This window comes from Modestobacter lapidis (assembly GCF_054780755.1).
On the sequence record NZ_BAAGVS010000009.1, the window covers coordinates 57,672 to 112,765 of the forward strand.

At 74.8% G+C, this 55,094-nt stretch carries 57 protein-coding genes (1 of these 57 only partly in view); 24 read left to right on the top strand and 33 right to left on the bottom strand.

Annotated features, from left to right (window positions below; all coding sequences use genetic code 11):
* Nucleotides 1–185 carry the 3' portion of a hypothetical protein gene (locus tag ACYVG5_RS11685; protein WP_222049396.1) on the top strand. It extends 664 nt beyond the left edge of the window, so the window shows 185 of its 849 coding nt (coding positions 665–849); its start codon lies off the left edge, out of view; the stop codon is at nucleotides 183–185.
* On the opposite strand, the gene ACYVG5_RS11690 is transcribed toward ACYVG5_RS11685, so the two are convergent.
* The gene (locus ACYVG5_RS11690) at nucleotides 81–869 is read right to left on the bottom strand and encodes a helix-turn-helix domain-containing protein (RefSeq protein WP_460683203.1); all 789 of its coding nucleotides are present in this window, start codon (nucleotides 867–869) and stop codon (nucleotides 81–83) included. The two genes, ACYVG5_RS11685 and ACYVG5_RS11690, sit on opposite strands and share 105 nt — an antisense overlap.
* Before the next feature lie 380 nt (nucleotides 870–1,249).
* On the opposite strand from ACYVG5_RS11690, the gene ACYVG5_RS11695 reads away from it, so the two are divergent.
* Nucleotides 1,250–1,459, top strand: a complete 210-nt coding sequence (locus tag ACYVG5_RS11695; RefSeq protein WP_222049395.1) for a hypothetical protein — start codon at nucleotides 1,250–1,252, stop codon at nucleotides 1,457–1,459.
* Nucleotides 1,460–1,469: 10 nt separating this feature from the next.
* Nucleotides 1,470–1,697, top strand: a complete 228-nt coding sequence (locus ACYVG5_RS11700; protein WP_222049394.1) for a DUF3072 domain-containing protein — start codon at nucleotides 1,470–1,472, stop codon at nucleotides 1,695–1,697.
* A 480-nt stretch (nucleotides 1,698–2,177) separates the two neighbouring features.
* Here the strand turns inward: ACYVG5_RS11700 and ACYVG5_RS11705 are convergent, their stop codons facing one another.
* Both ACYVG5_RS11705 and ACYVG5_RS11710 read right to left on the bottom strand, forming a co-directional pair.
* A complete protein-coding gene (locus ACYVG5_RS11705) occupies nucleotides 2,178–2,858 on the bottom strand; it encodes a winged helix-turn-helix domain-containing protein (RefSeq protein WP_222049393.1) in 681 nt (226 codons plus the stop codon).
* Nucleotides 2,855–4,216, bottom strand: a complete 1,362-nt coding sequence (locus tag ACYVG5_RS11710; RefSeq protein ID WP_222049392.1) for a sensor histidine kinase — start codon at nucleotides 4,214–4,216, stop codon at nucleotides 2,855–2,857. The genes ACYVG5_RS11705 and ACYVG5_RS11710 overlap by 4 nt, the downstream gene beginning before the upstream one ends.
* A 229-nt stretch (nucleotides 4,217–4,445) precedes the next feature.
* On the opposite strand from ACYVG5_RS11710, the gene phoU reads away from it, so the two are divergent.
* Nucleotides 4,446–5,102: a phosphate signaling complex protein PhoU gene (phoU, locus tag ACYVG5_RS11715; RefSeq protein WP_222049391.1), complete on the top strand. Its 657-nt coding sequence runs from the start codon at nucleotides 4,446–4,448 to the stop codon at nucleotides 5,100–5,102.
* Nucleotides 5,103–5,169: 67 nt separating this feature from the next.
* On the opposite strand, the gene ACYVG5_RS11720 is transcribed toward phoU, so the two are convergent.
* Nucleotides 5,170–5,931: a phosphoglyceromutase gene (locus ACYVG5_RS11720; protein WP_460683204.1), complete on the bottom strand. Its 762-nt coding sequence runs from the start codon at nucleotides 5,929–5,931 to the stop codon at nucleotides 5,170–5,172.
* 65 nt (nucleotides 5,932–5,996) lie between these two features.
* Here ACYVG5_RS11720 and ACYVG5_RS11725 point away from each other — a divergent pair, with 65 nt between their 5' ends.
* Nucleotides 5,997–6,755 carry a class I SAM-dependent methyltransferase gene (locus tag ACYVG5_RS11725; protein WP_222049389.1) on the top strand — a complete coding sequence of 253 codons (759 nt, stop codon included), beginning with the start codon at nucleotides 5,997–5,999 and terminating at the stop codon, nucleotides 6,753–6,755.
* Nucleotides 6,756–6,840: 85 nt separating this feature from the next.
* Here the strand turns inward: ACYVG5_RS11725 and ACYVG5_RS11730 are convergent, their stop codons facing one another.
* A complete protein-coding gene (locus tag ACYVG5_RS11730) occupies nucleotides 6,841–7,374 on the bottom strand; it encodes a type III secretion system chaperone family protein (protein WP_222049388.1) in 534 nt (177 codons plus the stop codon).
* Nucleotides 7,371–8,774, bottom strand: a complete 1,404-nt coding sequence (gene mshA / locus ACYVG5_RS11735) for a D-inositol-3-phosphate glycosyltransferase (RefSeq protein ID WP_460683205.1) — start codon at nucleotides 8,772–8,774, stop codon at nucleotides 7,371–7,373. The genes ACYVG5_RS11730 and mshA overlap by 4 nt, the downstream gene beginning before the upstream one ends.
* A gap of 87 nt (nucleotides 8,775–8,861) precedes the next feature.
* On the opposite strand from mshA, the gene ACYVG5_RS11740 reads away from it, so the two are divergent.
* Entirely contained in the window at nucleotides 8,862–9,641 is a 780-nt protein-coding gene (locus ACYVG5_RS11740) for an SDR family oxidoreductase (RefSeq protein WP_222049387.1), read from the top strand.
* A gap of 62 nt (nucleotides 9,642–9,703) precedes the next feature.
* Here ACYVG5_RS11740 and ACYVG5_RS11745 read toward each other — a convergent pair whose 3' ends face one another.
* Complete coding sequence (locus ACYVG5_RS11745) at nucleotides 9,704–10,723, bottom strand: UDP-N-acetylmuramate dehydrogenase (RefSeq protein ID WP_222049386.1); 1,020 nt, start codon at nucleotides 10,721–10,723, stop codon at nucleotides 9,704–9,706.
* Between the two features lie 40 nt (nucleotides 10,724–10,763).
* Here ACYVG5_RS11745 and ACYVG5_RS11750 point away from each other — a divergent pair, with 40 nt between their 5' ends.
* From ACYVG5_RS11750 to ACYVG5_RS11760, 3 genes are all read left to right on the top strand, one after another.
* Nucleotides 10,764–11,621 (top strand): class I SAM-dependent methyltransferase, encoded by an 858-nt coding sequence (locus tag ACYVG5_RS11750; RefSeq protein WP_222049385.1) that lies wholly within the window; start codon nucleotides 10,764–10,766, stop codon nucleotides 11,619–11,621.
* Nucleotides 11,622–11,755: 134 nt separating this feature from the next.
* Complete coding sequence (locus ACYVG5_RS11755) at nucleotides 11,756–12,652, top strand: spermidine synthase (protein ID WP_222049384.1); 897 nt, start codon at nucleotides 11,756–11,758, stop codon at nucleotides 12,650–12,652.
* 59 nt (nucleotides 12,653–12,711) lie between these two features.
* Complete coding sequence (locus tag ACYVG5_RS11760) at nucleotides 12,712–12,915, top strand: PspC domain-containing protein (protein ID WP_222049383.1); 204 nt, start codon at nucleotides 12,712–12,714, stop codon at nucleotides 12,913–12,915.
* Between the two features lie 90 nt (nucleotides 12,916–13,005).
* On the opposite strand, the gene ACYVG5_RS11765 is transcribed toward ACYVG5_RS11760, so the two are convergent.
* The 8 genes from ACYVG5_RS11765 to ACYVG5_RS11800 all read right to left on the bottom strand — a co-directional run bounded on the left by ACYVG5_RS11765 (nucleotide 13,006) and on the right by ACYVG5_RS11800 (nucleotide 19,015).
* A complete protein-coding gene (locus tag ACYVG5_RS11765; protein ID WP_222049382.1) occupies nucleotides 13,006–13,293 on the bottom strand; it encodes a DUF2516 family protein in 288 nt (95 codons plus the stop codon).
* A gap of 35 nt (nucleotides 13,294–13,328) precedes the next feature.
* Nucleotides 13,329–14,243 (bottom strand): hypothetical protein, encoded by a 915-nt coding sequence (locus ACYVG5_RS11770; RefSeq protein ID WP_222049381.1) that lies wholly within the window; start codon nucleotides 14,241–14,243, stop codon nucleotides 13,329–13,331.
* The gene (locus ACYVG5_RS11775; RefSeq protein WP_222049380.1) at nucleotides 14,240–14,773 is read right to left on the bottom strand and encodes a helix-turn-helix domain-containing protein; all 534 of its coding nucleotides are present in this window, start codon (nucleotides 14,771–14,773) and stop codon (nucleotides 14,240–14,242) included. The genes ACYVG5_RS11770 and ACYVG5_RS11775 overlap by 4 nt, the downstream gene beginning before the upstream one ends.
* 64 nt (nucleotides 14,774–14,837) lie before the next feature.
* Entirely contained in the window at nucleotides 14,838–15,944 is a 1,107-nt protein-coding gene (locus ACYVG5_RS11780; RefSeq protein WP_222049379.1) for an asparaginase, read from the bottom strand.
* Nucleotides 15,944–16,507, bottom strand: coding sequence for an RsiG family protein (locus ACYVG5_RS11785; RefSeq protein WP_222049378.1), 564 nt, complete (start codon nucleotides 16,505–16,507; stop codon nucleotides 15,944–15,946). The genes ACYVG5_RS11780 and ACYVG5_RS11785 overlap by 1 nt, the downstream gene beginning before the upstream one ends.
* Complete coding sequence (locus ACYVG5_RS11790) at nucleotides 16,504–17,397, bottom strand: beta-keto acid cleavage family enzyme (protein WP_222049377.1); 894 nt, start codon at nucleotides 17,395–17,397, stop codon at nucleotides 16,504–16,506. The genes ACYVG5_RS11785 and ACYVG5_RS11790 overlap by 4 nt, the downstream gene beginning before the upstream one ends.
* On the bottom strand, nucleotides 17,394–18,545 hold the full coding sequence (ygfZ, locus tag ACYVG5_RS11795) for a CAF17-like 4Fe-4S cluster assembly/insertion protein YgfZ (RefSeq protein WP_222049376.1): 1,152 nt from the start codon (nucleotides 18,543–18,545) through the stop codon (nucleotides 17,394–17,396). Before ygfZ ends, ACYVG5_RS11790 begins: the two co-directional genes overlap by 4 nt.
* Nucleotides 18,542–19,015: a Fur family transcriptional regulator gene (locus ACYVG5_RS11800; RefSeq protein WP_222049375.1), complete on the bottom strand. Its 474-nt coding sequence runs from the start codon at nucleotides 19,013–19,015 to the stop codon at nucleotides 18,542–18,544. The genes ygfZ and ACYVG5_RS11800 overlap by 4 nt, the downstream gene beginning before the upstream one ends.
* A 38-nt stretch (nucleotides 19,016–19,053) precedes the next feature.
* Here ACYVG5_RS11800 and ACYVG5_RS11805 point away from each other — a divergent pair, with 38 nt between their 5' ends.
* From ACYVG5_RS11805 to ACYVG5_RS11815, 3 genes are all read left to right on the top strand, one after another.
* Entirely contained in the window at nucleotides 19,054–19,899 is an 846-nt protein-coding gene (locus ACYVG5_RS11805) for an aminotransferase class IV (RefSeq protein WP_222049374.1), read from the top strand.
* 73 nt (nucleotides 19,900–19,972) lie between these two features.
* Complete coding sequence (nhaA, locus tag ACYVG5_RS11810; protein WP_222049373.1) at nucleotides 19,973–21,370, top strand: Na+/H+ antiporter NhaA; 1,398 nt, start codon at nucleotides 19,973–19,975, stop codon at nucleotides 21,368–21,370.
* Between the two features lie 342 nt (nucleotides 21,371–21,712).
* On the top strand, nucleotides 21,713–22,438 hold the full coding sequence (locus tag ACYVG5_RS11815; protein WP_222049372.1) for a hypothetical protein: 726 nt from the start codon (nucleotides 21,713–21,715) through the stop codon (nucleotides 22,436–22,438).
* Nucleotides 22,439–22,512: 74 nt separating this feature from the next.
* Here ACYVG5_RS11815 and ACYVG5_RS11820 read toward each other — a convergent pair whose 3' ends face one another.
* From ACYVG5_RS11820 to ACYVG5_RS11855, 8 genes are all read right to left on the bottom strand, one after another.
* On the bottom strand, nucleotides 22,513–24,213 hold the full coding sequence (locus tag ACYVG5_RS11820; protein WP_460683206.1) for a DUF885 domain-containing protein: 1,701 nt from the start codon (nucleotides 24,211–24,213) through the stop codon (nucleotides 22,513–22,515).
* A 5-nt stretch (nucleotides 24,214–24,218) separates the two neighbouring features.
* Nucleotides 24,219–24,791 (bottom strand): heme-binding beta-barrel domain-containing protein, encoded by a 573-nt coding sequence (locus ACYVG5_RS11825; protein ID WP_222049371.1) that lies wholly within the window; start codon nucleotides 24,789–24,791, stop codon nucleotides 24,219–24,221.
* A 309-nt stretch (nucleotides 24,792–25,100) separates the two neighbouring features.
* Complete coding sequence (locus ACYVG5_RS11830; protein WP_222049370.1) at nucleotides 25,101–25,394, bottom strand: DUF1416 domain-containing protein; 294 nt, start codon at nucleotides 25,392–25,394, stop codon at nucleotides 25,101–25,103.
* A 7-nt stretch (nucleotides 25,395–25,401) separates the two neighbouring features.
* Nucleotides 25,402–26,229 (bottom strand): sulfurtransferase, encoded by an 828-nt coding sequence (locus ACYVG5_RS11835; protein WP_222049369.1) that lies wholly within the window; start codon nucleotides 26,227–26,229, stop codon nucleotides 25,402–25,404.
* Nucleotides 26,230–26,481: 252 nt separating this feature from the next.
* On the bottom strand, nucleotides 26,482–26,841 hold the full coding sequence (locus ACYVG5_RS11840; RefSeq protein WP_460683207.1) for a thioredoxin family protein: 360 nt from the start codon (nucleotides 26,839–26,841) through the stop codon (nucleotides 26,482–26,484).
* Between the two features lie 41 nt (nucleotides 26,842–26,882).
* Complete coding sequence (locus ACYVG5_RS11845) at nucleotides 26,883–27,572, bottom strand: LmeA family phospholipid-binding protein (protein ID WP_222049368.1); 690 nt, start codon at nucleotides 27,570–27,572, stop codon at nucleotides 26,883–26,885.
* 13 nt (nucleotides 27,573–27,585) lie between these two features.
* Nucleotides 27,586–28,407 carry a hypothetical protein gene (locus ACYVG5_RS11850; protein ID WP_222049367.1) on the bottom strand — a complete coding sequence of 274 codons (822 nt, stop codon included), beginning with the start codon at nucleotides 28,405–28,407 and terminating at the stop codon, nucleotides 27,586–27,588.
* A complete protein-coding gene (locus ACYVG5_RS11855; protein ID WP_222049366.1) occupies nucleotides 28,404–28,577 on the bottom strand; it encodes a hypothetical protein in 174 nt (57 codons plus the stop codon). Before ACYVG5_RS11855 ends, ACYVG5_RS11850 begins: the two co-directional genes overlap by 4 nt.
* A gap of 59 nt (nucleotides 28,578–28,636) precedes the next feature.
* Between ACYVG5_RS11855 and ACYVG5_RS11860 the strand changes: the two genes are divergently transcribed.
* The 6 genes from ACYVG5_RS11860 (at nucleotide 28,637) to pstB (ending at nucleotide 34,697) form a co-directional block, all read left to right on the top strand.
* A complete protein-coding gene (locus ACYVG5_RS11860; protein ID WP_222049365.1) occupies nucleotides 28,637–29,377 on the top strand; it encodes a winged helix-turn-helix transcriptional regulator in 741 nt (246 codons plus the stop codon).
* Nucleotides 29,378–29,415: 38 nt separating this feature from the next.
* A complete protein-coding gene (gene mshD, locus ACYVG5_RS11865; protein ID WP_246630603.1) occupies nucleotides 29,416–30,315 on the top strand; it encodes a mycothiol synthase in 900 nt (299 codons plus the stop codon).
* 301 nt (nucleotides 30,316–30,616) lie between these two features.
* Complete coding sequence (gene pstS / locus ACYVG5_RS11870; RefSeq protein ID WP_222049364.1) at nucleotides 30,617–31,729, top strand: phosphate ABC transporter substrate-binding protein PstS; 1,113 nt, start codon at nucleotides 30,617–30,619, stop codon at nucleotides 31,727–31,729.
* Nucleotides 31,730–31,856: 127 nt separating this feature from the next.
* Nucleotides 31,857–32,804 (top strand): phosphate ABC transporter permease subunit PstC, encoded by a 948-nt coding sequence (gene pstC / locus ACYVG5_RS11875; RefSeq protein ID WP_222049363.1) that lies wholly within the window; start codon nucleotides 31,857–31,859, stop codon nucleotides 32,802–32,804.
* Entirely contained in the window at nucleotides 32,804–33,892 is a 1,089-nt protein-coding gene (pstA, locus tag ACYVG5_RS11880) for a phosphate ABC transporter permease PstA (RefSeq protein ID WP_222049362.1), read from the top strand. Before pstC ends, pstA begins: the two co-directional genes overlap by 1 nt.
* 25 nt (nucleotides 33,893–33,917) lie before the next feature.
* Nucleotides 33,918–34,697: a phosphate ABC transporter ATP-binding protein PstB gene (gene pstB, locus ACYVG5_RS11885; RefSeq protein ID WP_222049361.1), complete on the top strand. Its 780-nt coding sequence runs from the start codon at nucleotides 33,918–33,920 to the stop codon at nucleotides 34,695–34,697.
* Between the two features lie 76 nt (nucleotides 34,698–34,773).
* On the opposite strand, the gene ACYVG5_RS11890 is transcribed toward pstB, so the two are convergent.
* Complete coding sequence (locus ACYVG5_RS11890) at nucleotides 34,774–37,005, bottom strand: LCP family protein (RefSeq protein ID WP_460683208.1); 2,232 nt, start codon at nucleotides 37,003–37,005, stop codon at nucleotides 34,774–34,776.
* Nucleotides 37,006–37,247: 242 nt separating this feature from the next.
* Here ACYVG5_RS11890 and ACYVG5_RS11895 point away from each other — a divergent pair, with 242 nt between their 5' ends.
* Nucleotides 37,248–38,306, top strand: a complete 1,059-nt coding sequence (locus ACYVG5_RS11895; protein WP_222049360.1) for a hypothetical protein — start codon at nucleotides 37,248–37,250, stop codon at nucleotides 38,304–38,306.
* 54 nt (nucleotides 38,307–38,360) lie between these two features.
* Here ACYVG5_RS11895 and ACYVG5_RS11900 read toward each other — a convergent pair whose 3' ends face one another.
* Both ACYVG5_RS11900 and ACYVG5_RS11905 read right to left on the bottom strand, forming a co-directional pair.
* Nucleotides 38,361–38,789 carry a DUF2795 domain-containing protein gene (locus ACYVG5_RS11900; protein WP_222049359.1) on the bottom strand — a complete coding sequence of 143 codons (429 nt, stop codon included), beginning with the start codon at nucleotides 38,787–38,789 and terminating at the stop codon, nucleotides 38,361–38,363.
* A gap of 35 nt (nucleotides 38,790–38,824) precedes the next feature.
* Entirely contained in the window at nucleotides 38,825–39,034 is a 210-nt protein-coding gene (locus tag ACYVG5_RS11905; RefSeq protein ID WP_222049358.1) for a hypervirulence associated TUDOR domain-containing protein, read from the bottom strand.
* Between the two features lie 419 nt (nucleotides 39,035–39,453).
* Here ACYVG5_RS11905 and ACYVG5_RS11910 point away from each other — a divergent pair, with 419 nt between their 5' ends.
* From ACYVG5_RS11910 to ACYVG5_RS11930, 5 genes are all read left to right on the top strand, one after another.
* A complete protein-coding gene (locus tag ACYVG5_RS11910; RefSeq protein WP_460683209.1) occupies nucleotides 39,454–40,230 on the top strand; it encodes a siderophore-interacting protein in 777 nt (258 codons plus the stop codon).
* A 63-nt stretch (nucleotides 40,231–40,293) separates the two neighbouring features.
* Nucleotides 40,294–41,055 (top strand): response regulator transcription factor, encoded by a 762-nt coding sequence (locus ACYVG5_RS11915; protein ID WP_246630589.1) that lies wholly within the window; start codon nucleotides 40,294–40,296, stop codon nucleotides 41,053–41,055.
* Complete coding sequence (locus tag ACYVG5_RS11920) at nucleotides 41,052–42,644, top strand: sensor histidine kinase (RefSeq protein ID WP_460683210.1); 1,593 nt, start codon at nucleotides 41,052–41,054, stop codon at nucleotides 42,642–42,644. The genes ACYVG5_RS11915 and ACYVG5_RS11920 overlap by 4 nt, the downstream gene beginning before the upstream one ends.
* Before the next feature lie 142 nt (nucleotides 42,645–42,786).
* A complete protein-coding gene (gene cysD, locus ACYVG5_RS11925; protein ID WP_222049357.1) occupies nucleotides 42,787–43,695 on the top strand; it encodes a sulfate adenylyltransferase subunit CysD in 909 nt (302 codons plus the stop codon).
* Entirely contained in the window at nucleotides 43,695–45,026 is a 1,332-nt protein-coding gene (locus ACYVG5_RS11930) for a sulfate adenylyltransferase subunit 1 (RefSeq protein ID WP_222049356.1), read from the top strand. Before cysD ends, ACYVG5_RS11930 begins: the two co-directional genes overlap by 1 nt.
* Before the next feature lie 93 nt (nucleotides 45,027–45,119).
* On the opposite strand, the gene ACYVG5_RS11935 is transcribed toward ACYVG5_RS11930, so the two are convergent.
* The 7 genes from ACYVG5_RS11935 to hrpA form a co-directional block, all read right to left on the bottom strand.
* A complete protein-coding gene (locus ACYVG5_RS11935; RefSeq protein ID WP_222049355.1) occupies nucleotides 45,120–45,941 on the bottom strand; it encodes an FAD binding domain-containing protein in 822 nt (273 codons plus the stop codon).
* A complete protein-coding gene (locus tag ACYVG5_RS11940; RefSeq protein ID WP_222049354.1) occupies nucleotides 45,938–46,441 on the bottom strand; it encodes a (2Fe-2S)-binding protein in 504 nt (167 codons plus the stop codon). The genes ACYVG5_RS11935 and ACYVG5_RS11940 overlap by 4 nt, the downstream gene beginning before the upstream one ends.
* A complete protein-coding gene (locus ACYVG5_RS11945; protein WP_222049353.1) occupies nucleotides 46,441–48,735 on the bottom strand; it encodes a xanthine dehydrogenase family protein molybdopterin-binding subunit in 2,295 nt (764 codons plus the stop codon). The genes ACYVG5_RS11940 and ACYVG5_RS11945 overlap by 1 nt, the downstream gene beginning before the upstream one ends.
* A 103-nt stretch (nucleotides 48,736–48,838) precedes the next feature.
* Complete coding sequence (locus ACYVG5_RS11950; RefSeq protein ID WP_222049352.1) at nucleotides 48,839–50,149, bottom strand: cytochrome P450; 1,311 nt, start codon at nucleotides 50,147–50,149, stop codon at nucleotides 48,839–48,841.
* 116 nt (nucleotides 50,150–50,265) lie between these two features.
* The gene (locus ACYVG5_RS11955) at nucleotides 50,266–50,454 is read right to left on the bottom strand and encodes a hypothetical protein (protein WP_222049351.1); all 189 of its coding nucleotides are present in this window, start codon (nucleotides 50,452–50,454) and stop codon (nucleotides 50,266–50,268) included.
* Complete coding sequence (locus ACYVG5_RS11960; RefSeq protein WP_222049438.1) at nucleotides 50,451–50,915, bottom strand: ATP-binding protein; 465 nt, start codon at nucleotides 50,913–50,915, stop codon at nucleotides 50,451–50,453. The genes ACYVG5_RS11955 and ACYVG5_RS11960 overlap by 4 nt, the downstream gene beginning before the upstream one ends.
* A 96-nt stretch (nucleotides 50,916–51,011) precedes the next feature.
* A complete protein-coding gene (gene hrpA / locus ACYVG5_RS11965) occupies nucleotides 51,012–55,016 on the bottom strand; it encodes an ATP-dependent RNA helicase HrpA (protein WP_222049350.1) in 4,005 nt (1,334 codons plus the stop codon).
* Nucleotides 55,017–55,094: the final 78 nt, after the last annotated feature.

A 55,094-nucleotide genomic window follows, 5' to 3' on the forward strand; every position in this document is an offset into this window, starting at 1 on the left:
CGCACGTGTCGCCCGAACCGCTGGTGCACACCTACGCCGCGGAGCTCACCGAGCTGCTCGGCGCCCCGGCCTACGCGGAGCTACGCCGGCTGGTCGAGGCCCGGCTGGACCGCGGTCTCGTCGCCCCGCACCCCGCCAGCCCCCGGCCAGTTCCGGTGCAGCTGCACCGGCGCCGCCCCGACTGAGGGCCACGCCGGCGCCGTGCCGGCCCCCGGGCCCGGACCTGCGGCCCGGAAGGTCTGGCGGTAGGCCCGCGGGGACACCCCACGACGGCGGGTGAACTGGTCGCGCAGGCCCGCGGCCGTGCCGAAGCCGACCAGCCGGGCGATCTCCTCCACCGGGGCATCACCGTCCTCGAGCAGCGCCTCGGCCGCCGCGAGCCGCTGGCCGAGCAGCCAGGCGTGCGGCGTCGTCCCGGTGGTGGCCTTGAACCGGCGGGCGAAGCTGCGCGGGCTCATCAGCGCCCGGCGGGCCAGCAGTTCGACGGTGATCTCCTCGGCCAGGTGCGCCCGGGCCCACTCCAGCACGACGCCGAGCAGGTCGTCCTGGCAGCGGGCCACCGGGGCGTCGATGAACTGGGCCTGCCCGCCGTTCCGGTGCGGAGGCACCACCATCTCCCGGGCCAGGGAGTTCGCCGCCGCCGCACCCCACTCGCGCCGGACCAGGTGCAGCAGGGTGTCGACGCCGGCCGCGGTGCCCGCCCCGGTGAGGACCTGACCGTTGTCGACGTAGAGCACCGCCGGGTCGACGTCGACGGCGGGGAACCGCGCGGCCAGCTCACCGGCGTACTTCCAGTGGGTGGCGGCGCGCTGCCCGTCGAGCAGGCCCGCCTGGGCCAGCACGAAGGCGCCGGTGCACTGGCTGACCACCAGCGCACCGCGTCCAGCAGGTCCGGCGGCGGGACGGCGGAGTACAGCTCCCAGGCGGTGACCAGCACGATGTCGGACACCGCCAGCCGCTCGAGGCCGAGCTCGACGGTGATGGCGATGCCGGTGTCGGTGCGCAGCACGCCCGGCCGCGGGGCCACCAGCGCGAAGTCGAACCGCGGCAGGCCGATGGCCCGGCGGTCGTAACCGAACACCTCGGCGGCCACGCCGAGGCCGAAGCTGCCCACCAGCCCGTCGGCGACCAGGGCGCTCACGACGAGGGGACGTGCGGTGTGCTGCACGTCTCCATCATGGCAGGTTCGACGCGGTCGCGGTCAGTTCTGCCACTCGTCGGCGACGTCCGGCCCGAGCAGGCTCGGTCCATGTTGCTGATCACCTGCCCCGTCACCGGGACCGACGAGCTGGTCGCCGACCGGCGCATCCGGTCGGTCACCAACCACCCGAAGCACATCGCCCTCGCGGTGGAGTGCCCCTGCGGCCGGGTGCACGTCTACCGCACCGGCCGCCGGTGGGAGAGCGCCGGTCGCGGGACCGCGCCGATTCGGGAGGCGGAGGACCTCCTCCCGGCCTAGGGTCGAACACATGAGCGAACCGAACGCACCGGCCGGCAGCGGACAGGCGGGCGACCCCACGGCGGAGAAGGACCCGTCCGACTGGGTCACCGGCGGGGAGCCGGCCACCGGCGCCCAGCAGAGCTACCTGGAGACCCTGGCCCGCCAGGCCGGGGAGGAGGTCCCCGACGACCTGAACAAGGCCGACGCCTCGAAGAAGATCGACGAGCTCCAGGAAGAGACCGGCCGCGGCCAGTAGGAGAACCACCCCAGCTCGCCGGGCACGTCAGTGGAGCCCCCGGAAGGGTGGTCCGGACGCCGAAGGCGGTCACCTCGGGCAGCAGGTCGCGAACCCGGTACGGACGCCGAAGGCGGTCAGCCCGGGCGGCGGGCCCGCAGGGTCCACCCCGGCCTGACGGGAAACGGCTCAGCGCCCGGCAAGGCGCTACCTGGCCGCGGTGGGAGGCCGTCAGGCCGACAGTGTGCGCAGCGGTCAGCCCGGGCGGCGGGCCCGCAGGGTCCACCCCCGGGCTGACGGAAAACGGCTCAGCGCAGACCGACCAGGCACCTGGCCGCGGTGCGATCCGGAGGATCGCACTGTGCACAGGTACGGACGCCGAAGGCGGTCAGCCCGGGCGGCGGGCCCGCAGGGTCCACCCCGGGCTGACGGAAAACGGCTCAGCGCAGACCGACCAGGCACCTGGCCGCGGTGCGATCCGGAGGATCGCCATGTGCACGGCTACGCCTCGAACTTGTAGCCCAACCCCCGCACGGTCAGCAGGTACTTCGGGTTGGCCGGGTCCGGCTCGAGCTTGGCGCGCAGCCGCTTGACGTGGACGTCGAGGGTCTTGGTGTCACCGACGTAGTCCGCGCCCCACACCCGGTCGATCAGCTGCCCGCGGGTCAGCACCCGCCCGGCGTTGCGCAGCAGCAGCTCCAGCAGGTCGAACTCCTTCAGCGGCAGGGCCACCGGGCGACCGTCGACGGCGACCACGTGCCGGTCGACGTCCAGCCGGACCGGTCCGGCCGCCAGTGACGTGTCGCTCGCGGGCTCACCCTCCGCGCCCCGGCGGAGCACCGCCCGGATGCGGGCCACCAGCTCCCGCGCCGAGTACGGCTTGGTGACGTAGTCGTCGGCGCCGAGCTCCAGCCCCACGACCTTGTCGATCTCGGCGTCCTTGGCCGTGAGCATGATGATCGGCACCGAGCTCTTCGCCCGCAGAGCACGGCAGACCTCCGTGCCGGACAGCCCCGGCAGCATGAGGTCCAGCAGGACGATGTCGGCACCGCCCCGGTCGAACTCGGCCAGCGCGTCCACCCCGTCGGCGGCGACCACCGTCTCGTAGCCCTCCCGGCGCAGCATGTACGACAGGGCGTCGGAGAAGGACTCCTCGTCCTCCACCACGAGCACTCGGGTCATGACCGTCCTCTCATCGCGGCCCCGGCGGGGCCGTCCTCTCGTGGCGCCCCCGCGGGCCTGTCGGGCCCGGTGGCGGCGCTGTCCCGGTCCGCGGCCGCACCGTCGGCGAAGGTCGCCCGGGGCACGGACCGCAGGTCGGCCAGCGGTGGGACCGGGGGCTGGCCGGTGCCCGCCGCCGGTGCCGGCGCGACGGCGCCGGCGGCGAGCGGGATCCGCAGCGTGAACGTCGACCCCAGGCCCTCCTCGCTCCACACCGACACGGACCCGCCGTGGTTGCTGGCCACGTGCTTGACGATCGCCAGCCCCAGGCCGGTGCCGCCGGTGGCGCTGGCCCGGGACTGGTCGACCCGGTAGAAGCGCTCGAACACCCGCCCGCGGTCCGACCGGGGAATGCCGATGCCGGAGTCGGTCACCGCGATCTCGGCGAAGCCGGAGCGGGCCCGGGCGCCGACGGCGATCGTCGTTCCCTCGGGGCTGTAGGCCACCGCGTTGGCCAGCAGGTTCGTCAGCGCGGTGGCCAGCTGGGCCTCCACCCCGCGCACCACCAGGCCGGGCTGGGCGCCGACGGCGAGCTGGATCCCCTTGACCACGGCCGCCGCCCGGGTCCGGTCGACCGCCTCGCCGATCACGGTCGCGATGGCCACCGGCACCAGTTCGGGCAACGGCTCGGCCCCCTGCAGCCGGGACAGGTCGATCAGCTCGCGGACCAGCCGGGCCAGCCGGTCGGCCTCGTGCTGCATCCGGGCGGCGAAGCGCTGCACCGTCTCGGGGTCGTCGGCCGCGCCCTGCACGGCCTCGGCCAGCAGGGCCAGCGCCCCCACCGGCGTCTTGAGCTCGTGCCCGACGTTGGCGACGAAGTCGCGGCGGACCGCCTCGACCCGGCGGGCCTCGGTGACGTCCTCCAGCACCAGTGCCACCGGGCCCGGGGCGACCATCGGGCTGCTGCCGAGCCGGATGCCGTGCACGCCGACCGTCCGCGGCCCCCCACCGACCAGATCACCGGGCAGGACGACCTCGGCCCGGCGGCTGCCGGTGGCCTGCACGCTCCGGGACACGTCCACCAGGCCGGGCACCAGCAGCCGGCTGCCGCGCAGGATGCCCAGCGCCCGGGCGGAGGGGTTGGCCAGCAGCACGGCGTCGTCCGGGCCGAGCAGCACGACTGCGGGGTCCATCAGGTCCATCACCCGGCGGCTGAGCGCGGCCTCCTCCTCCGGGCGCAGCTCGGCGCCCGACTGCCACCTGGGGCGGTCGTCACCACGGCCGCGGCGATCGAGCAGCGCCCAGCCGGCCCGGGCCGCCGACACAGCCAGCAGCAGGCCGATCAACAGGCCCGCCACCAGGGCGACCACCGGGTCCACGCCTCGATGCTAGGCCGGAACGGTGGCCTGACCAGCCGTTCGGGTGATGATCACCCCCTGGGGGCGCAACTGTTCACCGCCGCGTGCCCGCCCGTTCACCCGCCGGTCCCCTGCCTCGCCCCGGGACGTCTCTACCCTCGACAGCACACGCGCCCCGGGGGTCCAGCCACTGGCGCCCCGCGCGTGCGAGACCTGCGCCGCCCGCCGCGGCGGCGCGAATGGAGGAACCGTGCGGGAGAGCTACCGCGAGGAGCTGGAGGACATCACCGCCTGCCTGGTGGAGATGTCGAACTCGGTGGGCTCGGCCATGAGCACCGCGACCACCGCGCTGCTCGACGCCGACGTCGCCCTGGCCGACCTCGTGATCGCCGGTGACGAGCGCATCGACGCGGTGCGGGAGAGCATCGAGGAGCGCTGCTTCACCCTGCTCGCCCGTCAGCAGCCGGTCGCCACCGACCTGCGGATGATCACCACGGCGATGCGGATCGTCGCCGACCTGGAGCGGATGGGCGACCTCGCCGCGCACATCGCGAAGGTGGCGCGGATGCGCTTTCCCGAGCACGCCGTGCCGCAGGAGGTCCGGCCGATCTTCCTCGAGGCGGGGCACGTCGCCGAGAGCCTGGTGACCAAGGCCGGCACCGTGATCGCCAAGCGCGACCTCCAGGCCGCCGTCGAGCTCGAGGCCGACGACGACGTCATGGACCAGCTGCACAAGGCGCTCTTCCTGGCCCTGCTGTCCGACGACTGGCCACACGGCATCGAGTCGGCCATCGACGTCACGCTGCTCGGCCGCTACTACGAGCGCTTCGCCGACCACGCGGTCAGCGTCGCCCGCCGGGTGGTCTACCTGGTGACCGGCGAGAAGCGGATGACCCAGCCCTCGTGACGGTGCGGTCCGGCAGGGCCGCTACCTGGGGAGACGGGTGCCCGAAGGGTGACCACGGGCACCGCGCTCACTTCTTCGCGTGCCCCTGGTTCTTGACCGCCTCGATCGCGGCGGCGGCGGCGTCGGGGTCGAGGTACGCGCCGCCGGGCTCGACCGGGCGCAGATCGGCGTCCAGGTCGTAGCGCAGCGGGATGCCGGTGGGGATGTTCAGTCCGACCACGTCGTCCTCGTCCATGCCGTCGAGGTGCTTCACCAGTGCCCGCAGGCTGTTGCCGTGCGCGGTGACCAGCACCGTCGCGCCGCTGCGCAGGTCCGGCACGATCGCGTCGTACCAGTAGGGCAGCATCCGGACGACGACGTCGGCCAGGCACTCGGTCGCCGGGCGGGCCTCCGGCGGCAGGAACTGGTAGCGCGGGTCGTCGTCCTGGCTGTACTCGCTGTCGGCCTCGATCGGCGGCGGCGGGGTCGCGTAGCTGCGCCGCCAGGTCATGAACTGCTCCTCGCCGTACTCGGCGAGCGTCGCGGCCTTGTCCAGCCCCTGCAGCGCGCCGTAGTGCCGCTCGTTGAGCCGCCAGGACCGGCGCACCGGGATCCACTGCCGGTCGGCCGCCGCCAGCGACAGCTCGGCGGTGCTGATCGCCCGCTTGAGCAGCGAGGTGTGCAGCACGTCGGGCAGCAGCCGGTGCTCGGTGAGCAGCTGCCCACCGCGGGTGGCCTCGGCCCGCCCCTTCTGCGACAGCTCGACGTCCACCCAGCCGGTGAAGAGGTTGGCCTTGTTCCACTCGCTCTCGCCGTGGCGGAGCAGTACCAGGGTCCCGGTGTCGGTCACGCCCGACATCCTGCCCGACCGGTGCGGGCGCGGCCGACCGCACTGCCGCCGGGCAGGATCACGCCATGAGCGCACTCACCCGCTGGGCCGACGAGCTGGCCGCCTGGGCGATCGATCCGCAGCTGCTGGCGGCGGCCCCCGAGTCCCCCTACGGCTTCCCCGCTGGGCTCTTCGGCGCCGACCGCGGCGCCGCCGCCACCCACGACGCGGTGCGGGCCGCGGCTCCGCGCAGCGTGCTGGACGTCGGGTGCGGCGGCGGGGCGGCGAGCATCCCGGTGGGGGCGCCGGAGCTGCTGGGCGTCGACGAGTCCGCCGAGCTGCTGGCCCGGTTCGCCGCCGCGGCCGGGCCGGGCACGCGCACCTGGCGCGGGCGCTGGCCGGACATCGCCGGGGAGGTGCCCGCCGCCGACATCGCCGTCGCGGCCAACGTCGTCTACAACGTCCCCGATGTCGCCGACTTCGTCCGGGCGCTCACCGGGCACGCCCGTCGCCGGGTCGTGGTGGAGTTGACCGACGTCCACCCGTGGACGTCGATGGCCGGGCTCTGGCGGCACTTCCACCGCCAGGAGCGTCCCGGCGGGCCGACCGCGGAGCTGTTCGGGGAGGTGCTCACCGAGCTGGGCCTGGCCTGGGAGGCCCGCAGCTGGCCGCGCGAGGACCCGTGGCGGGAGGCCCCGGCCGATGTCGTTCTGGCCTTCACCCGCCGGCGGCTGTGCCTGCCGGCGTCCCGGGACGCCGAGATCGCGGCGGCGATGGTGGAATTCGCCGACGTGCGCCCGCGCACCGGCACCACCTACTGGTGGCCGGGCTCCGCCCGGGCCTGACCGGCTCCCGGTCGCGGTCGGGGACGCCGCCGGCGACGTCCAGGATCGTGCTGCCCGTGATCACCATGGTCGGACCCGGAAGCCCTCACGGTGCGGGCTCCTCCCCGTGGGCGGTCGTGCGCTCCGGGTCGGCGAACGCAGCGAAGGCCTGGAGGTTGGCCAGCGACTCCCCGCGCTTGACCCGCCAGGCCCACTCCCGCTTGATGGAGCTGCCGAAGCCGATCTCCAGCAGGGTGTTGAAGTGCTCGTCGGCGTAGGCCAGCACGGTGCCCAGCAGGGTGTCGATCTCCTCGGGCGTGATCGCGCTGTGCCCGAGCCGGCCGGTCAGGTAGACGTCGCCGACGCTGTCGATGGAGTAGCTGAGGCCGTACATCCGGGCGTTGTGCTGCAACAGCCACGCCCACAGCTGTTCGCGGTTCTCGTCCGGCTGGCGGCAGACGAACGCCTCGATGCGGAAGCCGTGGTCACCGACGATCAGCCCGACGACCGTCTTCAGCTTCTTCGTGCCGGGCAGGGTGACGACGAACCGGCCGGGGGCGGTCTGCTCGTACTCGAGCTCCGCGGCGCGCAGCGTGCTGTCGACGACGGCGGCCAGCGCCGTCACGGTGCGCTCGCTCATCGCGCGGCGGTGCCCCCCGGCAGCAGCCGGACCGCGTCGCGGGCCGCGTGCTCGCGCGTGGGCAGCAGCCGCCCCGTGCCGGCGGCCATCTCGGCCATCGCCGCGGCGTAGGCGTCGACGAGGGAGTCGACCGTGCGGTCCCAGCTGAACCGGCTGGCGTGCCGGCGGGCACCGGCGGCGAGGAGCTCGCGGCGGGTGAGCACCCGGCGGATCGCGGCGGCGTAGTCGGCCGGGTCGCGCCCCTCGACCAGCAGGCCGGAGACCCCGTCGTCCACCGCGGTGTGCAGGCCGCCGACCGCGGCGGCCACCACCGGCGTGCCGCAGGCCTGCGCCTCCAGCGCTACCAGGCCGAAGGACTCGTTGTGGCTGGGGACCACGGCGACGTCGGCGGCGCGGTAGTGCTCGGCCAGCTGCTCCGGCGGCTGCGGCGGCAGGAACCGGACGACGTCGGTCACGCCGAGCCGCACCGCCAGCTCCTGCAGCCGCTGCGGCTCGGCCAGCCCGGAGCCGCTGGGGGCGCCGACCACCAGAACCTGCAGGCGGTCGCGCAGGGCCGGGTCGTCGGCGAGCATCCGGGCCGCGGCCTGGAGCAGCAGGTCGGGGGCCTTGAGCGGCTGGATCCGGCCGACGAACAGCAGGACGACGGCGTCGGCGGGCACCCCGACCCGCCGGCGGGCGGCCTGCCGGTCACCCGGGGAGAACCGCTGCAGGTCGACACCCGGCGGGACGACCAGCGTGCGCCGGGGGTCGGCGTCGTACCAGCGGACCAGCTGGTCGGCCTCGTCGGCGGTGTTGGCCACCAGCCGGTCGGCCTCGTCGACCACCTGCTCCTCGCCGATCACCCGGGCGAGCGGCTCGGGGGCGTCACCCTCGGCCAGCGCGGCGTTCTTCACCTTGGCCAGCGTGTGCGCCGAGTGCACCAGCGGCACGCCCCAGCGGTCGCGGGCCAGCCAGCCCACCTGGCCCGACAGCCAGTAGTGGGAGTGGACGACGTCGAAGTGTCCCGGCTCGTGCTGGGCCTCCTCGCGCAGCACCGCGGCGGTGAAGGCGCACAGCTGGGCGGGCAGGTCGTCCTTGCCCAGGCCCTCGAACGGGCCGGCGCTGACGTGCCGCACCGTGACGCCGGGGCTCATCTCGACCACCGGCGGGAGGTCGCTGGAGGTGGCGCGGGTGAAGACGTCGACGGCGATGCCGCGCTCCGCCAGCCGGCGGGAGACCTCGACGACGTAGACGTTCATCCCGCCGGCGTCACCGGCCCCGGGCTGGTCGAGCGGGCTGGTGTGCACGGAGAGCGTGGCGACCCGGCCGGGCAGCCGGAGCTCGGCGGCGGGGGGATGGACGGAGGGCAGCGGACCCCCCGCACCACGCCAGGGCGGGCGGGGGTGCCGGCGAGCGGGCACAGCTCTCCTCCCGCTCGGGCGTGTACGCGGCGCCCGGACGGGACACCCTGTCGGCGCACCAGTCTGCCTCAGCGTCAGGATGGCCACATGCCCAGCCCCATCGCACCGCAGTCCGTTGCCCCGTCGTTCCGCGGAGAGGGACGGGTGGCCGTCGTCACCGGCGCCTCCAGCGGGATCGGCGCCGCCACCGCCACCCGGCTGGCGGCGGAGGGCTTCGACGTCGTCCTGGCGGCCCGCCGGCTGGACCGGCTGACCGCCCTCGCCGAGCGGATCGGCGGCCGCGCGGTGCAGCTCGACGTCACCGACGCCGCCTCGGTGGCCGCGTTCACCGCCGGGCTGGACCGGGTGGACGTGCTGGTCAACAACGCCGGCGGGGCGTTCGACGCCGCGCCGGTGGCCGAGGCCGACCTGGACTCCTGGCAGCGCACCTACGACGTCAACGTGCTGGGCACCGTGCGGCTGACCAAGGCGCTGCTGCCCGCGCTGCGCGCGTCGGGGGCGGGCGACCTGCTGTTCGTCGGCTCGACGGCCGGGCTGATCAGCTACGAGGGCGGGGCCTCCTACACGGCGGCGAAGCACGGCGTGCACACGCTGGCCGAGACGCTCCGGCTGGAGCTGGTGGGCGAGCCGGTGCGGGTGATCGAGATCGCCCCCGGCATGGTCAGGACCGAGGAGTTCTCGCTCAACCGGACGCAGTCGCAGGACCTGGCCGACGCCGTCTACCGCGGGGTGCGCGAGCCGCTGGTCGCCGAGGACGTCGCCGACTGCATCGCCTGGGCGCTGACCAGGCCGCACCACGTGAACGTCGACCTGCTCGTGCTCCGCCCGCGCGCCCAGGCCGCCCAGCACAAGGTCGCGCGCGAGTAGCAGGACCCCGCCGTCCCCCTCACCCCTCGCAGGCTCGGGGCGAACCTCCGGACGGGGCCGGACTAGGGACGGACAGCGGTGGGCTCGGGAACGAGCGTGACGCCGAACCGCTCCTGGACGCCGGCGACCACCTTCTCCGCGAACGCCATCAGCTCCTCGGCCGTGGCGCCGGGCTCGGTGGTGAGCGCCAGCGCGTGCTTCGACGAGATGCCGACCCGGCCCTCGCGGGTGCCGCGGCCGAAGCCGGCGTACTGGACCAGCCAGGCCGCGCTGAGCTTGACCCGGCCGGAGCCGGCCGGCCAGTTCGGGCACTCCGCCACCCCGACGGACGCCGGCACGATCGGGTTGGTGAAGAACGACCCGGCGCTGCGCGAGTCGGGATCGGCGGGGTCCTGGACCATGCCCTTGCCGCGGCGCAGCTCGAGCACGGCCGTGCGCACGTCGCCCAGCGGGGCGGTCTCGCCGACCTGCAAGCCCAGCTTCGCGGCGAGCTCCGCGTACCCGACCGGCCGCGACAGCCGGCCGGGCGCCAGGGCGAAGGTGACGCTGAGCACCACCAGCTCGCCGGGGTGCTGCTTGAGCCGGCTGTCGCGGTAGGCGAAACCGAGGTCCGCGGGGCGGAGCACCCGCTGCCGGCGGGCGGCCCGGTCGAGCACCCGGACGGCGGTGATCGTCTGGGCGACCTCCTGGCCGTAGGCGCCGACGTTCTGCACCGGCGTCGCGCCGGTCGAGCCCGGGATGCCGGCCAGCGCCTCCATCCCGGCCAGCCCCTCGGCGACCGTGGCGGCGACCAGGTCGTCCCAGACCTCCCCGGCCTGCGCCTCGACCTCGACCGTGCGGGCGCCCGACCGGTACCGCAGCCCGCGGGTGCGCACCGCCACCACGTCGCCGGCCCAGCCGGCGTCGGGGGCGACGATGTTGGACCCGCCACCCAGCACGAGCAGCGGCCGGCCGGCCTCGTCGGCGTCCAGGACGGCGGCGACCAGCTCGTCCTCGGTGGTGACCTCGACCAGCCGCTCGATGGGCCCGCCGACCCCGAGGGTGGTGAGGTCGGCGAAACGGGCGGACCGGGAAACCAGCACGCGTCCACGCTAACCGCCGCGCCGACTATCCTGCGGAACGGTGAGCGAGTCGGGGCGGGACCACACCGCGCGGGCCACCCTGCCGCCGGCGCGCCGGGCCCCCCGGCTGGCCGCCGGCCGCGCCCGCGCGCTGGGCCTGCCCACCCGCGGGACGACGAACGCCAATCGGCTGCGCCGGGTCGACCGCTGGCTGCTGGCCACCCAGGTGCCCCGGCTGCGCGACGCCGTCCGCCCGCTGGTCGTCGACCTCGGCTACGGGGCGTCGGCGGTCACCACCCTGGAGCTGGTCGACCGGCTGGCGCCCGCCGTTCCGGGTCTGGAGGTCGTGGGGCTGGAGATCGACCCCGAGCGGGTGGTCGCGGTCGCCGCCGACCGCGACCCGCCGCGCGTCGACTTCCGGCTCGGCGGCTTCGAGCTGGCCGGCCTGCGGCCGGTGCTGGTGCGGGCGTTCAACGTGCTGCGCCAGTACGACGAGGAGTCGGCCGCCCGCGCCTGGGAGACCATGCGCGGTGCGCTGGCGCCCGGTGGCCTGCTGGTCGAGGGCACCTGCGACGAGTGGGGCCGGCGGGCCGGCTGGGTGGCCCTGGACGACGACGGCCCGCTGACCCTCACCCTCGCCGCCCGGGTGACCGACCTCGAGCGCCCCTCCGATCTGGCCGAGCGCCTCCCGAAGGCGCTGATCCACCACAACGTGCCCGACCAGCCGGTGCACGAGTTCCTCAGAGCCTTCGACCTGGCGTGGGCCTCGGCGGCCGGGTTGTCGGCGTTCGGGCCGCGCCAACGCTGGGCGGCGGCCGTCACCGCGCTCGCCGACGCGGGCTGGCCACTGGTCGGGTCCTCGCGCCGGGCCAGGCACGGTGAGGTCACCGTGCGCTGGTCCGCGGTCGCGCCCCGCTGAGCTCGGGCAGGATGGCCGGGTGCCCGCCCGCCGACCCGACCCCGCCGAGCTGCACGACCGGCGCACCGCCGCGCCCGTCCGGCACCTGGGCCCGGCCGCCGTGGCCCTGCTCCGCAGCCGATGAGCCGGCACCGATGAGCCGGCGCGGGAGCCGCCGGGGCCGGACCGAACAGCCGGGTCCCGGCCCGGTCGCGACGGCCGTGCCCGGCCGCACGCCGGTGGGGGGCGGCACGGCCGAGCTGCTGGCCGACGCGGACCGCCCGGGTTCCTGGGAGCTGGCGATCGACGGCACGCCGCAGTCGCACGTCGACCTGGCCGATCCCACGCACCTGGAGTTCGAGTACGTCCGCCGGATCGGCCACGTGCTGGACCTGGCCGCCGCCCCGGGTGCGCCGCTGCACGTGGTGCACCTGGGCGGCGGGGCGCTCACCCTGCCCCGCTACGTCGCGGTCACCCGGCCCGGCTCCCGGCAGCGGGTCGTCGAGCTCGACGCGGCCCTGACCGAGCTGGTGCGCACGTCCCTGCCGCTGCCACGGGACGCCCGGGTGCGGGTGCGCAGCGAGGACGCCCGGGCCGGGCTGGCCACCTTTCCGGACGCCAGCGCGGACGTCGTCGTGGTGGACGTGTTCGCCGGCGCCCGCACCCCCGCGCACCTGACGACGAGGGAGTTCGCCGCGGACGTCGCCCGGGTGCTGAAGCCCGGCGGCGTCACCGCCTGGAACGTCTCCGACGGCCCGCCGCTTCGGTTCCTGCGCGCCGAGGCGGCCACCCTGGCCGCGGTCTTCGGGCACGTCGCGCTGCTGGCCGAGCCGGGAACGCTGCGGGGGCGGCGGTTCGGCAACACCGTGGCGGTGGCCTCGGACGCCGAGCTGCCGGTCGCCGGGCTCACCCGCCGGTGCGCCGGCGACCCGATGCCCTCCCGGGTGGTCGCGGGCGACGACCTGCGGGCGTTCGTCGGCCAGGCCCGGCCGGTGCTCGACGCCGTCGCGGAGCCGTCACCGCAGCCGCCGGCCGGGGTCTTCGACCGCTGACGACGGGGCGGCCGCGGTGGGCCGCGCCGGGAGGGCGCGCAGACCGTAGGGTCGATGCCATGACCTCGCCCGTGCACCGCCGCCTGAGCCGCGACAGCCGCCACGCGGTGGTCGCCGGGGTGTGCGCCGGCCTGGCCCGGCGCTTCGGCCTCTCCCGCAACGGCCTTCGGGTGGCGTTCGTCGTCTCCTGCGTCCTGCCCGGCCCGCAGTTCCTCGCCTACCTGCTGTTGTGGGTGCTGATGCCGCGCGACGACCGGTACTGACCACCCGGACGACGAACGGGACCGGACCGGCCGCCCGACCACGAAGGTCGAGCGACCGGTCCGGTCCCGGGACGTGCTGCTAGCCGGCGGTCACCAGCTGTTGTTGCCCCGCTGCAGTCCGCGGACCGCGGGGCGGACGTCGACGAGGTAGACGACCGCGGCGATGACCGCCGGCAGGCCGAAGAAGTCCATCGGCCCGCGCCAGAGCAGCACCAGCGCGGCGATGCCGGTGATCGCCATCCAGCCGGGCTTGGTCAGCTTCCCGGCGGCGACGTAGGACGCGGCCGGGCGGACCAGTGCGTCGACGAACGCCCAGATCGCCAGGGCCAGGACGCCGTAGTAGACGATCCCGAAGACGATGCCGTCGAACGTGAGCATGATCCGAGGCTACCCGGCCGGCGGCCGCTGACCGGTCAGTTCGCGCCGTCGGTCGACGGCGTGCTCTTGGCCGGGATGGCGGTCGGGTCGGGAACGGGGCCCTCGCTGGCGATCAGCGCGCTCGTGGCCGGGACGTCGAGCGGAGTGAGCTCGGAGCCCTCGCTGGCCGCAGCCGCCTTGGGCGCCCGCTTCGCGCGGGGCTTGCGGGCCGTCTTCTCGGCCGTCTTCTCGGCCTTGGCGGCGGTGGCGCGGGCCCGGCGCTTGGTGGCCCGGGCAGCGGCCTCGGTGTCCTCGGCGATGGCCTCGGCGCTCTGGTCGGCGCGCGCCGCCGTCTTCTGCGCCACCGAGGTGACCTTGTCCGACGCGCTGCCGACGGTGTCCCCGACCTCGGCCAGGGCGTCCTCGACGGTCGCGGCGGCGGTGTCGACCGCGGCGTCCACGGTCTGCTCGGTGCGGCCGGCGACCCGCCGGACGACCGGCTGGCGGTACAGCTCCTCGACGACCTTCTCGCCGCGGTCGGCGAACCCGGCCAGGGTGCTGACGGCCTGCGTGCGGGCCGCCCCGACGAAGCCGGCCACGGTGCCGAGCACCGTCTCGGGCCGCACGGTGGCGGCCGCGGAGATGACGGCGGTGCGGGCCTGCTGCGCGGCCTCACCGGCCTGCTCGGCGGCGGTGAGGGCGCGGACGCGCGCCTCCGCGGCGGCCGAGGTGGCTCGTGCCCGGGCCAGCTCAGCGCGGGTGCGGGCCTCCTTGACGGCCAGGTCGGCCTGGACCTGGGCCTCACCGGGCAGGGCCTCGGCGCGGGCGCGGAAGCCCCCGACGACGGTGCGGGCCCGCCCCACGGCGGCGTCGACAGCGATGTCGCCGGCGCCGATGGCGGCCAGCAGGCCCGTGCGGCTCTGCTCGGCCAGGGTCTCGCCGTAGTGCTTCAGGGTGTCGGTGCGGCTCATGCCGGCTCCTCCTCGGAGGGTTTCTCGGGGGACGTGCGGAACGGTGCGGGGGGAGGCGGGGTCGCCGCAGGAGCGGCCTGCGCATCCAGGTCACGGGCGTGCTCGCGGGCGTAGGTCTCGTAGAGCTCCAGCAGCACGGCCTTGTGCCGCTCGGAGAGTGCGGCGTCGGCGCGGAGCGCCGCGACGGTGCCGGCGGTGCCGGCCCGGCGGTCGAGGATGCCGGCCTGCTCGTAGAGCGTCTCGGCCGAGATCTTCAGCCCGCGGGCGATCGAGGCGAGGATCTCCGCCGACGGCTTGCGGAGCCCGCGCTCGACCTGCGACAGGTAGGGGTTGCTCACCCCGGCGTTGCGGGCCAGCTCGCGCAGCGACACCTGGGCGGCGCTGCGCTGGCTGCGGATGAAGTCGCCCACGTGCGAGCTGACCGATCCGGAGACGGTGGTGGCCTCCGCCGCCGCACTGGCGGCAGCGGTGGCCACGGTATCGCGCACCGTGCTCACCTGCTCGCGGACGAACTCGGCCGGCTTCTGCACAGCTCCACGGTAGCCCACCGTGCTAGCTCCTGCAAGCAGGGTGCTAGCGCAGGTGACGCGGCTCTCAGCCGCGCAGCGCGACCGCCGCGCGGATCTCCCCGACCACACCCGCGCCGCCGGCCACCGGGGTGACCGCCCAGCGCTCCAGCGTCCCGCCGGGCACACCCAGCCGCCGCAGCCCGGCGGCCAGCGCCGGCAGCCGCCCCCGGTCGCCGCCGTCGTCCAGTTTCAGCGCGACCGCCCCGGCACCGGGCAGCGCGGCGACGTGCACGCCGTCCGCACCCCCCTTGACCAGCACCCCCTCGACGTCCTGCATCAGGTCGGTGTCGTCCCGGCCGGTGCCGGCGACCAGCCACGGGTGCGCCCGCATCGCGTCGGCCACCCGGCGGCCCGGGGTGCCCGGCCCGGCCTGGACCAGCGACAGCACGCTGCGGGCGAGTCCGGTCAGGGACAGCGCGTGCTGCGGCGCGCCGCACCCGTCGGTGACGACGGCGGACACCGGCTCACCGGCCGCCTCGCCCAGCCGCGCCTCGATCAGCTGCTGCAGCGGGTGGTCACGCGCCAGGTAGCCCCCGGTCGGCCAGCCGGCCGCCACGCACGCCGCGAGCATCGCCGCGTGCTTGCCCGAGCAGTTCATCGCCACCCGTTCCGGCGCCCGCCCGGCGGCCAGCCAGTGCGCGCGGGTGGTCTCGTGCCCGGGCAGCGCGGGCGGGCAGCCGAGGTCGTCGGGGGTCAGCCCCGCGGCGTCGAGCAGGGTGCGGACCAGCTCGACGTGCCCGTCCTCGCCGTTGTGCGACGCGGCGCCGATGGCGAGCTCACGGTCGTTCCGGGGCGACCAGCCGGCGGCCAGCAACGCCGTCGCCTGCACCGGCTTGTTCGACGAGCGCGGCAGCACCGGCCGGACGACGTCCCCGGTGGCGAAGGTCTGCTGCCCGTCGGCGTCCACCACGACCAGGGCTCCGCGGTGGACGGACTCCAGGACGTCGGTACCCAGGCCGGCGCGCCACGCCTCCACCAGGACGGGGTTGTCCGGCCAGGTCCTGAGGGCGGCGGTGGGGGTGGTCAGCCGGCCCCCGTCCAGGGGCCCGCCCCGAGCCTCCGAGCTCAGGTGGCCCCCGTGCAGGGGCCCGCCCCGAGCCTGCGAGGGGTGGGGGGCACGGGGGTCCTTCATCAGTGCCGGGACTCGTCGGCGAGCAGCTGCGCGACGTCGGCCAGCCCGTCACGGTAGCGACGGCCCAGCTCACCGGCGAGGGCGTCCATCACCCGCTGGACGCCCCGTCGCCGCTCGGACAGGCTCCGCTCTCCCTCGCCCAGGGAGCGGGCGGCGCTCTCCAGCTGGTCGTCGGGCAGCGCCTGGACGTCGGAGAGGTCGACGCCCGGAGCCAGCCCGGTGACCCAGCGCTCGAGCTGGTCGGACGCGGTCGGCTGGACGGTCTGGTGCCGGCCCAGCCCGTGCGCCGGGCCGCGGCCCTTCTCCGACAGGATCTCCGGGAGCAGGTCGACCAGCGAGCGGCCGTCGTGCTCGGCCCGCCGCTGCAGCTCGCGGCGGACGATGTCCAGCCGGCCCTGCAGCAGCCGCCGGGTGTAGGAGAGGTTGACCTCGGCCTGCTCGGCCCGGTGGCGCAGGTCGCGGACCTCGGCCATCGACTTGTCCTCGACGCCGTCCAGGAACGAGGGTTCGAGCAGCGCGTCGACGGTGTCGCCGCCGGCGGGGGCGGGGTTCGGGGCGGTCACGGAGCAGCCTCCACGGGAACTCGGGTCGGGTCGGGAGCGGGGTCGCGCGGGTCGGCCGGGATGCCGAGGAGCTGCCGGGCCGCCGTGGTGGAGAGCGGAGGCCGCTGCGCGATCCGGGCGAGGCCGGCCGCCCGGGCCACCAGCTGGGCGTTGTCGCGCACCGGCTCGCCCGGGGCGTAGCTGAGCGTGTCCTGCATGCCGACCCGCAGGTGCCCGCCGGCCGAGAGCGCGGCGAGCATCACCGGCAGGGACGCCCGGCCGACCCCGGTCGCGGCGAACGTCGCTCCCGGCGGCAGCGCGGGCAGGCAGGCGGCCAGGGTCGCCGTCGTCCCCGGCATGCCCCCGGGAACGCCCATCACCAGGTCGACGTGCACCCGCCCACCTGCGGGCGGCCCGTAGCGGTCGAGCAGCCGGGCGAGGGTGGCCAGGTGGCCGAGGTCGAACACCTGGTACGCGGGGACGATGCCGCGCTGCTGCATCCGGGTGTGCAGCTCGACGATCAGCCCCCACGGGTTGGCGAAGATGTCACGGCCGGAGTTGACCGTGCCCAGCGACAGCGAGGCGGCGTCGGCCCCGGCGTCGAGCACCGCCAGCCGGGCGTCGGCCGGGTCGCCCACCGCGCCACCGGTGGACAGCTGCACGACCAGCTCGGTGCTCTCCCGCACGGCGGCGACCACCTCGCGGACGCGCGGCAGGTCGAGGGTCGGGCGGGTGTCGGTGCCGCGGACGTGCAGGTGGATGACGGCCGCGCCCAGCGCCGCGCAGTCCCGGGCGGTCGAGACGACCTCGTCGACCGTCACCGGCAGCGCCGGGACGTCGGCCTTCGCCGACTCGGCCCCCGTGGGGGCGAGCGTGATCAGCGTTCCCGCGCCGCCGCCCGCTCCGCTCACCGGCCGATGGTCGCAGACCGCACGGCTCTGACCCGCTCCCGGGCCGCCGCCTGTGTGTCGTCCAGCTGCGCCGGGGCGTCGTCGGTGTCGACCACCGCGACCGCCTCGCCCACCCGCAGCTCCGCGTCCTGCTTCAGCGACTGCTTGACCAGCGCCAGCGCGATGACGCCCAGCTCGTGGTGCCGCACGGCGGTCCCGACCCGGCCGACCTCGCGGGTGCCCGAGGTGAGCGGCGTGCCGGGCGCCGGCAGCACCTCGCTCATGCCGTCCAGGTGCAGCAGCACCAGCCGGCGCGGCGGGCGCCCGAGGTTGTGCACCCGGGCAACGGTCTCCTGCCCGCGGTAGCAGCCCTTCTCCAGGTGGACGGCGGTCTGCAGCCACTCCACCTCGTTCGGGATGGTGCGGTGGTCGGTGTCCACCCCGGCCCGCGGGCGGCGCGCCTCCACCCGGAGCGCCTCGTAGGCGTCCAGCCCGGCCAGCGAGGCGCCGGCCGCGGTCAGTTCGTCCGCCCGGGCGGCGAGGTCGGTGCGCGGGACCAGCAGGTCGACCGCGTCGGCGGTGCCGTCGCCGAGCGCCGGCATGCGGCGCACCCAGCCACCGCCCGCCAGGGGCACGACGGCGCCCGCCCCCTGGGGCACGGGGATCCCGGCGGCGGTGAGCACCGCGTCGGCGCGCGGCCCGACCAGCGACAGCAGCGCCCAGGCCTCGGTGACCAGGGCCGGCTCCACGCGGAGCATGAACCGCATCCGCTCCAGGAAGGTGACCAGCGCGGCACCGGTGCCCGGCTCGACATCACCCCAGGTGGTGCCGGCCAGCTCGCTGAGCACCACGTGGTGCTCGACGTGCCCGTTCGGCGAGAGGACGAGCGCCTCGGAGCCGGTCGCGTCGCCGAGGGATTCCAGATGCTGGCTGGTGATGCTGTGCAGCCAGCTCAGCCGGTCGGCGCCGGGCACGACCACCACGTCGCGGTCACTGCGGTCGACCAGCCCGGCGCCCTCGGCGAGCCGGCGCTGCTCGGGTAGCGGGTCGCCGTAGTGCGCGGCCACCGGCCCGGTGCCGCCGTCGGGCAGCGAGAGCGCGACCGCGCCGGGGCGGGACAGCAGGGGCGAGCGCAGGTTCGGGTGCCGTGCGGGCTGGGGGGTGGTCATGGCTGCTCCGTTCGGGACTTCTCGGCGCAGGCACGGCAGGTGCCTGACAACGCCACGTGGCCCACGTCCACGGTGAAACCCAGATCGGCGGCCAGGCGTTCCGCCGCCGCGTCGAGCAGCGTCGGGTCGACCGAGCTGATCTGGCCGCATTCCTGGCACACGACGTGCAGGTGGGGGTGCTCGGCGGCGTGGTAGACCGGCGCGCCCTTGCCCAGGTGGGTGTGCCACACCAGGCCGAGCCGCTCGAGCAGTTCGAGGGTGCGGTAGACGGTGGAGGTGTCCGGGGCGGCGCCGTCCGGACCGGCCTCGGCGCGCAGCCGCGCCCCGATCTCCTCCGGGGTGCCGTGCTCGAGGGCCGACACCGCGGCGAGCACCCGCTGCCGCTGCGTGGTCAGCCGCAGCCCGCGTGCCCGCAACTGGGCAGCCAGCGGCGGCGCGTCGGGCTCGTGCGGTGCGGGCTCTCCGGACACGCACCGAGCCTAGAGGCCGGGTACGGCAGGGTGGCCCCGTGACGGGTGAACGGGTGGCGATCTGGCAGTCCGGAGCGGCGCGGACCGTGCCGCCCGCCGACCCGGTGGTCGGCGCCTTCGACCTGGGCCTGGCCCGCGGCGACGGCGTCTTCGAGTCGGTGCTGGTGATCGGGGCGGCGACCCCGCACCTGGGCGCGCACCTGGAGCGGCTGCGCCGCTCGGCCGGCCTGCTTGGCATCACCCACCCCGGGGACGACGCCGTCCGCGCCGTGGTCGCCGCCGTGGTCGCCGGCCGGCCGGCCGGCAGCGAGGCCGCCTGCCGGATCCTCCTCACCCGCGGTCTCGGGAACGGCACGCCGCCCACCCTGCTCGCGCTGCTGGCCGCCGTCCCGGCCGAGACACTGCGGCAGCGCAGCGCGGGTGTCTCGGTCATCAGCCTGCCCCTGGGCATCCCGGCCGACTTCCGGGCGACCGCTCCCTGGCTGCTCGGCGGAGCGAAGACGCTGTCGTACGCGGTCAACATGGCGGCCGGGCGGCACGCGCACGCGGCCGGCGCGGACGACGTCGTCCTCACCTCGCTGGAGGGGCGCGTGCTGGAGGGGCCGACGTCCACCGTGGTGTGGGCCGCCGGCGGCGTGCTGCACACCCCGCCGGTGGAGACCGGCATCCTCGCCGGGACCACGCAGGCCCGGCTGTTCGCCCGGGCCGAGGACGACGGCTGGCCGACGGCGGTGACCCCCGGCACGCTGGCCGACCTGCACGGTGCCGATGCCGTGTGGCTGCTGTCGGGCATCCGCGGGGCCGCGCCGGTCACCGCGCTGGACGGCCGGGCCCGCGGTGACGCCGGGTTCTCCCGGCGGGTGCGGGAACTGCTCAGCCGGTAGCCTCGCCCCCGGTGCGCCGGGAAGTCTGGTCGGCAACTCCTCACCCGACCCCGCACCATTTCGGAGCCGCCACGTGACGTCGCCCACCCGCCTCTTCAGCCGCGGTTCCTACCCCGAGGCCAAGCGCATCACCGCGGTCCTGCGGAAGGAGACCGTCGGCGGCATCCTGCTGATCGCCGGGGCGGTGATCGCCCTCATCTGGGCGAACTCCCCCTGGTCGGCGGCCTACGAGTCGCTGCGGGACACCCGGATCGGCCCGGCGTCGCTGCACCTGGACCTCACGCTGGGCACCTGGGCGGCCGACGGGCTGCTGGCGATCTTCTTCTTCGTGGTCGGGCTCGAGCTCAAGCGCGAATTCGTCGCCGGCGACCTGCGCGAACCCCGGCGGGCGGTCCTGCCGGTGGCCGCCGCGATCGGCGGGATGGTCGTCCCCGCGGTGCTGTTCGTGCTGGTCAACCTGCGCACCGGCGATGGCGCGCTGCGCGGCTGGGCGATCCCGACGGCCACCGACATCGCTTTCGCCCTCGCCATCCTGGCGGTGATCAGCACCCACCTGCCGACCGCGCTGCGCACCTTCCTGCTGACCCTGGCCGTGGTCGACGACCTGCTGGCCATCACGGTCATCGCGATCTTCTACACCTCCGCCCTGGCGGTCGTGCCGCTGCTGCTGGCCATGGTCCCGCTGGCCGTCTTCGGCTTCCTGGTGCAGAAGCGGATCCGGTGGTGGTGGCTGCTCATCCCGCTGGCCGTCCTCACCTGGGTGCTGATGCACGAGTCGGGCGTGCACGCCACCGTCGCCGGCGTGCTGCTGGCCTTCACCGTGCCGGTGGTCCGCAGCCAGGCCGCCGGTGGCCCCGACGCCGGCCCGGGGCTGGCCGAGCACCTCGAGCACCGGATCCGGCCGATCTCCGCCGGGTTCGCCGTCCCGGTGTTCGCGTTCTTCGCCGCCGGGGTCACCATCGGCGGCCTGGACGGCCTGGTGGAGTCGCTGTCGGACCCGGTCGCGATCGGCATCGTCGTGGGCCTGGTGGCGGGCAAGACGATCGGCATCACCGGGGCCACCTGGCTGGTCTCCCGGTTCACCCGCGCCCAGCTCGACGAGTCGCTGGGCTGGCCGGACGTGATCGGCCTCGCCATGCTCGCCGGCATCGGCTTCACCGTGTCGCTGCTGATCGGCGCGCTGGCCTACGGGGAGGGGTCGCTGCGCGACGAGCACGTGAAGGTCGGGGTCCTGGTCGGCACGTTGACCGCCGCGCTGCTGGCCTCGGTCCTGCTGCGGCTGCGGGACCGACGGTACCGCCGGATCGCCGAGGAGGAGACCGTGGACGTCGACGCCGACGGCGTGCCGGACGTCTACCAGACCCAGGACGGCCGCCAGATCCGGACCGTGGAGGCCGATGCCGACCACGACCCGGACCGGAGGGACATCCCGCCGCCCGGGCGCCCCGCGCGTCCGTCCGCCGACAGCTGAGAAAAGGACGTTGCAGAGGCCCTTTCGCCGTCGTACGGTCGTCGTACACGAGAGAGGAGGTGGTCCGAAAGTTGCATACGTTCAGGACTCGTGAGGTGGCTGTCCGCTAGCCGCCGTCCAGATGGGCCGCCCGTTCAGCCGACCTCTTCCGAGCGAGGCTGAGCGACGGCAGATCGCCCGTCCGTCGTACGGCGGCGAGCGAGAACCGGACAGTCACCCGACCCCCGGGCCGCCGACCAATGTCCAGTCGGCCCGCGAGCCGCTCCTCCGCACTGCGGGGTCAGCGCCGCGGAGCAGCCCGGGGGTTGTCCGTCTCCTGGGACGTCCCAGGGAGGTGTGCAGGTGCAGTTCGCCGGGCGGTCCGTGGCGCTCGACACCGCCGCCGGCGACTGGCTCGCCGAGGCGTTGCACCGGGCACCCCTGGACACGGTCGGCTCGCTGGTGCCGGCCGGCTTCGCCGCGATCGCCCGGGTGTTCCACCCCGCCGTCCGCTACGTCGGGGACGAGGACGTCGAGGTCCCGTGGGCCGACGTCGCCGCGGCGAACGGCACGAAGGTCCACCCGCTCATGCAGTGGGGCTCGCTCACCGGGTCGATGGACTACTTCGAGAACGACGACCAGGCGCCCCTGTGGCACGGCGCCCCGGCGCGCGGGCACCTGCCCGTACCGGTCGCCGAACGCCTCGCCCCGGTGCTGGCGCGGCACACCACCACCCCGGACGTCTGCTGGTTCGGTGTCCGGCAGGGCGGCGCCGTGATCGCCGACCATCCCACCCTGAGCCTGGGCGACCGCGACTTCTGGCTGGTCAACGGCTCGATCGGGCTCGCGACGGTGAACTTCGCAGCCGAGCCGTTCGAGCAGAGCGCCAACCTGTGGTGGCCCGCCGACCGCGCCTGGCTGGTGGCGACGGACATCGACCTGGTCACCACCTACGTCGGGGGTACCACCGCCTGCATCGCGGAACTGCTGGCCGACGAGGGGCTCGAGGCCGCCCCGGCCGACCGCCGGCAGAAGGTCACCTGGGACGCCGACCAGGTCAACCCACCCCCGCCCGACGCCCCCGACTAGCAGCCAAAATGGCCATTTTGGCCTCTACCGCGACGCAACGTTCTCGTGAACCGCCAAAATGGCCATTTTGGCGGTCAGAGGCGGGCGAGCTCGGCGGCCAGGTCGTCGAGGCCCAGGCTGCCCTGGCTGAGCGCCGCCATGTGCCAGGCCTTGAGGTCGAAGTCGGCGCCGCGCGCCTGTCGCGCCGCCTCGCGGCCCTGCAGCCAGGCCCGCTCCCCCAGCTTGTAGCTGATCGCCTGCCCGGGCATGCCCAGGTAGCGCACCAGCTCGCTGTCGAGGAAGGCGTCGTCCCGGCCGCAGTACTCACCGAAGAACGCACGGGCCAGGTCGGGGGTCCAGGGCTGCCCGCGGTGCTCGGCCAGCGCTCCGTCGGCATCGGCGGGGATCGGCAGCTGGAGGTGCATGCCGATGTCCACGACCACCCGGACGGCGCGCATCTGCTGGGCATCGAGGTACCCCAGCCGGGCGCCGCGGTCGGGAAGGAAGCCCAGCTCGTCCATCAGCCGCTCGGCGTACAGGGCCCAGCCTTCGACGTTGGCGCCGACCGAGCCCAGCGAGGTCTGGTACGCCGACAGCTCGCCGGAGACGTACGCCCACTGCGCCAGCTGCAGGTGGTGGCCGGGGACGCCCTCGTGGTACCAGGTGGAGACGAGGTCCCACAGCGGGAAGCGCTCCCGGCCCAGCGTGGGCAGCCAGGTGCGGCCGGGCCGGGAGAAGTCCTGCGTGGGCCGGGTGTAGTAGGGGGCCGCGGCGCTGCCGGGCGGAGCGATCATCGCCTCGACCCGACGGATCGGCTCGGCGAGGTCGAAGTGCACGCCGTCCAGGGCGGTCATCGCGTCGTCCATCATCGACTGCAGCCGCTGCCGGACCTGCTCGACGCCCTCGACGGACTCGCCGTGCTCGTTGAGCCAGCGCATGGCCTCCATCGGCGTCGCACCAGGAAGAACCTGCTCGGCGGCGGTGCGCTGCTCCTCGCGGATCCGCAGGTGCTCGCCCCAGCCCCAGGCATAGGCGTCCTCCAGGCCTGACCCGGTGCCCAGGTCGGTGCCGTTCCAGGCCCGGGCGAAGCGGGCGTAGCGCTCCCGGCCGACGGCGTCGGGCGTGCCCGCGGCCCGCGGCGCGTAGCTGTCGCGGAGGAAGTCGCGCACCTCGGCCACGGCGCCGTCGGCGGCGGCCGCGGCGGCGTCCAGCTCGCTGCGCAGCTCGTCGGGGCCGGCAGCCACGACGCCGGCGAAGTACGGGCCGGCCAGCCACTCGCCGAGCTGCCCGACGACGGTGTGCACCTGGCGCGGCGCGGCGAACAACCCGCGGGAGGCACCCTCGGTGAGGGTGGCCAGGTAACCGCGGTAGGCCTCCGGCACCCGGGCCAGCCGGCGGCCGAGCACCGCCCAGTCCTCGGGGGTCCCGGTGGGCATCATCGAGAAGACCTGGCGTACCGAGTGCACCGGGGAGAACAGGTTGGACAGCGCCCGCAGCCCCTCCCCGGCCTCGTGCTGGTCGAGGCTGGCGGTCAGCCGCTCGCGCAGCAACCGTGCGCAGCGCAGCTCCACCGGGTCCGACGCCAGCGCGGGGTCCGCGGCCAGCACCCGGTCCAGCTCGGCGAGCGTGGACCGCTCGAGCGCGGCCTCCGCCGCCAGGCCGGCGGGGCTGAGGTCGGGCAGCTCGTCGCTGGCCGGCCGGGTGCCCAGCTGGGTACCGACGATGGGGTCGAGGTCGCAGACGGCGTCGACGTAGGCGTCGGCCACCTGGCGCGGGGTGCGGGGGCGGTCGGTCACGGGGCTCAGCGGATCCTCTCCAGGCGGGCGGACATGGTCGGCCGCAGCGGCTGGTCGCCGGCGGCCCGGTCGACGGCGTACATCAGCGCGCCCTCGACGATCCCGTACAGCCGGGCGGCGCGGCTGACGTCGGGATGGTCGGGGGTGCGCGCCAGGACGTCGCTGGTGAACTCCCAGCTGGTCGTGGTCCGGGCCTGCCCCACGTAGATCTCCACCAGCCCGTCCGGAGAGCTCACCAGCAGCTCCACGTCGTCGCCGGCCCGTGGACGCAGGAACCCGGACTCGCGCTGGTCGGGCCCCTCGACCCGGCCCTCCGCCGACAGCCGCCAGGTGCGCGACTCGTAGGTCAGGAAGTTCCGGCCGTCGTGGGCGAAGCGCACCCACTGCCCGAACCGGTGGTCACCGTCGGCTCCGGCCGCCTGCCCCTCGCCGTGCCACTCGCCGAGCAGCGGGAGCACCGCGAGCAGCTCGTGCGCGACCTCCGGCCCGACCCGGACGTCGACGGTGTCCTGCACCGGGAGCGCCGTCGGCCCGGACGCCGGACCTTCGGGGAGGCCGGGCGGGGTGGGGGCGCTCATCGGGCGCGCCCCGCCCGCTCGCGGCGGGTGAGCCGCCACGCGGCGGATGCGCACCCGCCGGCGGCCAGTGCGGTGAGGGCGACCAGCACCCAGGCGGAGAACAGACCCATGCCGCCACGGTATCCGCGCCCTCGGGGCCAGGCGGCCGCCGGGCCTGTGCCGCCGTCCCGAACGGCGTGCGCTGGCGCACAGGAACCGGCCGTCGAACCGTGCCTTCGCGCACATCGTTGGCCCGGCACAGGGGGCGGGGCGCCCGGACACGACAGAGCCCGCCTCCCCGGTGGGGAGACGGGCCCGCCACGTGGCGCTTCAGGCGATCGCCAGCGTCGTCTCGTTCAGGCCGACGTCGGCCGCGATCGTGCGCTCGGCGCGGCCCACCGGGGCCAGCGAGCGCAGCGTCCACTTCCCCGGCGCGGCGAAGAACCGGAACTCGCCCTCCGGGCTGGTCACCACCTCGGCGGTGAACTCGTCGGTCTCGTCCAGCAGTCGGACGTAGGCACCGGCGACCGGGTCGCCGTCGTGCCACACCGACCCCTGGATCACCGTCTGGGTGCTCAGGTCGATGCCGTCGAGCACACCGCCCTGCTTGGGGGCTCCGCACATGGTCAGCTCACTTCTCGATCGGGACGCCGACCAGCGAGCCGTACTCGACCCAGCTGCCGTCGTAGTTCTTGACGTCGGACTTGCCGAGCAGCTCGCGCAGCACGAACCAGGTGTGGCTCGAGCGCTCGCCGATCCGGCAGTAGGCGATGGTCGGCTTGCTGGCGTCGAAACCCTGCTCGTCGTAGAGCGCGGCGAGCTGCTCGTCGCTCTTGAAGGTGCCGTCCTCGTTGGCCGCCTTGCTCCACGGGATGTTCTTCGCCGTGGGCACGTGCCCGCCCTTCTGCGCCATCTCCTGCGGCAGGTGCGCCGGGGCGAGGATCTTGCCGGAGAACTCGTCGGGCGAGCGGACGTCGATGAGGTTCTTGCTGCCGATCGAGGCAACGACTTCGTCGCGGAAGGCGCGGATCGACAGGTCGGGCTCGCTGGCCCGGTACTGCGTGGCCGGGCGCGGATGAGCGTCCTTGGACAGCGGACGGCCGTCCAGCTCCCACTTCTTGCGGCCGCCGTCGATCAGCTTGACGTCGCGGTGGCCGTACAGCTTGAAGTACCAGTAGGCGTAGGCGGCGAACCAGTTGTTGTTGCCGCCGTACAGGATCACGGTGTCGTCGTTGCCGATCCCGCGCGAGGACAGCAGCGTCTCGAAGGCCTCGCGGCCGACGAAGTCGCGGCGCAGCGGGTCCTGCAGGTCCTTCTTCCAGTCGAGCTTGACGGCACCCTCGAGGTGGCCGCCGTCGTAGGCGCTGGTGTCCTCGTCGACCTCGACGAAGACGAGGCCGGGGTCGCCGAGGTGTTCCTGGGCCCAGTCGGCAGTGACGAGCACGTCGCTTCGGCTCATGTCTGGTGTTCCTCCATCAGTTGTCCGGGGATGTGCAGGAAAGTGGTGTCGGTGCTCGAGGGGCCGATACCCGCAACGGTCGCCGCACCCCGCGGGGATGGACGGCGAAGACGACCTCGGGACGGCGGGACGGCGCGTTCCGGGACGAACGATCGTCCCCTCAGGAGGTCGGACAGAGGGAGCTGCCGACGCGGCACAGGTCGACTGTGCGGCGCGAGGTCAGCAGGGTGCCCACGGCCGAATCGTAACGGATCACCCGGGTACCCCCGCCCGGCCGCCCACCACGGCATCGACCACGGCGGCCAGCCGGGGCAAGGGAGGCGCGCCGTCGGCCCGCCCCACCACCGCGCCGCTGCGGTCGACGTAGAAGAGCGTGGGGGTGCGCTGCACCCCCAGCGCGCGGACGGCCCCGAGGTGGCTCTCCGCGTCCACGTGCACGTACGCCAGCCCGGGCCGGCTGGTGCGCAGCTGCTGGAGCCGGGCGCGGGTCGCGCGGCACGGTCCGCAGAACGCGGTGGAGAACTGGACCACGGTGAGGTCGGCGTCCCCGGGGCGGACGCCGAGCTCCATCAGGACGGCGAGCGTCCCCGCGTCGTCCGTCGGCTGGGTCACCCTCCTGCCAACCGGGCCACCCCCGGGGGCATTCCGGCCGATCAACCCCCCAGCACGGTGTCGGTCGCCTGGACCGACACCTGCACGCCCTCGCGCTCGGGCTGGACGCCCGTCACCTGCAGGCCGAAGGGCAGCGCCGGGACCGGGTACCGGAAGTCCAGCAGGTCGGCGGCCCGGTCCACCACGAAGTCGGGGACGCCGAGCCCGGCGGCCGCGGCCTGGTCGACGTCGACCACCACCTCCTGGCCGTCCAGCTCGACCGTGCCGGCCGCGGTGAGCGGGACCTCGACGCCCAGCAGCTCGACCGTCCGGGTCAACCGGAGCCCGTCGCCCTCGGCGGCCAGCGTCGTGTCGCCGCCGAGCTGGGCGGCCAGCAGCTCGTAGGAGAGCGTGGCGGTGCCCTCCACCCGCTCGACCGGGATCTCCTCGACCGACCCGGAGAGGACGTCGGAGAGCGGCACGTGCACGCCCCGCAGCGAGACGTGGGCCACCGTGCCGGCGGGCTGCCCGAGCTGCTCGGCGGTGAGGGAGATCCGCACGTCCTCGTAGCGGCCACCGAGCGCCTGGGTGAGGAACGGGAAGCCGGTGATCTCCACCTCCGGCGGTCCGGCCAGCTCACCGCGCTCGGCGATCCGGGTGGCCACCTGGTCCTCCGTGATGTTCTCCGCCACCCGGTCGGCGGCCACCACGAGCCCGACCGTCAGCACGAGCAGGAACAGCAGCACCTTCATCGTCGCGCGCCCGTCAGCCGGCCGCGTAGAGGGTGAGGGCGTAGGCCGCCGGCGCCGCGGCCGTGAGCGGCAGCACCGCCTGGACCACCGGCAGCGCCCAGCTCCGCTGCGCCCGCTCGGCCACCACGTAGGACGCGCCCAGCCCGGTGAGCGCGGCCACCGCGCCCAGCACCGTGCCGGCGGTGACGGCCGCCAGCGCGTCGAACAGGGTGGCCGCCCCGTCGCGGAGCACCGCGACCCCGATGCCGGCCGCGATCCCGAGCACCAGGCCGACCAGGCCGCGGGGCACCCCGTAGGCGATCTGCGGCCGGGGCAGCACGACGTCGACCAGGTGCCCGACGAGCAGGGTCCCGCCGACGACGAGCACGGCGGTGGTCACCGACCGGGGCCCGCCGTCCAGCCGGCCGACGGTGAGCAGCAGGCCCAGGGCGCACACCGCGGAGACCAGCATGACCACCCCGGCCAGCGACGCGACCAGGTACCGGCGGGGCGCCGGGCGGACCATCTGGTGGACCACGGCGGCCAGGAAGACCAGGCCCAGCACGACGACCAGGCCGTCCAGCCGGGCCCGCTCGGGCAGCAGCAGCGCGACGTCGGTGCCGGCCGCCGCCGCCGTTCCGAGAGCCAGGGAGCCGAGGAAGCCCCGGATCCCGGTGGCCACCACCCACGCGGCCACCAGCGCCAGCTGCGCGGCGGCCACCGCCGCCACGAGCCCGGCCTGGCCCCAGACGGCCGGCAACCCGACGAGCACCGCCGTCACGACGACCACCGCGCCGGCGGCGGGCAGGTGGTGGGCGCGCGGGGACAGCTCCCTCGCCAGCACGGCCGCGGTCACCCCCCGATGCTCGCAGAACCCGCGGCCCCGGCCCCGGCAACCGCGCCGACCGCGCCGCGGCCGATCCGCTCGGCCGGCGACGGAACCGTCTTCCAGCGCACGTCGAGCCGGAGCCGGCGGGCGGCGACACCCGGCCGGCGGCCGGCCGGATCCGGGAGGGGCTGGCGCACGTCGGTTATCCTGCCCTCCCACCTCGACAGCGTCGTCGACGGCCTCGTGAGGAGACGACATGCGACTCGTGCTCATGACCTCGGCGCGTCAGGCGACCACCGAGGTGCTGCCGGCCCTCGGGTTGCTCGGCCACCAGGTCCGTGTGGTCGTCCCGGAGCTGTCCAGCCTGCTCGACGGTGACGCCGGTGACGTCGTCCTGGTCGATGCCCGGCACGACCTGGTCTCGGCCCGCACGCTGTGCAGCCTGCTGGCCTCCACCGGCGTCGCGGCGTGCGTGGTGGCGGTGCTGTCGGAGGGTGGGCTCGTGGCCCTGTCCGCCGGCTGGGGTGTCGACGACGTGGTGCTGGACACCGCGGGGCCGGCCGAGGTCGACGCGCGGCTGAAGTGGGCCACCGGCCGCCGGCTGGCCGCCGCCACCCCGGCCGACGGTGTCGAGGGCGGTGTGACCAAGGCAGGCGAGCTGGTCATCGACGAGCACAGCTACTCGGCGAAGCTCCGCGGCCGGCCGCTGGATCTGACCTACAAGGAGTTCGAGCTCCTCAAGTACCTCGCCCAGCACCCGGGCCGGGTCTTCTCCCGGGCCCAGCTGCTGCAGGAGATCTGGGGCTACGACTACTTCGGTGGCACCCGCACCGTCGACGTCCACGTGCGCCGCTTGCGCGCCAAGCTCGGCGCGGAGCACGAGGCCCTGATCGGCACGGTGCGCAACGTGGGCTACAAGCTCGACCAGCAGGTCGCCGACGCCACCGCCCTGGCCGGCGCGGCCGCCGCCGACACCCCGCTCCCGGTCCTCCCCTGAACGCCCAGCCACCACCGGCGGTCAGCGACGCGACCCGGCTGCCGGCCAACGAGATCGCCGAGGTCCGCGCCCTGCTCGCCGGGGCCGCCGCGGCCGACGGCGTCCGGCCGGTGTCGGAGGAGGGCGAGCTCCGGCTGCAGCACGGCGGGGCCGCCGGCGGCTCCGACCTGACCGCCCGGGACGCCGGCGGCGCACTGCTGGGTTACGCGCGGCTCGAGGTGGCCGCCGACGAGGCGGAGGCCGAGCTCGTCGTGCGCCCGGAGGCACGGCGCCGCGGGGTGGGCACCGCCCTGCTGGCCCGGGCCGAGGAGCTGGCCGGTGGCCGGCCGCTGCGGGTGTGGGCACACGGCGAGCTGCCCGGCTCCACGGAACTGGCCACCGGGCGTGGCTACACCCGGGCCCGGGTGCTGCTGCAGATGCGCCGTCCACTCGACGGGGTCGACCCCGATCCGCAGCCCGCCCTGCCCGAGGGCGTCACGGTGCGGCCCTTCCGCCCCGGCGTCGACGAGGTCGCGTGGCTCCAGGTCAACGCGGCAGCTTTCGCCGGCCACCCCGAGCAGGGCCGGTGGACCGCCGAGGACCTCGCCCTGCGGCAGTCCGAGCCGTGGTTCGACCCGGCCGGCTTCTTCCTCGCCTGGCGGGACGAGCCCACCGGCCCCCGCCTGCTGGGCTTCCACTGGACCAAGGTGCACCCGGCCGGCGAGGCGGCGGAGGGCCCGATCGGCGAGGTGTACGTCCTCGGCATCGACCCGTCGGCGCAGGGGCTCGGCCTCGGCCGGGCGCTCACCGACCTGGGGCTGGCCCACCTGCGCCGCGCCGGGCTCTCGCACGTCCTGCTGTACGTCGAGGAGGAGAACACCGCCGCGGTGGCCCTCTACGAACGCAGCGGTTTCACCCGGCACGCCGTCGACGTGAACTGGCGGTCCGCTGCCGGCTGAGCCGGCCGGCCCTCGCACCCCGCCCGACCACCCGCGTTCGCAGCCGCCCGCCGCCACGCCACAACGCCCCGCCGCCACGCCCCGCCAGGGACCCCGCGCGGCGGCCCCGCCACCCGACGCGCGGTGAGTTCACCGGCCCGACGTGACCCGGCCCACGGGCAGTGACCGAACGCTCCGCCCTCGTTCACCTGGCGTTCATCGAGCCACCCGGATCCGTCCACCTCAGCTGCTTAACGTCCCTCTCGTTGGATCCCCTGCCCGGCATCGACGTCCGGGTGACCTCCAGTCGAAAGGCACTGAGTTGAAGCTCAGCTCCAGGACGCGCGCCACCACCCTCGCGGTGGCCCTCGCCGGCACGCTCGCCCTTTCCGCCTGTGGTGCCTCCAACGAGGCCGACCCGGGCACCGCCGGCAGCGGCAGCGCCGAGACCCAGCTGAGCGGCACCCTGGTCGGTGCGGGCGCGAGCAGCCAGCAGGCCGCGATGCAGGGCTGGACCGCCGGCTACTCCAGCGTGCAGCCCGGCGTGACGGTGAACTACGACCCGGTCGGGTCCGGCGGCGGCCGCGAGCAGTTCCTCGCCGGCGGCACGGATTTCGCCGGCAGTGACGCCGCGCTGGACGCCGACGAGCTGGCACAGGCCGAGCAGCGCTGCGGCGCCTCCGGCGTCTTCGAGCTGCCCAACTACATCTCGCCGATCGCCGTGGTCTACAACCTGGCGGGCGTCGACGAGCTCAACCTCTCCCCCGACGTCCTGGCCAGGATCTTCGCCCAGCAGATCACCACCTGGAACGACCCGGCGATCGCCGCGGACAACCCGGACGTGACGCTGCCCGACACCCCGATCACCGTCGTGAACCGCAGCGACGAGTCCGGCACCACGGAGAACTTCGTCGAGTACCTGGCCGCCGTCGCCCCCGAGACGTGGACCTACGAGGTCAGCGGCGACTGGCCGGTGCCCGGCGGCGAGGCCGCCCAGGGCACCTCGGGCGTCGTCAGCGCGGTGGAGGCCGGGGCCGGCGCGATCACCTACGCCGACCTGAGCCAGGCCGGTGACCTGGGCGTCGCCAGCATCGGGGTCGGCGACGACTTGGTGGCCCCCTCGGCGGAGACCGCCTCCGCGGTCGTGGAGAACTCCGAGCCGCTGGAGGGCCGCGGCGAGTACGACTTCGCCATCGAGCTCGCCCGCGACACGACCGAGTCCGGCAACTACCCGATCGTGCTGGTCAGCTACCACGTCGGCTGCGTGGAGTACGAGGACCCCGAGACCGCCGACCTGGTCGCCGACTTCATGGGCTACGTGATCAGCGAGGAGGGCCAGCAGGCAGCGGCCGACTCGGCCGGCTCGTCCCCGATCTCCGACGCCCTGCGGGAGCAGGCCCAGGGCGCGGTCGACGCGATCACGGCCACCAGCTGACCGGGAGCCCGACAGCGGGGCTGCGGCCCGGACCACCCTCGGGCGGTCCGGGCCGCAGCCCCGCCCGCACCACCCGCGCGGCACCACCCCACCGGCACCACCCCGCACACATCCCGACGGAGCAGCGGTGACCACGACCAGTTCCCCGACCACCCCGGCCGGCCGGCCCAAGCAGCGCCCCGGCGACCGGGTCTTCGCCGGGAGCGCCAAGGGCGCCGGCATCCTGATCCTGGTCATCCTCGCCGGGGTGGCGGCCTTCCTCGTCACGGAGTCGCTGCCGGCGCTCACCGCCCCGGCCGACGAGATCCCGGGCGGCGAGGGGCTGATCGCCTACGTCGCGCCGCTGATCTTCGGCACGCTCCTGGCCGCCGCGCTGGCCATCCTGGTCGCCACCCCCCTCGGGGTGGCGATCGCGCTGTTCATCACCAACTACGCCCCCCGCCGGCTGGCCCAGGTGCTCGGCTACCTGGTCGACCTGCTCGTCGCGATCCCCAGCATCGTCTACGGCTTCTGGGGCATCTACTGGCTCGCCCCGAAGCTGGTCCCGCTGTTCCAGTGGCTCGAGCAGCACCTCGGGTTCATCCCGCTGTTCGCCGGCCCGGCCTCGGCGACGGGCCGCACGATGTTCACCGCGGGCCTGGTGCTGGCCGTGATGATCCTGCCGATCGTCAGCGCCATCTCCCGCGAGGTCTTCCTCCAGGTGCCCGCGCTGCACCGCGAGGCAGCCCTCGCCCTGGGGGCCACCCGCTGGGAGATGATCAGGATGGCGGTCCTGCCCTACGGCAAGTCCGGGATCATCGGCGGGGCGATGCTCGGCCTGGGCCGCGCGCTCGGCGAGACGCTGGCCATTGCCCTGGTCCTGTCGGTCTCCGGCGGCATCACCTTCAACCTGATCGGCACCGGCAACCCCTCGACGATCGCAGCGAACATCGCGCTGCAGTTCCCCGAGTCGACGGGCATCGACGTGAACACCCTGATCGCCAGCGGACTGGCGCTGTTCGTCATCACCCTCGCGGTCAACGTGCTCGCCCGGTGGGTCGTCAACCGCCGGGCCGACTTCTCCGGAGCCAACTGATGAGTACCCGGACGCCCCCTGCCCCGGCCGCGCCGACCAGCGCCCCGCCGGCGACGTCCACCGCCGCGAGCCGTCCGAAGCTCCCGCGCTGGGCCCCGTGGGCGGTCTTCGCCGCAGCGGCCGTGGCCGCGTTCCTCGTCGGGCGGCTGACCAGCCCGAACCTCGCCCTGCTGGTCATCTACACGGTCGTGCTCGGGACCGTCGTCCTGTACGTGGTGTCCCGGGTGGTCGAGGGCCCCCGCAAGGCCACCGACCGGCTCGTCACCTCGGTCGTCTACAGCGCCTTCGGCATCGCCATGGTGCCGTTGCTCTCGCTGGTCTACGAGGTGACCCGGCGCGGGGCCGAGCGCCTGGACGGCGAGTTCCTCAACTCCTCGCTGGTCGGGATCACCGGCGAAGGTGGCGGGGCCTACCACGCGATCATGGGCACGCTGATCATCACCGCGCTCACCACGCTGATCTCGGTGCCGATCGGGCTGCTGACCGCCATCTACCTGGTCGAGTACGGCAACGGCCGGTTGAAGAAGGCGATCACCTTCCTGGTCGACGTGATGACCGGCATCCCGTCCATCGTGGCCGGCCTCTTCGCCTACGCGCTGTTCGCCCTGTTCCTCGGCCCCGGCATCCGGCTGGGCATCGCCGGCGCCGTAGCGCTCTCGGTGCTGATGATCCCGGTCGTCGTCCGGTCCGCCGAGGAGGTGCTCAAGCTGGTGCCCAACGAGCTGCGCGAGGCCGCGTACGCCCTCGGCGTGCCCCGCTGGCGGACGATCGTCAAGGTCGTCCTCCCCACGGCCGTCGCCGGCCTGGGCGCCGGGATCACGCTGGCGATCGCCCGGGTCATCGGAGAGACCGCACCGCTGCTGATCACCGTGGGCATCACCAACGCCACGAACCTCGACCCGTTCGACTCGCGCATGGCCACGCTGCCGGTGTACGCGTACTACCAGCTCACCCAGCCCGGGGTGCCACCCGAGTTCGCCATCGACCGCGCCTGGACGGCCGCGCTCATCCTCATCATCCTGGTCATGGGCCTCAACGTGGTCGCCCGCCTGATCAGTCGCTTCTTCGCCCCCAAGAACAGTCGCTGACCCGCTCGACCCGAGAGGAACCCCCATGGCCAAGCGCATCGACGTCTCGGACCTGGACATCTACTACGGCAACTTCAAGGCGGTCGAAGGGGTCAACCTCTCCATCGAGCCGCGCAGCATCACCGCGCTGATCGGGCCCTCCGGCTGCGGGAAGTCGACGTTCCTGCGTGCGCTGAACCGGATGCACGAGGTGATCCCCGGGGCCCGGGTCGAGGGCAAGGTCGTCATCGAGGGGCAGGATCTCTACGGGGCCGACGTCGACCCGGTCGACGTCCGGCGGCAGATCGGCATGGTCTTCCAGCGGCCCAACCCGTTCCCGACCATGTCGATCTACGACAACGTCGCCGCCGGGATCCGGCTGAACAACAAGAAGATGAAGAAGGCCGACCTCGACGACCTGGTCGAGCGGTCCCTGCGGGGGGCCAACCTGTGGAACGAGGTCAAGGACCGCCTCGACCGCCCCGGCTCCGGCCTGTCCGGCGGACAGCAGCAGCGGCTCTGCATCGCCCGGGCCATCGCCGTCGAGCCCGACGTGCTGCTGATGGACGAGCCCTGCTCGGCGCTCGACCCGATCTCCACGTTGGCCATCGAGGACCTCATGGCCGAGCTCAAGGAGCGGTTCACCATCGTGATCGTCACCCACAACATGCAGCAGGCGGCCCGGGTCAGCGAGCAGACCGGGTTCTTCAACCTCAACGGGGTGGGCCAGCCCGGGCGCCTCATCGAGTTCAACCCGACCGAGAAGATCTTCAGCAACCCCGAGATGAAGGCGACGGAGGACTACATCTCCGGCCGCTTCGGCTGACCTCCGCACGCCGCGCCCCCGGCACCGACCACCGGGCCGGTCGGCCTCCGGGTCGGCCGGCCCGTGCGTCCCGGCGTCAGGCGCAGGGCGCGGCAGCGGCTGCCGGAGCTGGAGCCGCGGCCTCCGGCACCGGAGTGCCGACCGCGACTGGGGCGACGACCGGGGCGGCGACCGGGTCGCCGGGCCCCAGCACCAGCTGCACGCCGCCGGCCACCAGCTCCGTCTCCACCAGCACGGCGCCGGGGACGGCGGCCGCCACGGTGCGGGCCGGCTCCAGCGCAGCGGGCGCGTACCGGACGACGGTCTGGTCGACCGCCGCCGGCTCCGTCGCCACCACGCCGGTGCGGAAGCCGGCCGCGACGAGAGCCTCCGCCGTGGGCACCGCCCGGCCGGCGCCGGTGGCATCCAGCACGTCGACGGTCACCCCGGCCGGCGGCACGGTGACCGTGGTGCCCGGCGGGACCGGACTGGCCAGCGCTGGGTCGATCGGCGCCTCGGGCACCTCGGCGGCCGCCGGATCGACCGTGCCGGCCGGCGTGGCCGGCAGCCGGCCCTCGTCGATGACGGCGTCGAACACCGCCCGGGCGCCCACCCCGTCGATCAGGGTCCCCGCCTGGTCGGTGCCGGCCGGGACGTAGCCGATCCGCGACACCGGCACGCCGCTGCTCTCGATCGCGTCCCCGCCCAGATCGCCCAGCGTCGCACCGAGGGAACGGAGGTCGCCCAGGGTGGTGTCGGCGTCGACCGTGACGGCCTCGGCGGCCCGGGTCAGGACCTGCGTGAGCTGCAGCGGGTCGGCGAGGGTGCCGGCGGACATCGCCGACCCCAGCGCCGAGGTGAGCACCCGCTGGGTCTCGAGGGCCGCGGCCGTCCCGAGGACGTCCGCGCCGACCGCGGCCGGCCCGAGCAATGTGGTGACGTCCGCACCGGACAGCCGGCCAGCGCCCGCCGCGAGCGCCTCCCCACCCGCGGTGGTCACCGCGGTGGGCAGGCAGACGTCGACCCCGCCCAGGGCGTCGACCATGCCCGGCAGCGCGCCGAGGTCGAGCCCGACGTAGTGGTCGACCCGCAGGCCGGACAACTGCTGCACGGAGCGCACCAGGCACGACGGCCCGCCGTCCAGGAGCGCCGTCGCGAAGGGCTCGGTGACCGGCTGGCGCAGCGACCCGTCGGGCGTCCGGCACCCCGGGGTGTCGGTGAGGGCGGTGGGCGGGACGGCCACCAGCACGGCCCGGTCGCCGTCGTCGGAGACGTGCGCGATCAGCGTGCTGACCGAGGCCGGACCCGAGCGCCCCGGCAGCCCGGTGCCCACGACGAGGTAGGTCTCGGCAGCGTCCTGCAACCCCGGGGCGAGCACCTCGGGCCCGTCGGTGACCAGTGCGTCCACCCGGCCGATCGCGCGGTCGACGTAGAAGTAGAGGCCCACGTAGTAGGAAGCGACCACCCCCAGCAGGACGGCGAGCGCGACCGCGACCCTGGTCAGCCGGCGTCGGACCGGACCCACCGGCGCCCGCAACGGCGCGAGTCCGGCGCTGGTGACGCCGGAACCGGCGACCGGGTTCCGGGGCGGCGCCGCGGGCGGGTGCAGCCCGGGCAGCGGCGGCACCGGCATGGACAGGCGCACCGCGCGGTCCGGCAGCGGCAGCGAGGGGTGGGCGGTGCCGCCGAACTGCTCCTCGATGGGCGTGAGCCGGCGGGCCGGTCCGGCCGGTGGGGTGACGGCCGGGCTGTCCGGCGCCGGCGGGGAGCCGGCCGACCACCCGGCGGCGCCGGATGCCGGGGCCGCGGAGGCCCCGGGCCGGTCGGGCGCGGCGGCCCGCCGGGACACCGCCGGCCGATCGGGACCCGGTACCCACCGGGGGGTGTCGGTGCCCGGGGACGGCGCCGCCGCGGGGACCGGGCGCGGCAGGGCGGCGGCCGGGGACCCGGGGGTGGCCGATCCCCGGGCGGGGACCGGGACCGCCGGCACGACCGGCACCGGACGCACCGGCGTCGGACGCTGCGGGGTCGGGTGGAGCGGGGCCGGCGGGCGGGACGCCGCCGGCCCCGGACGGTCGGCGCGCGGGACCGGCGGCCGCTGCGCTGCCGCGGGCGGGACCGCCGCACGGGCCGGTGGGACCGGTGGCACGGGTTCCGGGCGTGCGGCGCCGTAGCCGTCGACCCGCTGCTGGCGGCCGGTCGCCTCCCGGCGTTCGGCCCGCCGGCCGCGGACGACACCGGTGCGGGCCAGCAGTTCCTCGACGGTGACGTGGTTCTCCGGCGTGGGGCCGCCGGCGGACCGGTCGGGGACACGGGCGCCGGCGGGCATTCCCGGGTGCCCCTCGTCCCTCGTCGGCTGGTCCGCCACCGTTGTCGACATCCCATCGTCGAAGTGCTGCCGTGCCCTGCCGGCACCCGTCCCGTGGTCCGCGGCGGGCCGAGGACGGCCGGTCACGGAAGGGCCCAGGATACGGCGGGGCGGCCCATTTCCCGGGCGGGCGCGCGGAAGGGAGCGCGGTCCGCGCTCCTCTCGGGCGGCGCGGCACCGTGGCCGTGCGTAGCGTCCCGGGGATGCGGCTCTCCATCCCCGGCCCCCTCGACGTCCTGCACGCCGCGGGAGGACTGCGGGACGGGGTCCTGGAAGCGCTGGCCCTGGTGCCGCGCATCGGCACGGCGGTCGGTCAGGTCGAGGAACTGCTGGACCGGATGTCGGGGCTCATGGCCCGGGTCGAGGTCGTCGTCGAGCGGGCGGAGGTCGCCGTCAGCGGCATCGACGCCGCGCGCGCCCGGGCCGACGAGGCCATGACGGCGGTGCGCGCGACGCAGCTGGCCGCGGACGACGCGATCTCGGCCGTGCGGCGCACCAACGCAGCCGCCGACAGCGTCATCTCCGGAGCCCGCGCCACCACCGAGGCGGCCGGCGAGGTCATCGACGGCGCCCGCGCCACCACCACCGCCGCCGCCGACGTCATCACCACGGCCCGGGCCACCACCACCGAGGCCGCCGACGTCATCACCACGGCCCGGGCCACCACCACCGAGGCCGCCAACGTCATCACCGCGGCCCGGGTTACCACCACCGAGGCCGCCGACGTCATCACCGCGGCCCGGGCCACCACCACCGAGGCCGGCGAGGTGATCACCGGCGCGCAGGGCGCCACCCGGGACGCCGGCGAGCTCGTCGCGGCGATCGGCGGCACGACGGCCGCCGCCGGCTCACTCCTCGGCCGGACGGAGGGCCTGCTGGATGCGGTCGCACCGCTGCTGGACGCCTACCGGCCCACCCTGACTGCGCTGGAGCCGGCCGCCACCCGGATGGCCCAGCACCTGGACGACACCGAGGTCCTGGCCCTGATCACCCTCGTCGACCGGCTGCCCAGGCTGGTGCAGCACCTGGACGAGGACGTCCTCCCGGTGCTGTCGAGCCTGGGCAACGTGGCCCCGGACGTGCACGACCTCCGGGACACCGTCCAGGACCTCCGCCAGGTGGTGAAGGGCTTCCCCGGCTCCCGGCTCTTCCGACGCCGCGGTGCGGAGGAGATCGCCCAGGAGGAGGCCGAGGAGGCTCAGGACCAGGACGACCAGCACCAGGACGATCGGGACCAGCAGGACCGCCAGACCGGCTCCTGAGCCACCTGCCGCGCCCGCGGTGCCCCGGGCCCCGGGGCACCGCGGGCGCAGCGGTCAGGTCTCGGTCGGGTAGCCCAGCGCGCGGACCACGTCGCCGATCCGCTCGAAGACCGCGTCGGCAGGGAGCCGCTCCAGCTCGGCGGCCACCCCGTCGGGCGCCCGGTGGTCGCGGGCGGCCTCGACCAGCTCCGCCCCGGTGTTCGGGAAGTCCGCCCGGTCCAGCCAGCGCGCCAGCTCCGCCCGGGCCACGACCGCGTCCTGCGTCATCCCCTCGGGCACGCCACCGGTCAGGGTGCTGTCCGGCGCGGCGTCCACGTCGGGGTCCGTCTCGGCGGTGGGCTCGGGATCGTTCCACTCCTCGGAGTGCGTCGTCCGCCCCGAGCGGACCATGCCCTCGAGCTCGTGCTTGAGCTCGTCGTCCTCCCGGGGGCTGTGCTTGGTGCTCCGCGCCGACGTGCCGGCGAACTCGTCGCTCTCGCTCATGTCTCCCTCTCCGTCCGGCCGTCGGCCGGGTCCGTTCAGTGCCCGCGCAGCGCGCCGGGCCTGTGCACCGCGGTGGTGCCGCTCTTCTCGCTGCGCACCTCGTACTGCGGGTCCTCCTCGCCGGCCCGCACCGTCCGGCCGGAGGCCTCGGTGTCCTCGGTGATCCTCCGTTCCACGGTGCCCTCGGCCTGGCTGCCGTGGCTGTTCCAGCTGACGTGGTCACCCTTCCGGAACTCGTCGGCCATGCCACCTCCTCGTCGTCGCGCGGCCCTCCCGGGGGGCTCCCGGGGGCCGCGCGGGATGGTTGCCTGCCCGGCACCGTCCCGGCGCACACATCGCCTGGCGCCGGCGCGCCCAGCACGACCGCCGGCCGGGCGCAAATCGAACCGTGTCACCCGTTCGGGGGGAGTCCACCGCGCGGGCTGTTCTCCACCCCCGATCGTCACGTAGCGTTCCGATCTGACGGGCCAGGGAAGCGAAAGTGCTGACCAGGGCAACAGCTCGGTGACGAAGAGTCACCATCCCGTCCGCGATCGCCGGCCCGGTCGACCCCATTCCCCCGGGGACGGCCGGGTCGGCCCCGCTCGGGCCGGGCCGGATCACCACGGGTCGCCTCCGCTGAGGTTCGATCCACGTGGGTCGCCTCCGCCTAGGCTCGATCCTCGTGAACGCCCCCGACGGGCTCCGCCCGGTCGACGTCCTCACCGTCACCGCCGTCACCTCCGTGACCCCGGCAGTCCGCCGGGTGACGCTGGGCGCCCCGGCCGACGTCGTCACCGCGGCCGGCCCCACGCTCTCGCTCCTGGTACCCCGCGTCGGCGACCGGTCCCCCCGCTGGCCGCAGATCGCCCGGGACGGCCGCATCGTCTGGCCGCAGGGCAGCCACGGCGTGAGCATGCGCCGGTACACGGCCCGCCGGCAGGACCGAGCCGCCGGAGAGGTGGACGTCGACTTCGTGCTGCACGGCGACGGCCCGGCAGCCACCTGGGCCGCGGCCGCCGCCCCCGGGGACGTGCTCGGCGTGGCCAGTTCCGCCCCCCTCGGCGACGCCCCCGCGGGCTGGCTGCTGCTGGTCGGCGACGAGACCGCGATCCCGGCCATCGGCCGGATCCTCGGTTCGGCGGCTGCCGGCGCCCGCGGCGTCGCGCTGGTCGAGGTCGCCGGCCCCGAGGAGGAGCAGCCGCTGCCCGCACCCGCCGGGGTGGAGGTGCGCTGGCTGCACCGGGCGGGCGCGGCGCCCGGTGCCGGGACGCTGCTGGTCGATGCGGTGGCCGCCGTCCAGCCACCGGCCGGCTCCGACGTCTTCGCCTGGGTGGCTGCCGAATCGGCCACCGTCCGCGCGGTGCGGGCGGACCTGCGCGACCGGTGGGGCCTGCGCCGCGGCCAGCACCACGCGATCGGCTACTGGCGGCGCGGCCGGGCGATGTCCGGAACGGACTGAACGCCCAGCCGGCTCCCAGGTAGCGTCCAGGACCAGCGCAGCCCGGTGGGGCAGCCTGTCGCCATGACGACCACCGACGCGCCAGGGACCTCGGGAGGGGCCGTGCCCACCAGCAGCCGACCGCAGCAGCCCGAGGCCCGGCTGCTCGTGGTGGACGACGAACCGAACATCCGCGAACTGCTCTCGGCCAGCCTGCGCTACGCCGGGTTCGAGGTCGCCACCGCCGCCGACGGGCAGGAGGCGCTCGCCGTCGCCGACCGGTTCCGCCCCGACCTCCTGGTCCTCGACGTGATGATGCCCGGGCTCGACGGGTTCGGCGTCGTCCGCCGGCTCCGGCAGAACGGCAGCCACACGCCGGTGCTGTTCCTCACCGCGCGCGATGCCGGGGAGGACAAGGTCACCGGGCTGACCCTGGGTGCCGACGACTACGTGACCAAGCCCTTCAGCCTCGACGAGGTGCTGGCCCGGATCCGGGCGGTGCTGCGCCGCAGCCAGAGCGTCCAGCAGGCCGACCAGGCGCCGCGGCTGACCTTCGCCGACATCGAGCTGGACGAGGAGTCGCACGAGGTCCTCAAGGCCGGGAAACTGGTCAGCCTCTCCCCCACCGAGTTCAAACTGCTCCGCTACCTGATGACGAACGCCGGCCGGGTGCTCTCGAAGGCGCAGATCCTCGACCACGTGTGGAACTACGACTTCAACGGCGAGGCGAACGTGGTCGAGTCCTACATCTCCTACCTCCGCCGCAAGGTCGACACCACCGAGCCACGCCTGCTGCACACCCTGCGCGGGGTGGGCTACTCGTTGCGGCTGCCTCGCGGCACGTGACCGCCGCTCCCGGGACGGCCGCCGCCGGTACCCCGGCGCCCCCCACCTCTCCCGAGGTCCTGACCGGTGGGCCCCTGGGCGCGGCACGACCACCCCGCGTGCCGCTGCGGATCACCCTGGTCGCCCTCCTGATGGCCCTGGTCACCGTCGCGCTGGTGGCCACCGGCTCGGCCGCCACGTCGCTGCTGCAGGGGTTCCTGCTCGACCAGCAGGATCAGAGCCTGCGCAGCCAGGTCCGCGAGATGACGGCGGACCCCGACGGGCTGCAGCGGCTGTGCGGCATGCAACGGCTGAGCCTGCCCGGCGGTGGCACCTACGTCGCCTGCCTGGACACCGACGGGGCCTTCGAGCAGTTCGCCGCCACCCGCGACGAGGACCGGCTGCCCGACGTCAGCGCGATGACCGCCACCAACGCGGCCGGGTACGGCAACGCTCCCTTCACCGTCCGCTCGGCCGACGGCAGCACCACCTGGCGGCTCGCCGTGGGGCAGGTGTCGGAGGACTTCGCCGTCGTGGTGGGCAACGACCTCGCCCAGGACGAGGCCATCGTCCACCGGCTGGTGGCGATCGAGGTCGTGGTCGGGCTGCTCGCCGTGGTCCTGCTGGGCGTCGCCGGGTACCTCCTCGTCCGCAACAGCCTGCGCCCGCTGGCCGAGGTGGAGCACACCGCGCAGGCCATCGCCGCCGGCGACCTGTCCCGCCGCGTCCCGGCCGGGAACGACCGCACCGAGGTCGGCCGGCTGTCCACCGCGATCAACGGGATGCTGGCCCGGATCGAGAGCTCCTTCCGCGCCCAGCAGGCCTCGGAGGAGCAGGCCCGGGCGTCGGAGGAGCAAGCGCTCGCCTCGGAGGCGCAGGCCGTCGCCTCGGAGGGGCGGATGCGGCGCTTCGTCGCCGACGCCAGCCACGAGCTGCGGACGCCGCTCACCTCGATCCGCGGCTTCGCCGAGCTGCACCGCCAGGGGGCGGCCGGCGGGCCCGCGGAGACCCGCCGGCTGATGCAGCGCATCGAGGCGGAGGCGACCCGGATGGGGCTGCTGGTCGAGGACCTGCTGCAGCTGGCGCGGCTGGACCAGCAGCGCCCGCTGTCCCTGGCCCCCGTCGACCTGGCGGAGGTGGCCGGCGACGCGGTGCACGACGCCCGCGCCGTCCAGCCGGCGCGGCCGATCGGGCTGCACCTGGACGAGTCACTGACCGACGTCCCGGTCGTGATCGGGGACGAGGCCCGGTTGCGCCAGGTCGTCGGCAACCTGGTCACCAACGCGCTCACCCACACGCCGCCGGACGCCCGGGTCTCCGTGCGGCTGTCCGGGGACCAGGCCGATCCGGACGTCGTGGTGCTGGCCGTGTCCGACGAGGGCCCCGGACTGGAACCGGCCGACGCCCAGCGGGTGTTCGAGCGGTTCTACCGGGCCGACCCCTCCCGCACCCGCGCCGCCGGCGGGACCGGCCTGGGGCTCTCCATCGTCGCGGCGCTGGTGGCTGCCCACGGCGGACGGGTGGAGCTGGACACGGCACCGGGCCGGGGGGCGACCTTCGCCGTCCGGCTGCCCCGGTCCGGCCCGCCGGGCCCTCCGGCCGGCCCCTGACCGACCGCCGCGCGGGCGGCGTCGCGCCATGCCGGACACTGTGACCGGGAATCCCGCTCTCCCCGAGCGGGTTGCCCACCGACAGAGCGCCGTCCACCGGACGGCGCGACCGACCCCTGCCGCCTTCCCGGGAGCTCACCGCGTGACCACCCCCGACTACCGGCTCACCCAGCTGCAGACGCTGGAGGCCGAGTCCATCCACGTGCTGCGCGAGGTCGCCGCCGAATGCGAACGGCCGGTGCTGCTGTTCTCCGGCGGCAAGGACTCCATCGTGATGCTGGAGCTGGCCCGCAAGGCGTTCGCCCCGGCGCGGATCCCCTTCCCGGTCATGCACGTCGACACCGGCCTGAACTTTCCCGAGGTACTCGAACTCCGCGACAAGCGGGTCGCCGAACTCGGCGTCGAGCTGGTCGTCGCCTCGGTTGCCGACGCGATCGCCGCCGGCACGGTGCAGGAGGAGCCGAACGGCTCCCGCAACCGGATCCAGACCCCGGTGCTGCTCGACGCCGTCGAGGAGCACGGCTTCACCGCGCTGTTCGGCGGGGCCCGCCGCGACGAGGACAAGGCCCGGGCCAAGGAGCGGGTGTTCTCCTTCCGCGACGACTTCGGCCAGTGGGACCCGAAGAACCAGCGCCCCGAGCTCTGGGACCTCTACAACGGCCGAATCCACCAGGGCGAGTCGATCCGGGTGTTCCCGCTGTCCAACTGGACCGAGCTGGACATCTGGGGGTACATCGCCCAGGAGGAGATCGCCATCCCCCCGCTGTACCTCGCCCGCGAGCGCGACGTCGTCGACCGGCAGGGGATGCTCTACGCGGTCAACGAGTTCATCACCCCGCGCGAGGGTGAGCAGGTGCTCCGGGAGAGCGTCCGCTACCGCACGGTGGGCGACGCGAACCTGACCGCAGCCGTGCGGTCCACCGCGGCCAACGTCGAGGAGATCATCGCCGAGATCGCGGTGACCCGGCTGACCGAGCGCGGCGCCACCCGCGGCGACGACAAGGTCAGCGAGGCCGCCATGGAGGACCGCAAGAAGGAGGGGTACTTCTGATGAGCGTCCCGAGTCCGGCCGCCCCCGTCGACGTCCACTCCGCCGCGGCCGAGGCCGCCGCGGAGATCGCGCACGCCCGCAAGGACATCCTGCGGATAGCCACCGCCGGCTCCGTCGACGACGGCAAGAGCACGCTGATCGGCCGGCTGCTGTACGACAGCAAGGCGGTGTTCGAGGACCAGTACGAGGCGATCGAGCGCGCCAGCCGCGGCGACTTCGTCGACCTCGCGCTGCTCACCGACGGCCTGCGCGCCGAACGCGAGCAGGGCATCACCATCGACGTCGCGTACCGCTACTTCAGCACCCCGCGGCGCACGTTCATCCTCGCCGACACCCCCGGGCACGTGCAGTACACCCGCAACATGGTCACCGGCGCCTCGACCGCGGACCTGGCGATCGTGCTGGTCGACGCCCGCAAGGGGATGCTCGAGCAGAGCCGCCGGCACGCCTTCCTCGCCTCGCTGCTGCGGGTGCCGCACCTGGTCGTCGCGGTGAACAAGATGGACCTGGTGGACTGGTCCGAGGACGTCTACGAGTCCATTCGCGACGAGTTCACCGCGTTCGCCACCAAGCTCGAGGTCCCCGACCTCACCGTCGTCCCGATCTCGGCCCTGCAGGGCGACAACGTGGTGACCCGGTCGGTGAACATGCCCTGGTACGAGGGCGCCTCGCTGCTGCACCACCTGGAGCACGTGCACGTGGCCAGCGACCGGAACCTGGTCGACACCCGGTTCCCGGTCCAGTACGTCATCCGCCCGCAGACCGACGCCCACCACGACTACCGCGGCTACGCCGGCCGGGTGGCCGGTGGCGTGCTGCGGCCCGGCGACGAGGTGCAGGTGCTGCCCAGCGGGTTGACCACCACCATCGCCGCGATCGACGGCCCGGACGGCCCGGTCGCCGAGGCCTTCCCACCCATGTCGGTGACCGTGCGGCTGGCCGACGACCTGGACGTCTCGCGCGGCGACCTGATCTGCCGGCCGCACAACGCGCCGCACGTCACCCAGGACGTCGACGCGCTGGTGTGCTGGATGAGCGACCAGCCGCTGCGGCCCCGGCAGCGCCTCGCCGTCAAGCACACCACCCGCTCGGTCCGCGCCGTGGTCAAGGAGCTGCAGTACCGCCTCGACGTCAACACGCTGCACCGGCAGACCGACGCCGACGGCGGCCTCGAGCTCGGCCTCAACGACATCGGCCGGGTGCGGCTGCGCACCACCCAGCCGCTGTTCGTCGACGACTACCACCGCAACCGGGTGACCGGCCGGTTCATCCTCGTCGACGAGGCCACCAACGCCACCGTGGGCGCCGGGATGCTCACCCCCGCCGGCTGACGAAGGACCCCTGCCCCCCGCCACTCGCAAGCTCGCGGCGGGACCCTGCAGGGGGCCTGAGGGCCGACGGGCTGACGTTTACCGGCCCGTTCTTCAGCGAGCAGCCGCGGCGGCCTTCTCCAGGGCCCGGCGGGTGAGCAGCCGGGCGAGGTGCCGCCGGTACTCCTGGTCGGCGTGCATGTCCGCGGTGGGCGAGGTGCCCTGGTCGGCGAGCGCTGCCGCCTCGGCGATCGACGCCCCGCGGGCCAGCGCCTCCTCGGTGGCCGTCGCCCGCAGCACCGAGCCACCCATGTTGGCCAGCGCCACCCGGCCCTGCACCGCGGCGGCCGCCACGATGGGCCAGTCGTTCTCGCGGCGGGTGAACTTCTCGTAGCCCCAGCCGGCGTCGCCGGTGCGCGGCACCCGCAGCTCCACGACCAGCTCGTCGGGCGACATCGCGGTCTCGAAGAAGCCGGTCCAGAACTCGGTGATGGGCACCTCGCGCCGGCCGTCGGGCCCCTGCAGGACGACGGTGCCGCCGAGGGCGAGCAGCGCGGTGGGCAGGTCCGAAGCCGGATCGCTGTGTGCGACCGTGCCGCCCAGCGTGCCACGGTGCCGCACCTGGGGGTCACCGACCCGGCCGGCCGCGTGCGGCAGCAACGGCACCTCGGTGCGGGCCGTCTCCGACCGCTCGAGCTCGAAGTGCCGGGTGCCCGCGCCGATGGCCACCTCGTCGCCCTCCACCCGGACGTAGGACAGGTCACGGATGCCGCTGATGTCGATCAGCACCGACGGCACGGCCAGCCGCAGCTTCATGATGGGCAGCAGCGAGTGGCCACCGGCCAGCAGCTTGGCGTCCTCGCCGTGCTCGGTGAGCGCGGCCACCGCCTCGTCGACCGACCGCACCTTCACGTAGTCGAACGGCGAGGGAATCATGCTCGCTCCTCCTGTGACTGGGGCACCTGGCCGGCGGCCGGGCCGGACTTGGCGGCGGTCTGCACCGCACGCACGATGTTGTGGTAGCCGGTGCACCGGCAGAGGTTGCCCTCCAGGCCCTCGCGGACCTCGCGGTCACTAGGGTCGGGGTTGTCGGCCAGCACGCCGATCGCCGCCATGACCATGCCGGGGGTGCAGAAGCCGCACTGCAGGCCGTGCTCGGCGCGGAACGCGGCCTGCATGGGGTGCATCTCGCCGTCCGGACCGGCCAGCCCCTCCAGGGTGGTGACCTGCGAGCCATCGGTCTGCGCCGCGAGCACCGTGCAGCTCTTCACGCTGAGCCCGTCGACGACGACGGTGCACGCGCCACACGAGGTCGAGTCACAGCCGATGTTGGTGGCGGTCAGCCCGCAGGTGTCGCGGAGGTAGTGGGCCAGCAGCAGCCGCGGTTCCACCTCGTCGGTGCGCTGCTGCCCGTTGACGGTGATCGAGACCTGCATCAGTTGCCTCCCTGGCCTGCGGCCTGACCGGCCTGCTGGATCGCCCGCCACACCCGCATGGGGGTGGTGGGCATGTCGATGTGCCGGACGCCGAGGTGGGCGACCGCGTCGATGACGGCGTTCTGCGTCGCCGGTGTGGAACCGATGGTGCCCGCCTCCCCGATGCCCTTGGCGCCCAGCGGGTTCATCGGGGTGGGAGTGGCCATCTCGACCAGCTCGAAGCTGGGCAGCTCGGTGGCCGAGATGAACGGGTAGTCGGCCAGCGTCGAAGTGGTCGGGTTGCCGTCCTCGTCGTAGAGGACCTCCTCCAGCAGCGCCTGCGCCACGCCCTGGGCGAAGCCGCCGTGCCGCTGACCGTCGGCCAGCAGCGGGTTGAGGATGGTGCCGGCGTCGTCGACGGCGACCAGCCGCAGGACCTCGGCCTTGCCCGACTCCGTGTCCACCTCGACGACGACGGCGTGCGCCCCGAAGGGGAACGTCGGGGCAGCGGCGCTGAAGGTGCTCTGCACCAGCAGGCGCTCGTCCCCGGCCAGCTCGGCGAAGGTGACCCCCACACCGGGGGTGCCCCGGACGGCGAGCCCGGCCAGCGCCTGGTCGACGACGAGGTCCTCCGGGTTCGCCTCGAGCTTCTCCGCCGCCCGCTTCCTCGCCAGCTCGACCAGCTCGCCGGCCGCCTGGTGCACGGCCGCGCCACCCTGCTGGAGGCTGCGCGAGCCCATCGTGCCGCCGCCCTTGGGCACCAGGTCGGTGTCGCCGTGCAGCACGGTGATCTTCTCCAGCGGGATGCCCAGCTGGTCGCTGGCGATCATCGCCCAGGAGGTGGCGTGCCCCTGCCCGTGCGGGGAGGTGCCGGTGAGGATGGTCGCGGTGCCGTCGGGGTGGATCTCGACCGACGCGTCCTCGCTGGGGGCACCGGCCTCGCCACCGGCACCGGTGATCTCCACGTACACCGACAGCCCGATGCCGAGCTGCCGGACGTCGCCGGCCTCCCGCCGCCGGGCCTGCTCGGCGCGCAGTTCCTGGTAGCCGACGGCCTCCAGCACCTTGTCCAGGGCGGTGACGTAGTCGCCGGTGTCGTAGGTGGCGCCCATCGGCGTGGTGTGCGGCGAGTCGAAAGGCGGGATCAGGTTCTTCCGGCGGACCTCGGCCGGGTCCATGCCGATCTCGGCGGCGAACAGGTCCATGGCCCGCTCGACGGAGAGGGTCGCCTCCGGCCGCCCGGCGCCGCGGTAGGCGGCGGTGGAGGTGGTGTTGGTGGCCAGCACCCGCGCCTGGGCGTGCACCTTCGGGAACGCGTAGACGCCGGAGGTCATCAGCATGGTCAGCGTCGGGAGCACCACGGCGAAGCGCGGGTGGGCGCCGGCGTCCTGGTCGATCTCGATGCTGTACGCCTCCACGGTGCCGTCCCGGCGTCCGCCGATGGTCACGACGTGGTCCTGGGCGCGGCCGTGCACCATCCCGACCAGGTTCTCCGAGCGGCTCTCGGACCAGCGCACCGGCCGGCCGGCGATCTTCGCCGCCTGGGCGATGAGCGCGAACTCGGGGTCGGCACCGATCTTGGCGCCGAAGCCGCCGCCGACGTCGGGGGTGATCACGTGCACCTTGCTGATGTCCAGACCGAGCCAGGCGGCGATCTCCATCTGCACCATCTGCGCGCCCTGGTTGGAGCACCAGATCGTCACCCGGCCGTCCTCGCCCCAGACCGCTGAAGCGGCCCGGGTCTCCAGCGGCGCGGGGGCCACCCGCTGGTTCACGACCGGGCGGCTGACCACCACCTCGCAGCCGGCGAAGAAGTCCTCCGGTGCCGGCTCGCCGAAGGCGGCGTAGACGTTGGTGCCGACGTCCGGGTAGAGCAGCACGTCCTCGGCACGCGCCGCCGCGGTACCGACCACCGCGGGCAGCGGGTCGATGTCGACGGCGACCATCTCCGCGGCGTCCTCACCCTGGTAGCGCTGCTCGGTGAGCACCACGGCGACCGGGTCGCCCACGAACCGGACGACGTCCTTGGCCAGCCAGTCCCGGGTGAAGCCGGCGTTCACGAAGGGGAACCCCGGCGGGATCGGGGCCAGGTCGGCGAGGTCGTCGGCGGTGATCACCGCGACGACGCCCGGCGCCTCCAGCGCCGCCGAGGTGTCGACGGAGAGCACCCGGCCGTGCGCGACGGTGGAGCGGACGAAGGTCGCGTGCAGCGCTCCGGCCAGCCGTTCGTCGGCCAGGTCGTCGGTGTAGACCGCCCCCCTGGTGAGGAACAGCGGGTCCTCCGTGCGGACCACCCGGGTACCGAGGATGCTCATGCGACCTGCCCTCCGTCGTCGACAACGTCGCACACTCAACCAGATGCTGTGACGGCCCCCACAGGGCCTCCCGTCCGGCGGAAACCCGAACCGCGGACGCCGGTCAGCGCAGCCGGACGGGCAGCCGGGAGAACCCGCGCAGCGTCTGCAGGTCCCGCCGCACGGGAGGGCCGGCGACCCGGAGCCGCGGAAAACGCTCGGCGAGGACGCGGAGTGCGCCGGCCGCCTCCAGGCGGGCCAGCCCGGCGCCGAGGCAGTAGTGGATGCCGGCGGAGAAGGCCAGGTGGTCCCGGGCGTTGGCCCGGGTGACGTCGAAGCGCGCCGGGTCGGTGAACACCTCCGGGTCGCGGTTGGCGGCACCGAGCAGCACGGTGACCCGGCTGCCGGCGGGCACCGGCCGGCCGGCCACGGTGGTGTCGGCGAGCGCCGTCCGACCGGTGAGCTGGACGGGGCTGTCGTACCGCAGCACCTCCTCGACCGCCAGATCCCAGCCGGAGGGGTCGGCGGCCAGCCCGTTCCACTGGTCGCGGTGGGCGTCCAGCAGCACGACGGCGTTGCTCAGCAGGTTGACCGTCGTCTCGAAGCCCGCACCGAGCAGCAACATGACGACGGCGTGCAGCTCCCGGTCGGTGAGCGCGTCGTCGGGCAGGCCGACCAGGTGGCTGACCAGGTCGTCGCCGGGATCCCGGCGCAACCGGTCGAAGTGGCCGCTCAGGAAACGGTGCATGGCCCGCAGCGCGCCCTCGGCCTCGGCGTACCGCCGGTAGGGCAGCCCCGGGTCCAGGGTGACGGCCGCGGCCCCGCCCCAGCGCAGGAAGTCCGCGCGCCGGTCGGTGGGCACGCCCAGCAGCTCGGCGATGACGAGCACCGGCAGCGGCGCGGCGTAGCCGGCCACCAGGTCGACGGGGTCCCCGCCGCCGTCGAGCTGGTCGAGCAGCGACCGGGCGATCGCCTCGATCCTCGGCTCGAACGCCGCGGTCGCCCGCGGGGTGAACGCGCGGCTGACCAGCCGCCGGTAACGGGTGTGGTCGGGCGGGTCGGTGACCAGCATCGACGGCGGTTCGGCCACGCCGTCGGCAGCCGGGTCGTCGGTGGCGGTGAGCAGCCACTGCACCCAGCGGGGCGCGGTCGACCGGTGCCAGCCGACGCCGAACGCCTCGGACCGCAGCACCTCGGCAGCGACCCGGTGGGAAGGGGTGACCAGACCGAGACTGCTGTCGGACACCGGCCCCCGGGCGCGCAGCCGCTCGTAGACCGGGTGGGGGTCCGCACGCAGCCGCGGGTCGCGCAGCAGCCGGGCCACCAGGTCGCCGCGACGGGCGGCCCGGGTGAGGTACATCGCGGGAAGGCCGTGCGCAACCGCCCAGCGCAGCGCCGTGCGCGGCGTCCGGTCCGCCGGCGCGGTTCCCGTCATGGCCACCACCCCCACCGTCGGCGGGGCCGGCCGCCGGCGCGATCCCAGCGTCGTCCTGCGCGGCCGGGTCCGCCAGCCGGACGGCGGCCCACCCGGGCCGGCCGGCCGGCGCGGAACTACTGCTGCGGCGCCTGCGAGGGGTCGCCGTCCCAGTCCTTGCCGGCCTCGCTGGCGTGCTCGGACGCGCTGTCGGTCGAGCCGGCGACGGCCTCGACCATCTCGCCGTCGGTGAGCTTCTCGCCGGCTGCGGTGACGTTGCTGCTGGGCTGGTCCGTGGCGGGCAGGCTCTCGGTGGGCTCGGTCATCGCGACGACTCCTCGGTCTGGCGGGCTCGGACCCCCGGGCCCTCCCCGCGCGGAGCCGACGGCAAACCAGCCGGCACACCGGCGGGCACCAGGTCGAACCAGACCCGCTTGCCCCCGGAGTGGTCCTCGACGCCCCACCGGGTAGCGATGGCCGCCACCATCTGCAGCCCGCGCCCGCGCGGGCGCACCCCGGAGAGCCCCTGGACCACCGGCCGGACCGCGGACCCGTCGACGACGGCGATCCGCAGCCAGTCCTCGGCCAGCACGATCTCGAGGGAGAGCCCGCCGTCCCCACCGACGTGGTCGACGACGTTGGCCACCAGTTCGGTGGCCAGCAGCTCGGCGTCCTGCCGGTCCTGGGAAGCGCCCCAGGCGGCCAGCAGCTCGCGCAGCACCCGGCGGGCCGCGACCACGCTCCGGGGCACCGCCGGCAGGTCGATGCGCGCGCTCAGGGCCGACATCGCTGGTCCTCCCGCCTCGTCGCCGGTGACCCGGAACCGGGCCACCTTCCCTTCATCGGCGGATCGGATCGCGGCCTTGACCCCCGGGGCGCCGGGTCAGGCCGTGGCCTGGTCCAGCACCCCGTCGATGGCCTTGTAGACCCGCTGCTCGGAGACCGGCCGGGAGGTGCCGATGCCCTGGGCGAACAGCCCGACCCGCAACTCCTCGACCATCCAGCGCACCCGGGCCACCGGGTCGCCGGGCGCTCCGGTGGCCGGCACCCGGGCGCGCAGCTGCTCGTACTCCTCGGTGACGGCGGTGACCTGCGCCATCCACAGCGCGTCCCGCGCGGCGTTGGCCGGCAGCTTCTCCAGCCGGTACGCCATCGCCTTCAGGTAGCGGACGACGTCGGGCAGCCGCCGCCGGCCGGCGTCGGTGACGAAGCCCCGGTGCAGCAGCCCACCCATCTGCCGGCGCAGGTCGGCGATGGCGGCATCGGGCACCCGACGGGCGGGCGCCGCGCCGATCGCCACGGCGACCTCCCGGGCCTCGGTCAGCACGGTCTCGACCCGCCGCACGGTGTCGGTGGTCAACGGCAGCAGCTGGTCGCGGGCGGTCCGCACCAGCGCGGCGAAGGCCGCCTCGTCGCGGGGCGGCCCGCCGGCGTCGGCGATGAGCTCGGCGGCGGCGGCGTCGACGCAGTCGGCGACCAGGTCGGCGATCTCGCCGTCCGGGTTGAACTGCAGGGCCAGCCGGGTGCGCGGGGAGAGACCCTTGACCACCTGTTTCACCGGTGACCCGGCCGCCAGCACCAGCAGCCGGCCGGCCCCACGCCAGGTCAGCCGGCCGGCCTCGGCCTCGGTCGGGACGACCCGGACGCCGACCGTCGTCCCCTCGTCGACGAGCGCGGGCCAGGCGGTGACGTCGTGCCCGCCGCGGCGCACCTGCACCGTGCGGGGCAGGTCGCCGATCGTCCAGCCGGTGAGCCCGGTGCGCTCGAGGTCGGCGGCCGCCCGGGCGAGGCTGGCCCGGCTCTGCGGCGCCACCTGGGCGCGCAGCGCCGCCAGGTCCTTACCGGTCGCCAACGGCTGTTGCCGGTCGTCGAGAACCCGGAAGGTGGCCCGCAGGTGGTCGGGCACCTGCTCGGGGTGCCAGGCGTCGGGCGGGACGGTCACCGCGGTGGCCCGGCGCAGCTCGCGCTCCAGCGCGGGCAGCAGCGGCTCGGTGGGATCGATGCGCGGCAGCACCTCGCGCACCCGGTCGGGGATCGGCACCAGCCCGCGGCGCAGCTGCTTGGGCAGCGAGCGCAGCAGCTCGGTCACCAGCTCCGCCCGCTGCCCGGGCACGGTGAAGGCCAGCGACTCCCCCGACGTCGCGGCGAGGGTGTCCAGCACCCCCAGCGGGACGTCGACGGTCACACCGTCCTCGGCGGCACCCGGCGCGAACGCGTAGCTCAGCGGCAGCGTCAGCCCCTGCGTCAGCCGCACCTCGTCCGGGTAGTCCTCGGCCCGCACCTGGCCGGCCGCCGCGGTGTTGGTGAGCAGCTCCGGGGTGAAGGTGAGCAGGTCCGGGGCCTCCCGGCGGGCGGCCTTCCACCAGCGGTCGAAGTGCCGCGCCGAGACGACGTCGGCCGGCACCCGCGCGTCGTAGAGCTCGAACACCGTTTCGTCGTCCACCCGGATGTCCCGGCGGCGGGCCCGCTCCTCGAGGTCGGCGACCTGCTGGAGCGCGCGGGCGTTGTCGGCGACGAACCGGTGGTGCGTCGTCCACTCCCCCTGCACGAGGGCGTGCCGGATGAACAGCTCCCGGGAGACCACCGGGTCGATCGAGCCGTACTGCACCCGGCGGCCCACGACCAGCGGCAGCCCGTAGAGCGTGACCCGCTCGGTCGCCACGACCGAGCCCCGCTTGGCGTCCCACCGCGGCTCGGCGTACTGCCGCTTCACCACGTGCTCGGCCAGCCGCTCGACCACCTCGGGGTCGATCCGGGCGGCGGTGCGGGCGAACAGCCGGCTGGTCTCCACCAGCTCGGCGGCCACCACCCAGCGCGGCGGCTTCTTCACCAGCGGCGTTCCGGGCGCGAGCACGAAACGCGTGTTCCGGGTGCCCAGGTACTCCCGCGACCCCCGTCGGGGGCCATTGTCGCGCTTGTGGCCCTTGTCGGGTTCGGCCTGCATGCCGACCTGGGACAGCAGGCCGGCCAGCAGGGACGCGTGCACCCCGCGCTCGTCCGGACCTTCGGCCAGCTCACCGAGCTGCATGCCCAGCCGGCGGGCGGTGCCGCGCAGCTGCCCGTGCAGGTCCTGCCACTCCCGGATGCGCAGGTAGTGCAGGAACTCCCGCTTGACGGTGCGGCGGAACTGGTTGCCGCTCAACGCGTCCTGCTGCTCGACGAGGTACCGCCACAGGTTCAGCAGCGACAGGAAGTCGGAGTTCTCGTCGGCGAACCGGCGGTGCAGCTCGTCGGCGGCCTGCTGGTGCTCGGCCGGGCGCTCCCGCGGGTCCTGGATGGTCAGCCCGGCCGCGATGACCAGCACTTCCTCCAGCACGCCGCGGCGGTCGGCCTCCACGACCATCCGGGCCATCCGCGGGTCCAGCGGCAGCGCGGCCAGCGAGCGGCCGGTCTCGGTGAGCACGCCTTCGCCGGTGAGGGCGCCCAGCTCCTCCAGCAGCGCCACGCCGTCGGCGACGGCGCGGCGGTCCGGCGGGTCGATGAACGGGAAGTCGGCGACGTCACCCAGGCCCAGTGCGGCCATCTGCAGCAGCACCGAGGCCAGGTTGGTACGCAGGATCTCCGGGTCGGTGTACTCCGGCCGGGACTCGAAGTCCGCCTCGCTGTAGAGGCGGATGGCGATGCCCTCGCTGGTGCGCCCGCAGCGGCCCGAGCGCTGCCGGGCCGAGGCCTGGCTGACCGGCTCGATCGGCAGCCGCTGCACCTTGGTGCGATGGCTGTACCGGGAGATGCGCGCGGTCCCGGGGTCGACGACGTACTTGATGCCGGGCACGGTCAGCGAGGTCTCGGCGACGTTGGTGGCCAGCACCACCCGCCGGCCGGTGTGCGGCTGGAACACCCGGTGCTGGTCGGCGGCCGTGAGCCGCGAGTAGAGCGGCAGCACCTCGGTGTGGGGCAACCCCCGCTCGGCCAGTGCGTCGGCGGTGTCGCGGATCTCCCGCTCGCCGGCCAGGAAGACCAGCACGTCGCCCGGGCCCTCGGCGACCAGCTCGTCGACGGCGTCGACGATCGCGCTCACCTGGTCGCGGTCGGGGTCGGCTGCCGGGTCATCCGGGTCGACCACCGGCCGGTAGCGCACCTCGACGGGATAGGTGCGCCCGCTGACCTCCACCACCGGCACCTGCGCGCCGTCCCCCTCGTCACCACCAAAATGGCCATTTTGGTGGGAGCGGCCGGAGAAGTGCCGGGCGACCCGCTCGACGTCGATCGTGGCCGAGGTGATGACCAGCTTGAGGTCGGGCCGGCGGGGCAGCAGCCGGGCCAGGTAGCCCAGCAGGAAGTCGATGTTGAGGCTCCGCTCGTGCGCCTCGTCGATGATGATCGTGTCGTACTGGCGGAGCATCCGGTCGCGCTGCACCTCGGCCAGCAGGACGCCGTCGGTCATGAGCTTGACCAGCGTGGCGTCCCCGACCTGGTCGGTGAACCGGACCTTCCAGCCGACGACCTCACCGAGCGGGCTGTCCAGCTCCTCGGCGATCCGCTCGGCCACCGTGCGCGCGGCGATCCGCCGGGGCTGGGTGTGGCCGATGCGGCCCCGCACCCCCCGGCCGAGCTCGAGCAGGATCTTGGGCAGCTGGGTCGTCTTGCCCGAGCCGGTCTCGCCGGCGACCACCACGACCTGCGCGTCGCGGAGCGCCGCGGCGATCTCGTCCCGCCGCTGGCTGACGGGCAGCTCCTCGGGGTAGGTGATCACCGGGACGGCGGCCCGACGACGGGCGATCCGCTCCTCGGCGGCGACGACGTCGGCGGCGATGCGCTCGTGCTGCCGGGCCCGCGCCGCCGGATCCTTCGTGCGCCGGATGGCGTCGAGCCGGCGGCGCAGCCGGTGCTCGTCCTCCAGGGTGAGTGCGGGCAGCCGGGACCGCAGGTCGTCGTGCGGGGTGCTCACGGGCGCTCGCGTTCCTCTCGGGTGGGGCAGCTCCCCAGGATCCCATCCGGGCGGGCGGGTGGCGCGCGTTCCGATCCG

Bases quoted from the DNA above. Each gene is read 5' to 3' on its own strand.
- ACYVG5_RS11695 (WP_222049395.1), top strand. From the start codon at position 1,250: ATGTTGCTGATCACCTGCCCCGTCACCGGGACCGACGAGCTGGTCGCC.
- ACYVG5_RS11700 (WP_222049394.1), top strand. From the start codon at position 1,470: ATGAGCGAACCGAACGCACCGGCCGGCAGCGGACAGGCGGGCGACCCC.
- ACYVG5_RS11705 (WP_222049393.1), bottom strand. From the start codon at position 2,858: ATGACCCGAGTGCTCGTGGTGGAGGACGAGGAGTCCTTCTCCGACGCC.
- ACYVG5_RS11725 (WP_222049389.1), top strand. From the start codon at position 5,997: ATGAGCGCACTCACCCGCTGGGCCGACGAGCTGGCCGCCTGGGCGATC.
- ACYVG5_RS11730 (WP_222049388.1), bottom strand. From the start codon at position 7,374: ATGAGCGAGCGCACCGTGACGGCGCTGGCCGCCGTCGTCGACAGCACG.
- ACYVG5_RS11740 (WP_222049387.1), top strand. From the start codon at position 8,862: ATGCCCAGCCCCATCGCACCGCAGTCCGTTGCCCCGTCGTTCCGCGGA.
- ACYVG5_RS11755 (WP_222049384.1), top strand. From the start codon at position 11,756: ATGAGCCGGCGCGGGAGCCGCCGGGGCCGGACCGAACAGCCGGGTCCC.
- ACYVG5_RS11760 (WP_222049383.1), top strand. From the start codon at position 12,712: ATGACCTCGCCCGTGCACCGCCGCCTGAGCCGCGACAGCCGCCACGCG.
- ACYVG5_RS11765 (WP_222049382.1), bottom strand. From the start codon at position 13,293: ATGCTCACGTTCGACGGCATCGTCTTCGGGATCGTCTACTACGGCGTC.
- ACYVG5_RS11770 (WP_222049381.1), bottom strand. From the start codon at position 14,243: ATGAGCCGCACCGACACCCTGAAGCACTACGGCGAGACCCTGGCCGAG.
- ACYVG5_RS11780 (WP_222049379.1), bottom strand. From the start codon at position 15,944: ATGAAGGACCCCCGTGCCCCCCACCCCTCGCAGGCTCGGGGCGGGCCC.
- ygfZ (WP_222049376.1), bottom strand. From the start codon at position 18,545: ATGACCACCCCCCAGCCCGCACGGCACCCGAACCTGCGCTCGCCCCTG.
- ACYVG5_RS11825 (WP_222049371.1), bottom strand. From the start codon at position 24,791: ATGAGCGCCCCCACCCCGCCCGGCCTCCCCGAAGGTCCGGCGTCCGGG.
- ACYVG5_RS11830 (WP_222049370.1), bottom strand. From the start codon at position 25,394: ATGTGCGGAGCCCCCAAGCAGGGCGGTGTGCTCGACGGCATCGACCTG.
- ACYVG5_RS11835 (WP_222049369.1), bottom strand. From the start codon at position 26,229: ATGAGCCGAAGCGACGTGCTCGTCACTGCCGACTGGGCCCAGGAACAC.
- ACYVG5_RS11845 (WP_222049368.1), bottom strand. From the start codon at position 27,572: ATGAAGGTGCTGCTGTTCCTGCTCGTGCTGACGGTCGGGCTCGTGGTG.
- ACYVG5_RS11860 (WP_222049365.1), top strand. From the start codon at position 28,637: ATGCGACTCGTGCTCATGACCTCGGCGCGTCAGGCGACCACCGAGGTG.
- pstA (WP_222049362.1), top strand. From the start codon at position 32,804: ATGAGTACCCGGACGCCCCCTGCCCCGGCCGCGCCGACCAGCGCCCCG.
- pstB (WP_222049361.1), top strand. From the start codon at position 33,918: ATGGCCAAGCGCATCGACGTCTCGGACCTGGACATCTACTACGGCAAC.
- ACYVG5_RS11890 (WP_460683208.1), bottom strand. From the start codon at position 37,005: ATGCCCGCCGGCGCCCGTGTCCCCGACCGGTCCGCCGGCGGCCCCACG.
- ACYVG5_RS11895 (WP_222049360.1), top strand. From the start codon at position 37,248: ATGCGGCTCTCCATCCCCGGCCCCCTCGACGTCCTGCACGCCGCGGGA.
- ACYVG5_RS11900 (WP_222049359.1), bottom strand. From the start codon at position 38,789: ATGAGCGAGAGCGACGAGTTCGCCGGCACGTCGGCGCGGAGCACCAAG.
- ACYVG5_RS11905 (WP_222049358.1), bottom strand. From the start codon at position 39,034: ATGGCCGACGAGTTCCGGAAGGGTGACCACGTCAGCTGGAACAGCCAC.
- ACYVG5_RS11915 (WP_246630589.1), top strand. From the start codon at position 40,294: ATGACGACCACCGACGCGCCAGGGACCTCGGGAGGGGCCGTGCCCACC.
- ACYVG5_RS11930 (WP_222049356.1), top strand. From the start codon at position 43,695: ATGAGCGTCCCGAGTCCGGCCGCCCCCGTCGACGTCCACTCCGCCGCG.
- ACYVG5_RS11935 (WP_222049355.1), bottom strand. From the start codon at position 45,941: ATGATTCCCTCGCCGTTCGACTACGTGAAGGTGCGGTCGGTCGACGAG.
- ACYVG5_RS11940 (WP_222049354.1), bottom strand. From the start codon at position 46,441: ATGCAGGTCTCGATCACCGTCAACGGGCAGCAGCGCACCGACGAGGTG.
- ACYVG5_RS11945 (WP_222049353.1), bottom strand. From the start codon at position 48,735: ATGAGCATCCTCGGTACCCGGGTGGTCCGCACGGAGGACCCGCTGTTC.
- ACYVG5_RS11950 (WP_222049352.1), bottom strand. From the start codon at position 50,149: ATGACGGGAACCGCGCCGGCGGACCGGACGCCGCGCACGGCGCTGCGC.
- ACYVG5_RS11955 (WP_222049351.1), bottom strand. From the start codon at position 50,454: ATGACCGAGCCCACCGAGAGCCTGCCCGCCACGGACCAGCCCAGCAGC.
- ACYVG5_RS11960 (WP_222049438.1), bottom strand. From the start codon at position 50,915: ATGTCGGCCCTGAGCGCGCGCATCGACCTGCCGGCGGTGCCCCGGAGC.